The organism is Sphingomonas sp. (genome assembly GCF_019635515.1).
Lineage (GTDB): Bacteria > Pseudomonadota > Alphaproteobacteria > Sphingomonadales > Sphingomonadaceae > Sphingomonas.
Map to the genome: position 1 here is coordinate 2,372,787 of NZ_JAHBZI010000001.1, position 57,671 is coordinate 2,430,457.

Below are 57,671 nucleotides of genomic sequence, written 5' to 3' on the forward strand. Positions count from 1 at the left end.
GTCGCGGTAAGCGCCAGCCAGAGATAGGCATAAGCATCCTGCAGGCCCAGATAGAGCAGCAGGTTCACGATCGGCATGTGGTAGATATAGACGCCGTAAGAAACGTCGTTGCCGTGCAGAATATTGTTCGACAGTTCCCGCTTGTAGAACGCAACGCGGAAAATAAAGGCGACCAGCAGCGCATAGCAGACCACGTTGACGTCGTTATTCGTTCCCAGCTCAAGCCACGCCGACGGCGCATAGGTGACCAGATATGCCACAAGATACAGCAGCGGATGCCCCTTTAGAATGCGTTCGTACAGCGCCGCGTCGGCCGACAGATAAGCGCCGCCGATGAACATGTAGAACCAGGGGATGAAAGATACCGCGTACAACTTCCAGGCGGGGCTTTCCTTGTCGTTATAGATCGTGTTGACCATGTTCGCGGCAACGAACAGGACAAAAGCGATCCCGACCAATTTGCGATACCGGTTGAGCGCGAAATAAAGGATCGGCGCCAGCATGTAGAATTGCAGCTCCACCGCAATCGTCCACAAACTGCCGTTGATCGCGCCGACATCATAGCCGCGCAGGAAATCCGGGTTGTAAAACTGGAAAAAGGTCAGCGAAGTGACGCCCCATATGGCGAATTGTCGGGGCGAGAATGCCGTGTTGAAATAGCCGCTGAGATAGACCGACAGGACTGTTGCCGCGAAACAGAAATACAAGGCCGGATAGAGGCGGAGCAGGCGATTGGTGAAAAAAGGTTTGCAGCCGCGCCGGTCCCTTGATGTTGGCGTAGGATGCATAGATCAGATAGCCGCTGATAAAGAAGAAGATCGGCGCGCCAGGAAAAAATCTGAGTGCGTCGAACACCCAGGAATGCAGATTCAGATGCTCGGCAGAGTGGGTGATCGCTACCTGCGATGCCGCCAGCAGGCGGATGAGATCGAAATTGTTGCGCGTCGATCGGCTCTCGATCACCCCCCTGCCCTTTGCTCAAGAATCGCCAGCATTTTTGCCGCCAGATTGCCGCGATCGAAATGCGCCGCAGCCACTGGGCCATTGTCGGCAAGCTGACGATAGAGATCATGATCGTCGCGTAGCCTCAGGATCGCAGTTGCCATTTCCTGCGCGTTTTGCGGCTCGATCAATAGCCCGACGCCGTGCGTCTCGACGATTGCCGCAGCTTCGCCGCGCACGCCGAAACAGACCGGCAGCGCCATCGCCATGCATTCGAACAATTTGGACGGAATCACCGTCTCGAACAGTTCGGATCGCTTGAGATGGATGATCGATGTGTCCAGCAGTGACCAATAGCGGGCGACCTGCTCCTTGGGCACACTGTCGACGAAGACGAGATTGTCGATATTTTCCGCCGCCGCCCGCGCCTTTAGTGCGGCCTTTTCAGCGCCGTCGCCAACAATCAGAAAGCGGAGGTTCCCGGCTGCGGAATCGCGCTTCAGCAGCAACGCGGCGTCGAGCACCGTGTCCAGCGCATGCGCCATCCCCATCGTCCCGACATAGCCGGCGACAAAGCCGCTGCCGAGGCCGAGCTGACTGGCCAGCTCCGCGTCCTTTGCAGACGAGCTATAGCGCGACAGATCGACGCCGTTGGTCACAACATGGATCTTGTCGGGCGCGATACCGCGGCCGATCAGGTTGGCCCGGAATGCCTCGGTCACCGTCACCACCGCGCTGGCGCGACGGTATAGAAACAGTTCAAGCTTCTCGATCCAGTCGAGCACGCGCGATTCCCGCATCGCGCCGACTGCGCGGATCGATTCGGGCCATAGATCGCGTAACTCGAAAACCCATGGGCGGAGCTTGAGCGTACTCACCATCCATCCGGCCACGGCCGTAAAAAATTGCGGTGATGTCGCGACGACGATATCGATACGGCGGACGAATAACGCCGCGATCGTCGCCGTAATCATATAGCTGATATAATCGGCGATGCGGCGGGCGAAGCCGTCATTGGCGGTGATATAGCTCCACACCCGGATCACTTGGATGCCGGCGATTTCCTCGCGCTGCCACAATCGGTTGCGATAGCCGGGGTAGACCTTGCCCTTGGGAAAATTGGGCGCGCACGTGATCACGGTCACCTGATGCCCGGCTCGTACCCATTCGCGCGCATGCTCAAAGGTGCGCGAGGCCGGAGCATTGACCTCCGGAGGGAAATTATCGGTCAGAAACAGGATGTGCATGCGGGTCAGGACCATGTGACGCGCAGGCTGGCAACGCCGGCGGCGAGGGGGAGGACCAGACACTGGTTCGGCAGGCTGACCCCGAAGCGGGGATGCCAGGTCGAAGGTTCGGCATACAGACCGCCCATGGCCTGCAATCGCACCGCTTCGCCCCCGGCCAGACGCAGCTCTGCCTCGGCGTCGTCACAAGAAACGATGGCAACGTTGGGATGGAGATGAAACCGCGCACGCGCCGGAAGCGTGCCTGATACGCGATCCTCGATCACCAGCTCGCGGTTCGAAAGGCGGAAGCGACGGTGATGCTGCGGTTTGCCGGGAAGATGCACGTAGCCGTCATGGCTGGCCGCGACCGTATAAGTGCCATCGGCATCGCCTTGCTCGAGATTGCGCACCCGCGCACGGCGACCGACGCGAAATCCGCCCCAGATTTCCGACGAATTTTCGCCGGCGACGACGACCGTGTTGTGCGCTGCCGTGCCCCGCTGCCGCTGGCGTTCCGGGCCGTCGCCATATTCGCCGGTACCCGAATTTACGAACAATCGCTGGCCGTACAGCGAGAGTTCGAACGACAGACTGTCGGCATGAGCGTGGCCGGGAAGATAGGCGGGTCCGATCGACGCGCGATCGACCAGGAGCAGCGCCGGACCGGCGGCGATGCGGGTATATCCCGATGCGCCGAAGTGCTCGAGCGGCGCAAATGTGCGGGGCGCGGCAAAGCCGAGTTCTGCCGCATAGCGGAACAGCCCAGCGTTGTCGGGCGCAATCCCGAATGCGGCGTCGTTGAAGAAGGCGATCTCGCCATCGGGATGGCTGAGCGCGGCAAGCCAATCGATCGCGGCCTGGCTGTGCAACCGCAACCGCGCGATCATTTCTGCCGAGATCAGCCCGGAATATGCACCTGCGAGATTGACCAGATCGAGCAGGTCTTCGAGGCCCAGCGCGTGGTACATTGGCGACAGCTCGAACTGCGCGCCGTCGCCGAGGAACTGTTCGCCGAGCTCGCGCTCCAGAATATGCAACCCGGCAGTGCGCCAAGCCTGCGCTTCCGCGCCATCGAAAAAATGGCCGGCGAACAGCAGCGCCTTGGCGTTGACGAATAAATGATTGCCGAGCAGGTGCCATTCGAGCCGCGAGGCAAGCGCGCGCGCCTGTACCGCCAGCGAAGCGATTGCGACCGGCCCCAGCGTTTCCCCGGCCAATGCCCATTTGCACCAGTTCACGATGCGCAGCGACAGGGTATAGGGTTCCCAGCCTGAACCTGCCGCCGGCGGGTTGCCGGCGATCCAGTCAGCGATCAGCGCCGCATGCCAATCGCGCCGCGCCGGCCAGTCGGCCGCCTGGAGATCCTCGAAATAATGCTGGTTGTAGCGCCATAGTTTCGGACGCGCGGGATCGTCCCACCCTGCCTCATCCAGCGATGCTTCGGCGTTGAGAAAGCGAAACCGCCCCGGCGTGGTCATGCTTGGCGCCCGTGCAGCCGGTGCCGCCCACCGCCCCGATTGCTGCCGCAACGCTGGCGCTGGCGACAGATCGGGCCGCACCCGATTAAGCCGGAACCACAACCGGCCGTAAATCTGCACCAGCCGCAGCGGCGCCACGGTGCGCCACAAGCGGCCGGCTCGCGCCAGCAGACTCACGCCTTTCGAAGCTCCGCGATCAATAGGATGCGGAACCGCGCCAGTGCACCAAAGCGATTGACCAGCCGTTCATATGCGGCACCAGCCAGGTAGGTGGGCGGGGTCATCCGCAGATATTCCGGGCGCCCCTCGATGAGCGAGATGGCTGCGACTTCGAAGCCCGTCTTACGCGCCAGCGCATGCACGTCGCTCGCTTTGTTGGCGCGGTAAAAGGTTGGGAAGGTATCGACTTCGGAACGGCCGCGGATGCGATTGACGAACTGATGGAAACGATGCGGCGTAAGTCGTGCAATCATCGGCATATAATGCTGCCGGTTCGGCGTCTTGAACAGCATATAGCCGCCCTTGCGCAGCACCCGGTTGATCTCACCGAGCACCGCCTCGGGATATTCGAGATGCTCGAAGACATTGTCGGCAAATACCAGGTCGAAACTGTCGTCGGGATAGGGGATCGAATCGCCGTCCGACACGAGCCCTTCGTCGAGATAAGGATTATCGACGACGCGGGGATCGAGATCGATGCCGCATACCCGCTTCGCCAGACCCTTGAAATTCATCGCTCCGACGATACCGGCGCCGGCGCCGAGATCAAGCACGCTGGCCTCCCGGGTCAGCCGCGCAAGGATACGCTCGCGGAACAGCGCGTCGTCCCAATTGCCGGCAAAGGCAGGGTAGAGCGTGCGATCGAGCCAGGCGACGAGCTTCTTCATCGGATCGACTCCGCAATTTCAATGCTGCGACGGGAAATTTCGATGATTTCGTCCAGCGGGATCGGGCACGGCTGCCCTTCGCGGACAGTATCGAAAAAGGCTTTGGCGATGGCCTGTTGCCCCTTGTCCTGCTGCCACATCTTCATCTTGCTGAACCCGGGCCAGCCCCAGCCGCTCAGCTGGCGGAAATTATCGAGTTGCAGAACGCGCCCGGCCGCAAACACCTCGACGCGCTCCTTGGGAAAGCCCTTATGACCATTGGCGAGATAATGGATCGCGCCGACCGAGCCATCGGCAAATGTCAGGGTGATCACCGTCTTGTCCTCATGGACCGGCATCGTCGGATGCTCGCCCAGCGCCTGGGCGGTGAACCCGGTAATCGGATGCCCGGCCAGATGGCGCATCACATCGATGAAGTGGCACGCCTCGCCAATGATGCGGCCACCGCCGACAGCAGGATCCTGGGTCCAGTGATCGGCCGGGATCTCTCCGGCATTGACCGTGATGATGAAGCTTTTCGGCGATGCGATCGGCGCCAGCAGCGACTTCATCTTGACCACTTGTGGGGCGAAGCGGCGGTTGAAGCCGACCATTAGCGCCTGGCCCGGACGCGCCCGGGCTTCGCTTTCGATCTCGTCAATCTCGTCGATCGTCAGGCACAGCGGCTTTTCGCAGAACACATGCTTGCCGGCCCGCAATGCCGACAGCACCTGGCGGGCGTGGGCATCGTGACGGGTGGCGATGACGATGGTGTCGATCCCGGCATCGTCCAGCACCGCCGATTCCTCGGTAGCGGCCTGGGCAAAGCCGAACTTCTTGCCGAAGTGCACGGCGCTGACGCCACCCGAGCTGACCACTGCGCCCATTTCCGCGCCTGCCGCCTTGAAGGTCGGGATCAGCACGCGGCTGGCGTAATTGCCGGCGCCAAGGAAGCCGAGCACGCCGCGCGCCGGACGGCCCGGCTCGGTCACAGCTGCGCCGTTCAGCCGGACGCGCCGTTCGGGTGTGCCTTCGCCCGAGGGATAATCAAGCAGGATGCCCAGCGACGGCTGGCCAGAGGACAGCAGATCCATGGCCTCGCCGCCCGCTTCGATCGTATAGCGATGCGAGATCAGCGGTGCGACATCCAGCGCGCCCGATGACAGCAGATCGAGCACCGCTTCAAAATTGCGCTGTTCCGTCCAGCGCACGAACCCGATCGGATAATCCTGCCCACCCTCTTCATAAGCGGCATCGTACCGGCCCGGACCGTAGGAGCAGGAAACCTGGAAGGTAAGTTCTTTTTCGAAGAACTCGGCGCGGCTCAGCTCGAGGCCGACGACGCCGACCAGAACGATGCGGCCACGCTTGCGACACATCCGCGCCGCCTGCGATACCGGCTCATTGCTGGCGGTTGACGCGGTGATGATCACGGCATCGACACCCTGCCCGCGCGAAAATGCCAGCGCGCGCGCCAACACATCCTCTCCGGCGCCCGGATTGACCACCTCGGCGCCAAAGCTGCGGGCCATGGCGAGCCTAGCCGGATCGAAATCGATCCCGAGCACGCGACAGCCCTGTGCGCGCAGCATCTGCACCGTCATTAACCCGATCAGGCCAAGGCCGGTGACGACAACGCATTCGCCCAGCGTCGGCTGGGCCAGCCGGATACCCTGAAGCCCGATCGCGCCGAGCACGGTGAAGCTGGCGGCGTCATCGGACACATTGGCCGGGATCTTGGCGCACAGATTCCTGGGCACGGTGATGATCTCGGCATGCTTGCCGTTCGACACCACCCGGTCACCCGCTTCGAACCCGTCGGCACGCGCTTCCAGCACGGTGCCGACATTGCAATAGCCAAGCGCCAGCGGCTGATCGAGCTTCGAGCGCACGGCGTCGAGCGTGTTGAGCACGCCATCGGTCTTCATCCGCTCGAGTACCATCTTGACCTTGTCAGGCTGCGAGCGCGCCTTCTTGATCAGATTGGCCTTGCCGAAATCGACCAGCATCCGCTCGGTACCGGCGGAAACTAGGCTGACGCTGGTACGGATCAGCAACTGGCCGGCCTGGGCGCGCGGCGCAGGAACCTCGGCAACGTCGGTGCTGCCGTCCTTCAGGGATTGCAGAAGCTGCTTCATGCCGGCCGCTCCCCGCTCTTCAGCACTGCGGCCTTCTCGGCCTTGTTGGGATAGTTGATAAGCACGGCGCGATACTTCCCTTTGAAAACGAACAGGCTGCCCGCGGCAGCACCGATCAGCCCCTGCGCACGCCACAGCGCAGCGATGTGGTCGAGCGAACCCGCGCCGCCGAGGATCGTCACCGGCAGGCTAGTTTGCGTGCGAAGCGCCTCGATCAGATCGAGATCATAGCCATCCATGGTGCCGTCGCGATCGACGAAGTTGAGGACGATCTCGCCCGCTCCGCGTGCTTCGATTTCACGAATGAACTTGGCCGGATCCAGACCAGTACGCTTGGTACCGTTATGCGTGACGACTTCCGGACGCCGCAGCATGCCGGTCTTGCGCACGTCGATGACGACGATGATGCTCTGCGAGCCAACCCGCTCCGCCGCTTGCGTAATCAGCCCCGGATCGGCGACCGCCGCAGCCGAGCAGGCGACCTTCTCGACGCCCAGGCCGATGATCTGCTGCACCTGTTCGACAGTGCGAACGCCGCCGCCATAGGAGAGCGGCATCCGCGATTCGTTAGCGAGATTGGCGATCATCCGGTAATCGGGCTCGCGATCCAGCCGGGTCGCGTCGATATCTACGACTATCAGCTCATCCACCACTTTCTCGTTGAAAATGCGAACAGCGTTGATCGGATCGCCGACATATTTGGGATCGGCGAATTTTACGGTCTTAACCAGCCCCTGGTTATGTACCAGCAGGCAGGGGATCAGGCGCGGCCGGAGCATCAGGCGATCCCCGCGAAATTCTTGAGCAGCGCAACGCCCCAGTCGTGGCTCTTCTCGGGATGAAACTGCGTTGCCCAGATATTGTCACGGCGAACCGCCGAGGCGAAGTCGATGCCATATTGCGAACGGGCGATGGCATGCTCCTCTGCCGCCGGGCGGAAGAAATAGGAGTGCAGGAAATAATATTGCGGTTCTTCGATGCCTGCGAACAGCGGCTCGCCGGCGACAGGTGCGATATCGTTCCAGCCCATGTGCGGCAGATGCGTGCGCTGATTGAACCATTTGCCGTCGAACCGCTCAACCCGGCCCGGAATCCAGCCCAGACCCTTAGCGCTGCCTTCATCGCTGCCATCAGCCATGATCTGCATGCCAACACAGACGCCAAGGATCGGCACCCGATCCTCCAGCACCCGGCGATGCAGGGTATCGAGCATCCCGGCGCGAGTAAGGCAGTCCATCGCCCAGTCGAACGCGCCCACACCCGGCAGGATCAGCCGCTCCGTCGCTGCCAGTTCAGCGGCGGTCTTGACCGGCGCCGCAGCGATGCCCAGCCGACGGTAGATATTCTCAAAGGCCCGGATATTGCCGAGCCCATAATCGACGATTCCGATCACCGCTTGCTTCCCGGCTCGATCCCCAGTGCATTGCGGATGCGCGCGGCGACATCGTAAAATTCGCGTTGGTTCTTATAGTCGCGATAGGTCTTTTTCGGCATCGTCATATAGCCGTTGAGCTTATCGACGCTGATATCGAGCTTGTTGGCGACAAATTCGACTTCCTGGCCGATCGTCTCCGGATCGTAAGGCAGCTTCTCGAGCTCGGCGAGCGCTTCGTCGCGGGTCATCTGGCCGGTCACAATCAGGCTGGCGAACTGTACTTTTCGGACATCGAAGGCGAAGCGCTCGTAAAGCCAATAGCTCTCGTAAAAGCGCGTGAACCGCGATTCAAAATGCTTCTGCGGATAGGGCTGCCAGTCGAATCGATCCATCAGCAGCTGTTTCGCATCGGTCTTGATGTACGGCATCGCATTGAGCGGACGCTCAACCTTGATACCGCGCACATACGGCAACCAGAGCTTGTGCCACAGGATCGAAGTCAGCGGGAAATTCTTGATCGGCCGGGTGCCGAAGCGGCGATGGATATCGCGGATCTGGCGCGAGTCCGACTGATAATACATCCATTCGACCGGATTGCGGATGCATTCGGTCGACAGATTGGCGCCGGTCAGGATGTGGCGGACCTTATGCTTTGTTGCGAACTTGTACATCGTCGCGAAAAAGGCGTGATCCTGCGGCGTATCGATATGCGAAACGCCCGAGCGGAAGAACGCGCGCTGCAGGTCCTTCATCTCCTCCCAGTCGATCACTTCGGTAAATAGGTCGAGCTGCAGACCATCGACGAGACGCTCGATATTGTTGACTGCAATCTGTGAGTTCCAGCCGGCATCGACATGGAAGACGAGCGGCCGCAATCCCATCAGCTCCTTGGCGGCATAGACCAGGTACGAGCTGTCGATGCCCCCGCTCATGCCGATGATGCAGTCGAAATCCTTGCCCTTGCCCGCGATGCGGATCGCATCGACCATCCGCTCGATCTCGGCCTTGCCCTTCTCGCCGGTATCCCAGCTCGGCTGGATATCGCGATAGAAGGTGTTGCAATGGTCGCACACGCCGCGCTCGTCGAAGGCAATGGCGCTGTCGGTCGTGTCCATCACGCAATTGCTGCAGATCTGATAGGGCCGGGTCATCATTTGCTGCTCTTGATAAGGGTCAAAGGCCGGAGGCCGTGGGAAAGGCGGCGACAGGGCGATCCGAAACCTCCCCACCGCGACCAGTTCAACGAAATTCGCCGTTCCCCCTCGGAAGTTCAGCCGTTTGGCGGCCGAAGCGATCCTCGTCAAGGATTGCCGGCGATGCCGAAAGCGGGGCGCTCGCGCAGGTCATACCGTCTGTCCCGCCAAGGGCGCAGCCGCCTGAGATTGCGCGACCAGACCGAGCATCTTTTCCATGCTGCGCAGTTGATCGAACGTCGTCAGCGCCGCTTCGCTGGGGCGGTACGCGCTCCGCACGATCTCCTGCGCCTGTGCCAGGCCGCGTGCCAGCCAGTCCGCCTCGGCGATATCGATCGTGACGATACGCGCGCGCATGCATGCCGGCAGCGATTCAATATATCGCGAGGGCGAGCACAACGCTGCCGCACCGGCAAAGATCGCTTCATAGACCGAGCGCGGCGAGGAATCGCTTTCAGGTATCGAGACAACGCAGATCGATTGCGCCATCCACGCATATAGCGCCTGGCGATCGACGCGGCCGAGAAAGCGGTCGTCTTCACGCGATGCCGCCTGCACACTGTCAAAACAGCCCTGTTCGGTAAACGGATAGACCAGCGTGAGCGCGACATCGGGGGCAGAGGCATCGCGGGACGCGAAAATCTCGGCGATGCGATAATTTTCGGTGATCCCGCGTATCGACAGGACCAGATCGCGCCGCGGCGAAGCCGCGCGCTGCGCCGCCGCCACGTCGATCCCGTTCTGGACGATGTGAACCGGGGTATCGGTAAGCCGCTCGAGCGCCGCTTTCATCGCTTCGGAATCGACCGTCGCGAAGCGCGCATGACGAAGCGAGCGCTGGAGCAGCCAGCGATACAGGCGCGATGCCGGACGAACCAGCACCTCGCTGCCCTGGGGTGTCGAGGAATAGGCGGCGCCGGTGAAGCTGGCGACAAATGCGTAATAGGTCGAATGCGCGATCAGAAACGGCTTGCCGAGCTTGCGCAATTGGCGCCGCAGCAGCAGCGCCTGCAGCGGGGTTAGTAGCAGCTTGAGCAGATTGCGCCATTTATGGCCTAGCGAGGCCGATTTGGCGAAGATCAGCGGATCGATGATCAGCAGCTCGCGAACATCATCGCTGTCCTGCAGGATCGTCGGCAGGCCGTCGCCCTCGTAATTGTCGGTAACAAACGGCACCGGCCGTCCGAGCAGCTTGAGCGTCGAGCGATACCAGTCATCGGTATGGAAACAGCGACCACTGCCCAGGAACGCAACGTTGATGCCCTTGTCGATCGTCATTGCCCGGCACCCCCCGTAACGGGGGTCCGCCGTGCGACGAGTTCCTGGACGAGCGCCAGATAGGCATCGCACATCGTCTCAATCTTGAGGTTGTTGACCGCGTGATCGCGAGCATTGGCGCTCCATGTGCGCCATTGCTCATCACATATGTCGTACAGCGCTTCCATCGTCGTCGCGATCGCCTGCGCGGTCAGATCCGGGATCACCAGTCCCCGCTCCCGGTTTCGGCCGGCCAGCAACGCATTGTCGCACATGTCCGAAACCAGCACCGGGCGCCCCGCCATCAGCGCTTCGCACACGACATTGGGCAACCCTTCGTACAGCGACGGGTGCACCAGTGCATGGCAATCGCGGAAGAACGGCATCACATCGGAATGCTCGCCAGCCCATACCCAATTCTGCTTGAGCGGCGCATAGCCGTCGATAATATCGCAGGTTTCGCGATACAGCGTATCGGCCCCGCTTTCGACGCGGCCGACCCAGGTCAGCTGCGGTATCTTGCCGATCTTGCGATGCAGATCGACAAATGCCTGGGCCAACGCCTTGGGATTTTTCTGCGGTGAGATGCGACCGACCGCCAACAGCTTGAGCGGCCCCGCGCCGGGCGGATCGAGCGGCTGATATTCGGTGATCGGATAGCCGTTATAGATGGTCCGCGCCTTGCGCCGCAGCCACGGAAAGCGGCGCAGCCACTCGGTCTGGCTGTGGCTGTTGCTCACCACTACCGAGGCAATGGCATGCAGCACGCGGCGCAGGCGGCTGAACAGCCAGCCGGTTTCGGCAAGGTAGCTCAGTCGCTCCGAAACGATCAGCGTCTGCCCGGGCACGCCAAGCTTGGCGAGTTCGGCATAGATATTGGGCGCATCGAGGAACGAGATAACTGCGTCGTAGCGCCCCTGCTTCATCGCACGCCGCAGCGCGGCAGGCACTTCGAGCGAATATTTGCTGGTCTTGGTAATATTAAAGATCGGGATGCCAGCCGCCTCGATCGCCGGACGAAAGATATCCGCATCGGAAAAATGGTAAACAGCAAGCGTCACCGTCACGCCGCGCGCCTGCAGACCGAGCGCCAGATTGGTGATCTGCCGCTGTGCTCCACCAGAGCCCAGATAATCGATGATCAGCAGGATCTTCATGCGACGTTCTCGCGCAGCCATGATTGGAACATCAGCGCAATCCACAGCGGGTCGCGATGGTTCTCGGCGCCCGACAGATGCGCCGTCCAGCGCTTGCGTATCGCAGCGACATCGAGAAAGCCGCTCCTGCCCAGACTTTCCGGCGACAGCAGGTCTTCGGCCCAGTCGCGCAGCGGCCCGCGCATCCAGTGATCAACCGGCGGCGCGAAACCCATTTTGGGCCGTTCGAGTATCGCGCGCGGGACGCTGCGATACAGCAGGCTCCGCAGCGGCATCTTGCCGACCCCGTCGCGCACCAGCAATGCGGTTGGAAGACGCATCGCAAATTCGACGACGCGGTGGTCCAGAAACGGCGCCCGCGTTTCGAGGCTGACCGACATGGCCGTGCGATCGACCTTGGTGAGAATATCATCGGGAAGATAGCGATGCATGTCGGCGCGCATCATCAATCCGACGGGATCGATGCCGCGCGGCGTGTCTGCGACCGGAACCGTGGCTTCGGCGCCGAGCACCGGCGGCGTCCACCATTGCGACAGCGACAGATCGTACATGCCCTGAAGAAACGCTGCCGGATCGCGGCTGGCGGCGGCGGGATAGGCGGTGCCTCCGATGCGGCGCCCGGCCAAAGTACGCAACGGCGCCGGCGCCAGCTGCCCGAACTGCCACGCCCGGCGCATACGCGGGCTATGATAACGGCTATATCCGGCAAATAATTCGTCGGCGCCATCGCCGCTCAATGCCACAGTGACCTCCTGCCGCGCGAGACGCGAAACGAGCAGGGTCGGGATCGCGGACGTGTCGCCAAACGGTTCGTCGAACAGCGCGGAAAGCGACGGCACCGTCGCCCGCGCATCCTCCGCCGAGAGTTTCAGCGTAATATGTTCGGTATCAAGATGCGCTGCCACCGCTTCGGCATGACCGGATTCGTCATATTCAGGCTCTTCGAAACCGATCGTGAAGGTCTTGATCGGCCGCGGCGACAGCGCCTGCATCTGCGACACCACGGTCGAGGAATCGATGCCGCCGGACAGGAATGCACCAAGCGGGACATCGGCAACCATTTGCTGGCCGACCGCCTGTCCAAGCACCGTACCGAGCGCATCGGCAGCATCGTCGACCGAGCCGCGGAAACGGTCGGCCCGCCCGGCGGCGGCGGCAGCGTCGATGGACCAGTATGGCACCGGCTCGGCCAGGCTCCGCCCGGCATCGCGACGATAGGTGAGATAGGTGCCGGACGGCAATTTGCCGATCCCGCTCCAGATCGAACTGCGCCCCGGCGTGTTGCCGAAGCGAAAGTAATTGCCGAGCACATCGGTATTGATCCGCCGTTCGAATGCCGGATGCGCGTAGAGAGCCTTGATCTCGGAGGCGAACAGCAGCGTCTGACCCTGCCAGCCATAATATAGCGGCTTCTCGCCCATCCGGTCGCGAGCCAGCGTCAGCGCTTGCTCGCGGCGATCCCATAGCGCAAAGGCAAACATTCCGACACAGACCTGCAGCGCCCGCTCGATGCCCCATGCCTCGATTGCGGCAAGCAGCGTCTCAGTATCGGAATGCCCGCGCCATGGCACGCTGGTGCCGCCCAGCGCATCGCGAACATCGAGATGGTTGTAGATTTCGCCGTTATACACCAGCGCGTATCGGCCGCTTGCCGAATCCATCGGCTGCGCGCCGGCCGATGACAGATCGACGATCGACAGGCGACGATGCCCCAGCGCAACACCGGCGGCCGGATCAACCCAGCCACCACCGGCATCGGGGCCGCGGTGGCGAATATGATCGGCCATTGCGGTTACGATCGAGACCGCCTGTTCCTGCACTAACGGCGTCAGGGAGATAAAACCGGCAATACCGCACATCAGGCAGCACTCGCCGTCTTGGTGGTTCGCCATTGTTCATGCAAGCGCGGCGTTGCCCGTGCCGCAGCGAATGGCGCAAAGCAGGTCGCGACGACCACCCACATCAGCTTTACGTTGAGGGTTTGGCCCGACAGGACCGATCCGAGATAGGGCATCAGCAGCATGATCGGCAAAATCCGATTGGCCAGGCGCAGCTGGCGGACTGCGGCGAGCACGGCCAGAAAGTTCATCGCCAGGAAGAGGGTAACGCCCAGTGAACCACCCAGGATCAACGTTTCCACCAGCACGTTATGTGGGCTCATGAACCCACCGAACAGGTGATTAGCGAGCCGGTCGAACCCGGAAAAGCCGTGCCCGATCACAAAATCTTCGACGCCGCGCAACTCGTCCAGATACGAACTCCAGACATCACCGCGGCCGGCAAGATCGCCTTCGTAATAGGATCGCTGCAGACGCTCGACGAGCGGAATGTCGGTAGCGAAGATCAAATAGGGCACGGCGACTATCACGCCGAGGCCGATCATAACTGCGCCGAAAATGAACTTGCGGCCGAACATCAGATACCGCGCGTAAAATATCAGCAGCGCGGCAAACAGCGACAGCGCCGCGACCCGCGACCCGGTTTCGATCATGAACAGGCCGGTCAACAGGCTCATCACCCCGAATATCCCACTGAGCCACAGCTTGCTGCCAAGGAAGCGGACGGTCGAGAAGATCAAAACCATAGTGGCGACCGTCATCCGCACACCGACCAGATTGGAATTGTCGCCGAACAGGGTCAGGCGCCCGTCGATATCATATTCGACACCATAGCCGGCGATGCCGAGCGTCGAGATAACTACCGCTCCCAGTGCGAAGAAGATCAACCCGTCGAAAACCGCCTCGGGATCGAAATTCTGATGCCAGAGGAGAAGGACAAAGATCAGCGCGCACGAGAAGATCGAGACATCAAAGACCCGCGTATATTCGCCACTGACATTGTAGATGCTAATCAGGATCAAAAGCAACTGCAACATGAACAGCAGCCGGGTGAACAGCTTGGCGTCGTCGGGAATGCGCAGCTTGCCGCCAGCCATCACCGCCACGCCATAGATAACCGCGGTGATGCGGCTGATCGAGAGGCCACGATCGGCATCACCGAGCAGATTGACCATCTCGAAATTGATCGAGAACAGGAACAGATACAGCGCCGCTCGGGCCCAGATTGCCCGTTGCGTTGCCGGTGCGGCGGTGATGCCATGCTGCATATCGGCGTCCAGCTACCTAGATTGAAGTCTGCGCGGCAGGGCTGCGGCGCAATGCGAACATCGTCGTGAAGCCCGTGGCCTTGCGCAACGCGACCCACAGAAACGCGCCCCACACGATCATCGAAATGCCCGACGAAAGCGCTGCACCTGTGGCGCCATAGAGCGGGATGAATAGCGGGTTGAGCGCGACGTTGCAAAGCGCCGAGGCACATAGCCCGGCCAGCGTCAGCCGTTCGTGACCGGTCAGGCTCAGAACGGTCGCAACCGGGCCGAAACACGAAGCGACGAAACGGCCGATCGACAGGGTATAGAGCGGCACAGCTGCAGCGCTGTATTCGGACCCGAACAGGATCATCAAAACCAGATGGCCGGCGACGAGGATCGCGACCAGGCTGACCAGGCTGATCAGCACGATCACGCGCGTGCTAGTATGGATCAACCGTTGCAGTTCGTCTCGTGCACCAAGCGCATGGAGCCGGGCAATCTCGGGTGAAATCACGGTGTTGATCGCAATGATCGCGAATGAGGCAAGCGTGGCGATCGCTGCCGCAACACGATAGTGCGCGACCTCGACAGTGGTGGTGAGGAAGCCCAGCATCAGCGTATCGACATTGTCGGTGATCAACTGCACGCTCTGGATCATCCCGAAACTCAGCGCAGCCATGGTCAGCGCCCGCCGGTCAAGCGAGGTCTGACCGAGCGGCCTGTCGGCAAAGTTGCGCGCCGTATATTTGCGCAGCCAGAACATCGCCGCACCGGCGCAGACCAGGCTGATCGCCGCATAGATGCCGAGCGCCGTTTCAAGCCCCAGCGGACGCGCGGTGGTGACGATGGCAACGATCCCGGTGACCACCAGGATGCCAATCGGACGCATCAGATATTCGGGAATCTGGCTGACGACGACCATCCCCATGCCCTGCACAGCGCCGACGCCGACATGCATGACCGGCACCGTGATCAGGATGATCGCCAACAGGATCGCCAGCGTGACGTTGCCGCTGACCCCCACGATCGCTGCGCCCCAGGCAAATCCACCGGCCAGCACGACCACGCACAATAATATCGCCGCCTGATATCCCCAGCGCCAGATATGATAGGGATGGACCCCATCGGGCCGGGCAACGGCATAGGCGGTTTCGCGCAGCACGACCTGCCGCAAACCGGTGCCGATCGGAAACGATACAATCGCCAGCAATGCCAGCAGGAAATTATAGCCGCCGAAATTGTGCGGCCCCATCAGGCGCGCCAGCGACGTCGCCGTGGCCAGCCCGAAGATCGCATTCGCGATGCTAAGGCCAAACACCTTGGCGGCGGCTCCCGACCGGAGCCGCTCCAGCAGGGAACGGAGCAATGCGTTAGGCATTGCCGTGCGCCCGTCGGGCCAGACAGAAACGGATGACGGCGATGGTCACAGCACGCCGCGGGTGTTGATCACGATCTTGCCGTTTAGCGCATCGCGCCCGCCCGCCAGAAACAACGCATGATCGACCAGCAGCAGCACGATATCGGCGCTGTCCACCGCTTGCGCGTAATCACTCAGCGTCAGGCCCTGTGCCGTCAATGCCTTGGGCAGCGTATCGACGTGCGGCTCGACAACCAGCAAGGTGCCGATCTTCTGTTCGGCCAGCATATGGACGATGTCGACTGCGGGGCTTTCCCGCAAATCGTCAACATTCGCTTTATACGCGAGGCCGAGACAGGCGATCCGCGGCTGATCGAACTTTGCCGCTGCCTGGCGAACCTGATCGACCACAAAATGCGGTTTGCCGTCGTTGACGGCACGCGCGGCCTGGATGAGCCGGCTGTTCTCGCGATCCGCGGCGACGATGAACCAGGGATCGACCGCGATGCAATGGCCGCCGACCCCGGGGCCGGGATTGAGGATGTTGACGCGCGGATGAAGATTGGCGAGGCCGATGAGCTCCCAGACATTGATGCCCAGACGGTCGCAGATCACGCTCAGCTCGTTGGCGAAGGCAATGTTGACATCGCGAAAAGCGTTTTCTGTGAGCTTCGCCATTTCCGCCGTCCTGGCGTCGGTCAGCTTGACGTTGCCGCGGACGAATACGCGGTAAAGATCGCTAGCGGCCTGCCCGCATTTGGGCGTCAGACCACCGATGATCCGGTCATTCTCGACGAGCTCGCGCAGGATCTGCCCGGGCAGCACGCGCTCGGGGCAGTGCGCAACGCGAATGTCCGACAGCTCGCCCGCCTGATGCGGGAAGGTCAGATCGGGCCGACTGCTCGCCAGCCATTCGGACAGGCGATCGGTCGCGCCGACCGGCGCCGTTGATTCCAGCACGATCAGATTGCCCTTGGCCAGCACCGGCGCGATCGATTTTACCGCTGCCTCGATATAGGCGAGATCGGGTTCATGATTGTCGCGGAACGGCGTAGGGACGGCGATGATGAACGCATCGGCGGCTTCCGCCGTCAGCGTTGCCCGCAACTTACCCGATTCCACCACCTTGCGCAGGAGCACGTCGAGCTGCGGCTCGACAATGTGCGGCTCGCCGCGATTGATCGAGTCTACCGTCGCCGGATTGACGTCGATGCCGATGATATCCACGCCGTGATCGGCGAACACCACCGAGGTCGGCAGGCCGATATAGCCAAGACCCACCACGCCTACGCTGCGGACGCCGCTCATTCGACAACTTCCATTTTTCCAGACTCCGATTTGATGCGATTGCCGATACGGCCGGCCGCCTGGCCATCGCCAAAGGGGTTCCGTGCCTGCGCCATCGCGGCATAGGACTGCGGATCATCGAGCAGCTCGACGACATTGGCGATCAGCGCTTCGGCCGAGGTGCCGATCAGCCGGGCAGTGCCTGCGATCATCGCTTCGGGCCGCTCGGTCGTGTCGCGAGTCACCAGCACCGGCTTGCCAAGGCCCGGCGCCTCTTCCTGGATGCCGCCCGAATCGGTGATGATCAGGCTGGCCCGGCTCATCAGATGGATGAACGGCAGGTAATCCTGCGGCTCGATCAAGTGCACGGCCGGACTGTCCGAAAGTACTTCCCACGCGACCTTGCGGACATTGGGATTGAGGTGAACCGGATAGACGATCTGTACGTCGTCGCGCTTGCCGATTTCGGCAAGGGCACGGCAAACGCGCTCAAGCCCGCCATCGAAATTCTCGCGGCGGTGCCCGGTGACGAGCAACAGACGCTTGGTCGGGTTGAGAAACGCGAATTGCGCTTCGAACTGCGCCGCCAGCGAGCGGTCGCTTCCCAGCTTGGCCGCAACCCATTGCAACGCATCGATCACAGTATTGCCGGTAACCAGCAAATCCTCCTCGCGCACGCCTTCCGCGCGCAGGTTGTCGGCGGCGACCTCGGTCGGTGGGAAATGCACCGTCGCCAACTGGCCGACGAGCTTGCGGTTAACCTCTTCGGGCCAGGGCGAATGAATGTTGCCGGTGCGCAATCCAGCCTCGACATGGGCGACCTTGACCTTCGCGTAGAAGGCGGCGAGCGCGCCCGCCATCGCCGTAGTGGTATCGCCCTGGACGATCACCCAGTCAGGCTTGAACTCGTCGATGACCCGGCCAACCCCTTCGAGCACCGCGGTAGTGATGTGGGTGAGGCTCTGGCCCGGCTTCATGATGTCCAGATCATAGTCAGGCGTCAGGCCGAACACCTCGAGCACGGCATCGAGCATCTGGCGGTGTTGTCCGCTAACGCAGGTCGCGTGGACGATTTGCGGGTCGCCGGCCAGCGCCAGCACGACCGGCGCCAACTTGATCGCTTCGGGGCGCGTGCCAAATATGGTCAGGATACGGGTCATATCGAACAGACGATGCCTCTGTTGGAGATCATGGGTTGGAGCTGGCGATATCGGCGGTGCCGGGCTGCCCGCCGCGCGCGGCCATCTCGCCCTCCAGCGCCTGAATTTCGGCCTTGAGAACCTCATATTCGGCAAGCTTGCGGCGCAGGAAACGGTTGGTCAGCGCGGCCCGCTCGGCGATGCCCTGGGGAGTAAGGACATGCAGATAGCCGAATTTGTGACGCGAGGTTTTGAAATTCTCGATCTTGATCAGACCCTTGTCGATCATCGCCTTGAGGCAATAATTGACCCCGCCGAGACTGACGTCCAGCGCGCGCGAGATGTCTCGCTGGCTATATTCCGGATGCTCCTCGAGTAGGCGAAGCAAACGGAAATGAAGATCTTCGCGCTTTTCCGGTGCAGCCATGATCGATCAACGACAGGTTTGATATTTGCCGCCGGAGCGTGTGCAAAGCCACACGCCGCCACGACACTCCCCCGGCCACCGCAGCGACCGTTCGAATTTGAACGCTTAGAGGCGCCGGCAGCGCTTGTGAAGTCACAAACGCGCATCCCGTTGTACCGTGGATGGACGCCCGCCCCGCGCCTATCCGATCCTATCGAACAGGCGCTGCCACCATCGCAAGGGGACCCAGCACAACGCCCGCTTCGTTCTGCGTGTCGCCGCCGCGGATCACCACGCCCAGTTGCTGCGCGCGGCAGCGATCGGGGATCTTCACCACCACCGCAAACTGCTTTTCCGAGAGGGTGGAGGCATAATCCTGCTTCCAGATCGTCTCGTCCTGACCGGCCGGAAGGCAGCGCAGCACCCACGTCAGCGAAACCGGGTCCGTATCCGGCAGCGGCGCGACCGCATGGCTAAACCGGTAGCTGCCCGGTTTGAGGAACAATATCCGCGTTGCCGCTACGCCATCGGCATTGGAGCGCACGGTAACGTCGAGCTTGTCGCCACTGCTGGGTCGGACGCGCAGATCCGCTGAATCGGCTAGCTCCCACACAACCGGGCCCAGGCGCAAATTGGTTGCCGCCTCGGTAAAGCCGATCTCCCGCATCGCCTGCGCGCCAGCGGGCAGCGATGCGGCATAGCGATAGGCCGTATCGTAATTGCCGTTGGCAATGAGCTTTTTAAGCAATTGCGCATCAAGGCCGGCGTAGCTGGGCGTGGCCGGCAGCCCCCCCCCCCCACGCACCACCAGCGCATCAGCAATCTCCACCGAACCCGAGCCGCTATTGACCACATAGGTCAGGAAGCGCGGCATCCATGGCCGCAACTTGTGCAGATACGGGGCGAACGCCGCCCGCACTTCCGGCTCAGACAGCGCGCCGCTGAGCACCGGGAACAACGCTCCGTCAGCCAGTTCGCTGATCGACAATGCCAGATCATAATGATCGAGCGCGCCGGGAATGTCGTTTTCAGCGACACGATCCTCGATCATCCAGACATGGGCCAGGAAATCGCGCTGCGACACGCGGTTGCCGAGCATCACCAGTGCACGCCCCCCCGCCTGATCGCCCTTGCCCGCCTTGGCCAGGCCTAGCTGGCGCAACGCGCCGGGATTTAACGGCGCCGCGCGCAGTGCACGACTTGCTGACACCGCCATTGCCGTCAGATCGATATCCGACTTGCCCCGCATTATCTGCTGATCGACGGCGGCAACCAGCGCGTCGGCATTGTTGGCAGACAGTGCCAGGGCCGCTTCGGGCTGCGCCTTGGCGAGTGCAGCAACGCGGGCCTGGACACCGGCCAGTCCTGCCAATCCGATCGTGATCGCACCGATCAGGACGCCACGCGCTACTCGCCACGCCATGTCAGTCGGCTCCCGTTATGCCCGCTTAGGGTCGTCGTCCCGACCATAGGAGCCATAGCTGCTGCCATAGCCATAGCCATACCCGTAGCCGGCATCCCGCTGCGACAGCTTGGTCAGAACCGCGCCGAAGATATGGGTGTTGACCATACGCAAGCGCTGGAGCGCCGCACGAATGCCACGCAGCGGCACGTCACCCGCCTGGATCACGAACACACAGCCTTCAACCGTGCTGCCGAGCAACGGCGCATCGGTGAGCCCCAGTACCGGCGGCGCATCCATCACGATGTGATCGAAATGCTCGAGCATTTCCTGGATCAGCACCTTGATGCGATCACCGCTGAGCAACTCTGCCGGATTTGGCGGCTTGGGGCCGGTGGTGAGCACCGACAGGCCCCTGAACGGCACTTCCGCGGTAAGCCGCATCAGATCGTCTTCGCCGGCAAGCAGATTGCTGAAGCCCGCCTTGTTGTCCAACTCGAAGATGTAATTGAGTGTCGGCGAGCGCAGATCGGCATCGACCAGCAACACCCGCTTTCCGGTGCGGCCGATGATCCGCGCCAGCGCCATCGACGTGGTCGATTTGCCTTCGCCCGGCTTGGTGCTGGTGACCATCAGCGATCTCGGCATGCCGTGATGCGTGCTGAAATTCAGATTCGAATGAATGCTGAAATAGGCTTCGGACAGATCCGACTTGGCATCCTGTAACTCGTCCTGAAGCGCGCCATCGGTCTTCGGCGTATAGCCAAGCAACGGCACCTGCAGGGCGCGGCTGATCTGCTGCGGATCGACCACCCCTTCGTCGATCTGCTCAAGGCCGACGACCAGCGCAACGACCAGACACAGGCCCAGCGCGATGGCGAGGATCATGTTCTTGAACAAGCTCGGCGCCGAAGGAACGGTCGGCACGCGCGCCTGATCGACGATGGCGATATTGTTGACGCCGACTGTGCCTGCAACGCCGATTTCCTTGTAGCGCTGCAGCAGCGCGTCATAGAGCTGGCGATTGGTATCGGCTTCGCGCTGATAGATATTATACTGGATGCTGGCGCGCTGCTGTTCGTCGAGCTGCGCGCGCAGCTTTTCGACCTCGCTGCGCAGACTGGCTTCCTTAGCAACCGCTTCCTTATAGGTCTGCGAACGGCTCGCGCCGACCCGCGACGTTTCGAGCGCAATCGCCTGATCCAGCGACTGGATCTTTTCCTTGAGCGCGCGCGCCGCCGGATATTCCGGCTCGAACTGGACCAGCGCCCGCGCATATTCCGATGCGGCCTCGGCCCGCTGGCGGCGCAGATCGGAAATGGCGGCATTGCCCAGCGCTTCGGGACTGACATCGCCCCGCTGCCCGCGCGCACGGCTTTCCGCAGCGATACGATCGGACGTCGCTTGGCTCAGCGCTGCGTTGAGTGCTTCGAGATCGGTGGCGGCCAGGGTGCGCTGGCCCTGGGTGCGGCCCTGGGCGTCCCTGACCGTTTCCAGCGTCACGATGCCGCGATCGGCGGCATAGGTCACGGCTTCGCGCTCGGACTCTTCGAGCCGAGTCTTCAGCGCAGCAAGCCGTTCTTCGAGGAATTTGCGCGCATCGGCAGTGGATGCAAACTGGCGATCCATGCTCGCGCCGATGAATTGCTGGGTCCAGGCATTGGCGATCTGCGCGGACAGCGCCGGCGAACGGCTGGTATAGCTGATCTTGACCAGGCGCGAACGGCGCACCGGATCGATCGAGATGCGCGAAAGCAGTGTACTGATCGCAACCTTCTCGCGGCGATCGGCCTGCTTTTGCGTCAGCGGCGCGACCTTGGCGTTGCCCAGCTCCTTTTCATTGATCTCGATGCCGGCCGCTTCGAAGAAAGCGTCGTTGCGATTGAGATCGAGCCCGCGCGCAACGCGCTCCGCAAGCGAACGGGTTTCGAGCAGGGCATATTGGGTTTCGTAGAATTCCAGGTCCTGCGCACCCACCGCGCCTTCAAGTCCCTGGACATTGGTGACTCGTTTCTGGTCACGGCTAATCTCGATCTGCGAGGTCGCGGTGTAGGTCGGCGCGGTCAGCAGGGTAATCACCAGCCCGACCGCGATGGCCACGGTCATCACCGCGATCGCCACCCACTTCCAGCGATTGAGCGTGTGCAGGTATCGCTTGAGCAGCGGCGCTACGAAATCCTGGTTATCCTGCACCAACGCAGCTTCGTCCGACTGCAGCGGAACGCGCGTCACGGCAGCTTCTTCTGAATAGGCAACCATAGTCTCAGTTTCACTCTCTGGAAACGCGACAGCGCTTCATGCAGGCAGGTTTACGGGCGCGCGCCGGAAGCGGCTTATTGCAATGCCACGATCAGCGGCGTGGTCAGCAACGGAACGATGCCAAGGAAATCCTTGAAAATGCGGCGCGCCTTTGAATCCCCGACGACGACGACGTCGTTGGCGAAAATCTCCGGATCAGGATAATTGCCGCGGCGGATCGCGCGCAGATCATAAAGCGCGGCAAGGTTCTGGCCCTTCACCGTGCGAAACACGACAATCTCGTCAAGCTTGGAAAATTCGTCGGTTCCCTCGGCAATAGCGATCGCACGCAGCAGCGTCATGCGACCGATTACCGGATACTGACCAGCTTTCTTGACCTGACCTTCAATGGTCACGACCTGGCTGACGGTTTCCTTGAGGTTGACGGTAACCTGGGGATCGCGAACATAGCGCTCGCGCAGCCGGTCCTTCAACAGAACTTCGATCTCGCCCGGCGTGCGACCGGAGACTTCGAGAACGCCCGCCAGCGGGAACGACATGCGGCCGCTGGCATCGACCTGGATTTCGCGCTGGCGCAGTTCGTCGATGCCGAACACGTCGATCGTCAGCTTGTCGAACGGGCCGACATAATAAGGCCGGCTTTCGGTCGCCAGCAGATCGGCGCGATCCGGCGGCGGCAGGACATTACCCTGCACCACGGTCATATTGGGCGAACCACCAACGCTCGTCTGCCCCGCACAGGCCGAAAGCGCGAGCAAGGCAAAACTCACAACCAGACGTTGCAACATCAAAATAACCTTTGAAATCAGTTTATTTCGCCATGCGCGAAGTCTTCCCGCGCGTCAACAAATCGCCCCCACCCCGCAGCGGCGTCGCAGCCCAAAGCGCTGCGAGCACGAATAGCGAACCCAGCGCAGGCGTCCTTAGCGGATAATCCCCAAGGCTGGCGATAGCGAACTGCAGGACCAGCACAAGACCAAGGCGCGAAAATAGCACAGGTTTGTCGACCGCCTTGCCGCGCGGCAACAGGCGAAACGCCCGCACCGCCACTAGCACGCATGCGAAAAGCAGCAGTGCCATGCCGGCAAGGCCACCGGTCAGCAGCACTTCCAACCAGTCATTATGGGCATGGTTGAGATAGGTGGCGTCAAGCAATTCTCGCGGTTCGGCCGTTTCGAAGACCTCGACGAACGACCCCATGCCACTGCCGAACGGAAAATAGTCGCCGACCAGCCGGACGATAACCGTCCATGCCTTGAAGCGCGTCTCGTTCTCGCTGTCCTGTTCAAGAATGCGCTGAAACGCCTCGCCGCGGCCAAGGACGATCGTCACCACGCTGAGCGCAAGGCCGAGCACCGCGACCCCGCCGCCGATCGCCCATTGCCGCCATGATCGCGTAAGCCCCACCGGCCCGCCCGACCGCCGCGCCTTGCCATGGCCGGCATCGCGCGGCGCTACCGCTTCGGCGACACCGGGGCGATACAGTAGCAGCACCGACGCGATCCCGACGATCCCGACCAGCAAGCCGGCCCGCGAGCCGGTGATAAAGATCAGCGGGATCAGAAACATGCCGGCGCCAAGCGCCAATACGCGCCGAGCGATATAATCCCTGGGGTTGCGCGGCATCGACGCGAACACCGCCAGCAGCGGAAACGTCGCCGCAAGCAGCACCGCCTGATGGTTGCGATTGGCGAACAGGCCAACCGCCGAGCCGCTGTTGGTGACCCGATAGAAATAAAGGGGGCCGTCGGGCGGGCCGACGATCTGGAGCAGCGCCAGTACCGCGCTGACCAGCGCCAGCACGACCATCACCGGAACCAGCTTGCTGCGCTGCTCGGTCGGGATCTGCGCGCCGAGCACCAGAAATGTGAGCGGCACCAGCATCGCGAAAAAGCTGTTCCAGCCATCTGGGGGAGCGACGTTGAGCGGACGCCACACCGGGCCAAGGCCGGCGGCACGATCGATCTCGGCGATGAAGCCGTGCCCAGGCAGCATGCTCCACAGCGCCGGCGGCAACGGCACCAGCTGTAACAAGGTAACCACGACCATCGCCGCCGCGATCATGAACAGGTAGCGATAGGCCCGCACGCGCTCCCAGCGCAGCGTCCACAGGCCATAGCCCAGCAGCAAGATCGCGACCGGGCGGAGAATCACCAGCGAGATGATGTCGCTGCGCGCGCCGCCGCCCATGAAAAAGACGAGGACGAGCAGCGAAGCAAGCGCGAAGAATGTCGCCCGAGCGTCCCCGCCGATACCTAACGCACCGTGCGCGGCGGGCCGTCGAATATTCTCCATGCTACTGCGTCCCGCCCCCGGATTCGTTTGGCCCATTCACCATGACGCCCCCCCCCCGCGCAAGGTCTTCGTGGCACGGCTCGCCGCAGCGCGGCATATTGTCGGCGCTACCGGCCAGGGTCCAAGTTCGGCGCCCGCAGGAACCGATTGCCGGAAGACGCGCGCCTATAACACGCATTCCGCCATATGGCTTATTGCTGCGGCGCAATGCCTTCGGGGCCGCCCGGTGCGCCGCCCTGACCCTGCGGACCGCCATTCTGCATCATCTGCTGCATCATCATCTGCTGGATGACAGCGGCGGGGACGAGATCGCTCATGTCGACGTCGAAGATCAGCACCTTGTCGGCGAGTTCGGCGCCGGGACCCTGCGCGCCCGGCTCTGCGCCATAGCCCAGGCTCGGCGGCAGCCAGAAACGGTACTTCGAACCCTTGTTCATCAGCTTCACGCCTTCGATGAAGCCGGGAATCATCGGCTGGCCGACCTGGAAGCGCATCGGCGCCGCCGGCTGGAACTCGGTGCCGTCGCGCAGCGTGCCGTGAATGGCAAGGACCACGCCGTCCTGATCGGCGGCGGTCGGCCCATCACCGGCCTTGATCACCTGATATTGCAGACCCGATGTCGTCGTCTTGATGCCCGACTGACCCTTGTGCCAGGCCAGCCACTGATCGTTCGGCAGCTTGGTGGCAGCTGCGGCGCGGGTGCCGCACCAGGCGAGCGCCACCGCCAGAGCGATAGCGACAATGATGCCAAGCCACAGCCAGATCTTGTGGCTGCGCTTGACGGGTTGGAGCGGAACGGCGGTCACGGACGACATGGTGTCACTTTCCCTGGCCCGGCATCTTGCCGGAGGCGCAAACCGGCGTTCCGCCGCTTAGCTTCACAGTTTCCACGCAAATCGGGCAATAAAATCGCCCGATCCAGCAAGAAATTACCGGGCGCTGTCGCGCTCGACGCGCTTGCGCTCGAGTTTGCGGGCACGGCGCACGGCCGCGGCGCGCTCGCGCGCACGCTTTTCGCTGGGCTTCTCGTAGTGACGGCGAAGCTTCATCTCGCGATACACGCCCTCGCGCTGCAGCTTCTTCTTGAGCGCACGGAGCGCCTGATCGACATTATTGTCACGTACGATGATTTGCATGTTGTAAAAAAGCCTCGCGCATCAAAACGATAGAATAGGGATCGCCGGAGCATGGGCTGCGGCGCGGAATGGCGGGCACCTATCAGCCGATTCCCTATTTTTCAAGGGCCGAGTGCCGCGCGCAGATCGGGAAGTGCAAAGCGCGCGCCCTGGCGGTTCAGATGATCATCATCATAATAAAGCGGCCAGCCATCCTGGACGAGCAGACAGCGCCCACCAGCAGATGGCGGACACAGCGCATGTTCGGGATAGACCCGGACCAGGCCCGGCGGCGTGCCAAGCGCATCGAATGCCGCATAAACCCGACGATTACGCTCGACGAAGCGGGCATGGCTGGTGGTGGGCAGATCAACCCAGAAGCCGTAGCGGCGGGTCCAGACGAGATAGTTCGGCACGTTCCAGCCCGCTTCCGGCACCGGATAGACCAGCACCACCCGCTTGCCCGCGGCAAGCATCGCCCGCACCGCTTCGCGAAAGGTTTCCGCCAGCGCCCGCTGCCCCGCCGGGGTCGCCGGGCTTTCCGGGTCCATCGTCTCCCAGCCACCTTCGCCATTATCGAACGTGGTATGCTCCATATAGAGCGTCCAGCGTGCGGCGAACACGACGGTGCCGATCTCCTTGTGCGCGCGCAGATAGCTGAACACGCTCTCGTAAAAGGGCGGGCAGTTCTGCCGCTGCGCGCTCATCCCGTCGCGGCGCAGGCTGGGCGGACAGCCCGCCCAGATGAAGGTTGCAGCGCGCTGCTGCCGGCGGTCCAGTTCGGGGACAAAGGCCGGCGCGATGGCCGACGCATGCGAATCGCCGATGATCGCCACCGTCACCGGGCCCGACGCCCCGAGCTTGCATGCCTGATCCAGCGGCTTGGGATTGCCCGAGAAGAAGCATGGCAGATTTTCGTCCTTGTAGCGCTGGCCCTGCTGGGTCAGCGCCAGGGTTTCGGCCGAATAGCGCTGCGGCAGGCCATGCGTCCGCCACGCCGCCAATCCCGCGCCGGCGAGCAGCAGCGCCGCCGGGCCGCCCAGCAGCAGCGCGCGGTGTGGCGCCATCGCCCGTCTGCCGCGAAACGGGCGCTCGACAAAGCGCCACGTCAGCGCCGCCAGAACAAACGCCAGAAGCAGCAATGCCAGCGCCGCGGGCATCCCTATCGCAGTCGTCACCGCAGCGCGGCTAAAGGCGAGCAAGGGCTGGTGCCACAGATAGGCGCTGTACGAGAGCAGGCCGATCGCCACCGCCGGTCGCGAAGCCAGCAGCCGCCCGGCCAGCGTATCCGGCCGGGCAAAGGTGATCAGCAGCATGGTGCCCGATACGGTGGGAAGAGCAAAGACGCCGGGAAACGGCACCAGCCGATCGATCATGACCATCGGCGCCAGCACCGCCAGCAATCCGATGAGGCCGCCCGCCTCGCGCAGCCGTCGCGGCAGCGCCGCGCCAAGCGGTCCGCGCCCTTCGCCGACCGCAAGCAGCGCACCGGCCAGAAGCTCCCAGCCACGGGTTGGCAGCATATAGAAGTTGATGCCGGCGCGCGCGTGGCTCAGCACCTCGCTGAGTGCGAAGGAGCCGAATAGCCCAAGCGCAAGCAGCGGCAACAACAGCCGCGGCAGGCGGCGGACGAGCAGGACCAGCATCAACGGATAGAAAAGATAGAATTGCTCTTCTACCGACAGGCTCCACAGGTGCAGCAGCGGATCAAGATCGCCGGTCGGCGCGAAATAATCGTCGCTGGCGCGCCAGAAAAAGAAGTTTGCGCCAAATGCCAGCGATGCCAGCAGGCTCTGGCCGAACCGGTCCATCGCATCGGGGAACAGCACCACCCACGCCGCGGCAAAGCTGGCGAACATTACCGTGAACAGAGCCGGCAGGATGCGCCGTGCGCGGCGGACATAGAAGCCCGACAAAGTGAAGCCGCCCTGTGCGGTTTCGCGCAGGATGATGCCGGTGATCAGATAACCGCTGATCACATAGAAGATATCGACCCCGGTAAAACCGCCGCCAAAGCCGGCAATGCCGGCGTGGAACAGCATTACTGAAACCACCGCAACAGCGCGGAGGCCATCGATTTCGGGCCGGTAATGCGCCGAATGCGGATTGAGTCCTTCCAGCGTCACCGCAAATGGCACCGGGGAAAAGCGTGCAGCATGATCGACCTGTCGGAAAGCGTCGGTGGACCGAGCCGGAAAGAATCCGGAAGCCATGGCGGGCGGGGCCGGTACAGGAGCGTAGCGACGCGCAAAGGTCAAGCAGCGTGCGAAGACCATGAGCGCCGGGCGATGGGCAAACCGGCACGGCATTGTTGCCGCTAGGCCACACCGCGTCCGCATTACACCAGATTGCAGCGCTGCAACGCCCCCGATAGGTTAGCGCTGCACCCCGCCCCAATGAGCAAGCCAGCCTACGTCTTGAACCTGGAAACCCGCCTGTTGATCGTCGACGACGACCCCGGAATCCGCGAGCTGACTGCCGCGTTCCTGTCGCAGCACGGCTATGTCGTCGATACCGCCGCCGGCGGAGCGGAGATGCGCGCGGCGATGGAAAGGGCCAGTGAGTCCGGGGCCGAATATGCGCTGGTCGTGCTCGACGTGATGATGCCGGGCGAGGACGGGCTCTCGATCCTGCGCTCTATGGACCGCGCGGCTGGGCCCGCGGTGATCCTGCATTCGGTGATCGGCGAGGATATCGACCGGATCGTCGGACTGGAGATGGGCGCGGACGATTATGTCGCCAAGCCCGCCAATCCCCGCGAGCTGCTGGCGCGGATCCGCTCGGTGCTGCGCCGGGCGGGGAGTGGCACCGCGTCCGCGAAGGCGCCCGAGCGCAGCTTCCTGCGCTTTTCCGGCTGGCGGCTCGATCCGGTCGGGCGGCAGTTGTTCGACCCCGACGACGTGCTGATCAACCTCTCCGACGGCGAATTCCGGCTGCTGCTGGCGATGGTCGAACGGCCGCGCCGGGTGCTGACCCGCGATACCCTGCTCGATGCCTCGCGCGGGCCGCTGGCCGATCATTTCGACCGCGCCATCGACGTGCAGATGAGCCGGCTGCGCAAGAAGATGCAGCGTCCGGGCAGCGAGGAGCTGATCCGCACGATCCGCAACGAAGGCTATATGTTCGCCGCGGAAGTGACCCGGAAATGAGCGCCCAGCCGCGCTCGATCGCGGTGTCGATCTTCCTGCTGGTGACCGGTTCGGTGCTGGCGGCGGCGCTGGCGCTGTTCAGCGTCACCTTCAAAGGCCCCCCGCCCCGCCCGGCGCCGCTGCAACTGACCAAGCTGGCAGTGGCGCTGGAACATTCAACGCCGCCGCCCGGCAACGAGCAGGGCCTGCGGATCGTCACCCGCGCCGGCCAGCCGGAGCCGCGCGGGCCCGAGCGGCTGGAGCCGCCGGGACACCCGATGGTGATCGCACTGGCCAGGCTGCTGCGGACGCCACCCACGCAGATCATGGTCTATACCTCCGAGATGCAGCGGACCAACGACGAGATACGCGGCCCTTTCACCGTCGGCTGGCGCGTGCCAGGCGGATGGCGGATCGCCGAGACCGCGCCGCCGCGGGTCTTGACCAGCTGGCACATCGTCACCCTGTTCGCGATGCTCGGCGTGCTGATCGTGCTGGGCGCGGCGGCATGGTGGATCGCGCGGCGCATCTCGCTGCCGATCCAGCGGCTGGCCGAGGCCGCGAAGCGCGCGCGGCCGGGCGTACGCGAGGCGATCCCCACCGATGGGCCCCTTGAGGTGCGCGAACTCGCCGAGGCGATCGGCGCGATGCAGGCCCGCATCCTCCAGCAGGCCGAGGGGCGCACGGTGATGCTGGGCGCGATCGCGCATGATCTCGGCACGCCATTGTCGCGCGTCGCTTTCTGGATCGAGCAATTGCCCGACGAAGCGCGCGCGCGCGCCGCCGCCGATATCGACGAGATGCGGGCGATGCTGAGCGCGGCGCTGGCGCTGGCGCGCGACGAGAGCGCGCCGGCATCGCCGACCCGGCTCGATCTGGGCAGCCTGATCGAGAGCCTGGTCGACGATCTTGCGGCGGCGGGCGCACCCGTCAGCGCGGAAGCCGGGCCGAGGGTCGTGCTGCGCGGCGATTCGGCGGCGCTCAGGCGACTGTTCACGAACCTGGTCGAGAACGCCGTGCGCTATGGCGAGCGGGCGACGCTCGGCTGGCGCGCGGACGGCGGCTGGGCGGAAGTCACCGTCGACGATGCCGGGCCGGGCTTCGATCCGGACAGGGCCGAGAGCCTGTTCGCGCCGTTCGTGCGCGGCGAGACCTCGCGCAACCGGGCGACGGGGGGCACCGGGCTGGGCCTCGCCATCGTCCGCTCGATCGCCGAGGCGCATGGCGGCGAGGTGCGGCTGGAGACCCGCGCCGGGGGCGGCGGACGCGTGCGGGTAAGGCTGCCGCTCGGCTAATTCTTCGGCTTGGCCACGCAATTGCCGGTGCGCTCGCCCTCGGCCCGAAGCGTGAGGCCGAGATAATTGGCGGCACCTTTGGCGCCGGTGGTCTGCTGGATCGTCACGTCATAGCGGGTCTGCGACAGCGTGCCCGTGGCGACCAGCACGGTCCGGTTCGCGCCATCGCCGCAATGGATCTCGGCGTCGAGCTTGCCGCCCGCCTGGATATAATGCGGGAAGGTGCAACTGGCGCCAGTGACCTGCTCGAGATTGTCGATGTTGAGCGGCTTGAGATCGTCGGCGGTGGCGCACTTCTGCGCGTTGCGCTCCTGCTCCTTGATGGCCGCCATCTGGCGATCGCGCGCGGGCCCTTCGGGAATCGCCGAGAGATCGGCCGCAACGACATGCAGCGCGGTCCGCCACTCGCCCGGCTGCATCAGCGTCTTGGGGCGCGCCGCCTTGGTAAGGCGCGTGACATCGTTCATCGAGGCGTTGGTGATCTGGACCTCGCCGGTTTCCGCCGCGCGCCTTTCGTCGGCGGACTGGCATCCCGCCAGCGCGAGGGCGGCAACCAGGAAATACGCGCGCATCGGCTTCACCTCTTCAAATCCGGCGCCACCTCAAGCCGAAAGCCGGAGGCAATGCAACATGACGCGGCGACGGCTCCCGCGCGGACTTTCCGTCGCCCGGCTCCGCGTTATAGTCGCGGATATGGAGAGCCCGCCCCCGCGCAACCGCGTCCGTTCGATCCTGGGGGGATCGGCGGGCAATCTGGTCGAATGGTATGACTGGTACGCCTATGCGGCGCTGGCCAGCTATCTGGCGCCGCATTATTTCGCCCCCGGATCGGCGCAGGATCTGAGCGCGTGGATCGTCTTTGCGATCGGTTTCTTCATGCGCCCGATCGGCGGCTGGCTGATGGGGGTCTATGGCGATCGCAAGGGGCGCAAGGCCGGGCTGACGCTGTCGGTCACCCTGATGTGCTTGGGCTCGATGGTGATCGCGGTGACGCCGAGCTTTTCCGAGATCGGCTGGGCGGCAACGGTGTCGCTGATCGCGGCGCGGCTGCTGCAGGGCCTGTCGCTCGGCGGCGAATATGGCGCGAGCGCGACCTATCTCTCGGAAATGGCGGGCAAGAAGCATCGCGGCTTCTTTTCCAGCTTCCAATATGTGACGCTGATTTCCGGGCAGCTGGTCGCGCTGCTGGTGGTGATGCTGCTCCAGGCGGCGATGCCCGAGAGCGCGCTCAAGCAATGGGGCTGGCGGATCCCGTTCGCGGTCGGCGGGGTGCTGGCGGTGGTCGTCTATTGGCTGCGGCGGCGGCTGCCCGAGACCGAGAGCTTCGCCAAGCGCGAGGAGCGCAAAACCGGCTTTTTCGCACTTCTCACCGAGCATCCAAAGGAAGCGGCGCTGGTGATGCTGCTGACCGCGGGCGGCACGCTCGCATTCTATGCCTATACGATCTACCCGATCGCGTTCCTGAAGAAGACCGCGGGCTTCTCCGACGCCGCCGCGACCCAGATCAACGCCGCCGCCCTGTTCGTGTTCATGGCGATCCAGCCGCTTGCGGGCGCCCTGTCCGACAGGATCGGACGCAAGCCGCTGATGGCGGGGTTCGGGGTGCTCGGCGTGCTGTTCACCTATCCGATCTTCGTGACGCTGGAGCAGACCCGCGACGGGCTGACCGCATTCCTGCTAATGACCGCGGCGTTGGTGATCGTCACCGGCTACACTTCGATAAACGCGGTGGTGAAGGCCGAATTGTTCCCCGCGCATATCCGCACCCTCGGCGTCGCCCTGCCCTATGCCATCGCCAATGCCGCGTTCGGCGGCACGGCCAGCGCGGTGGCGCTGAAGTTCAAGGACAGCGGCTGGGAGCGCGGCTTCTACTGGTACGTGACGGCGATGATCGCCATCTCGCTGGTGACCTATCTATGGATGCGCGACACCGCCAAGCATTCAAAAATACTCGAAGATTAGGACGTTTACGCCAAAACCGCCTTGCATCCCGCTTTCGAATTTGGAGAAGGCTTTCATCCAGCAACCGGCCGAGCCGGCCATTTTTCTAACGTTCTAGAGGTTTATGCACGACCCCGTTGTCAGATCGACGTTACTCTACGTTATTTTCAGCGCTCTATTTGTTATAGGCGCGGCTTTCTTGGTCTGGCATCGCCGCCGCGCCTATTGGCGCAAGTTGAGGCAAGCCGGAGATCCGCGCGCAAAGCAGCTTGAGCTAATGCGCGGGCAGAAGCCGCGTTGACGCCGTAAATCGGCCGCTAAAGCATCATCCCGCCACCGCGGATCGCCAATACGCGGCCGATCGAATCGAACAGCGAATCCATCGCGACCGGCTTGAACAGCACGTCGTCGGCACCGATCGCCAGGCAGCGATCGCGCAGATCGGGCGCGGTCTCGGCAGTCACCACGATGATCGGCAGCTCGCCCTTGGCGTCACCACGGGCGCGGATCCGGCGGATCGTCTCGAAACCGTCGGTGCCGGGCATGCGCAGATCGACGAGGATCACATCGAACGTATCCTCGTCGAGCATCGCCAGGCCCTCTTCGGCCCAGGCGGCCTCGGCCATGGTCGCGCCGGCCACGTCGAGCATGTCCTTCACGACCCGGCGGTTCATCGGATCGTCTTCGATGAAGAGGATGTTCATGCGCGTCCGCCGTTGCGGATCGGGAGCATATCGAGGGCGACCGTGTCTATCATATAGGTGTGCTATCGCCCTACGCCGCACGGGTGGCAAGACGGTCCGTATCGGACGGGGGTGATTTTTCTTCCGCCCGCGGCGTGACGGCTTCGATCAACGCCGCGCCCGCGACCGGCTTTTCGACAATTTGCCCGGCACCTGCCGCGAACAACTGAGACTTGGTTTCATCCTCGGGCTTGAGCCAGAGCACGGTGATCGCGGCATCGCCCGCGGCGGCCGCCAGCATCTGGATCGTCGCCATCACCTCGTCCTCGCCGGCCTTGGCGGTGGCTTCGTCGATCAACAGGTGGGTGACACCGCCGTCGCCCAGCATGATCCGCGCCTCTTCGGGGCTGGCGGCGAAACGCAGCGTCGCGACGCGCGGCTCGAACAGGGTCTTGAGCATCGAGCGCGCGATCGGATTTCGGTCGAGGATCAGCATCGAATTGCCGGTGGCCGCGCCCGGGCCTTCGACGGCTGCGGGCGCCTCGGCGGGGACCAGCGGCAGATCGACGATGAAGCGCGATCCCTGCCCTTCATTGCTCTCGACATGGATGTCACCGCCCAGCGCCTGGGCGAGATTACGGCAGATGGTGAGGCCGAGGCCGGTGCCGCCAAACTTGCGGGTGGTGCTGGTATCGACCTGGCGGAAGCTTTCGAAAATGTCGTCGAACTTGTCGGCGGGGATGCCGATGCCGGTATCGGCGATGACCAGCTTGAGGCGGCGCGCGGCGCCCTCGCCCTCGTCGATCGCGCGGACGGTGACCGCGCCCTTCTCGGTGAACTTGATCGCGTTCGACAGCAGGTTGAAGACGATCTGGCGCAGACGCCCGGCGTCGCTCATGATCCAGCATGGCGCATGGGTCAGTTCGAGGCGGAAGGCGAGGCCCTTGGCCACCGCCTGCTCCTGCCACATCCGCGTGACGTCCTGGAGCATCGCGCGGAGGTCCATCGGCGTCGTCTCGACGGTCAGGTTGCCGGTTTCGATCTTGGCGACATCGAGAATGTCGTCGACCAGCGCGCGCATCGTCACGCCGGCGCTATGGGCGATGCCTATACGGTCGCGCGTCTGCGGATCGAGTTTGGGATCGGAGAGCATGACCTGCGTCATGCCGAGAATGCCGTTGAGCGGGGTGCGGATCTCGTGGCTGGTGGTCGCGAGGAACTCGGTCTTGGCCTTGAGCGCCTTTTCGAGCGCGGCGTTGCTTTCGCCGAGTTCGATATTGGCGGCGGCGACCTTGTTGCGGCTGCGACGCATGGTGAGCAAGCCCCAGGCGAGGGCGGCAATGACGATCAGCGTGGCAAGGCCGATGCTAAGAAACAATGTGCGCTGGAACTGGGCCGTCTTGCGCAACTGTTCGCTGTTTAGCTTTTCGATCTCGAGCTCCTTGCCCTGAAAATCGAACTTCGCGGCGCTCAGCGCGGCGCTGGTAGTGGTAGCCACCTTGGCGGCTTCGTCGTTTAGACGGCGTAGCGCCTCCATATGGGTCAGCGCAGTGCGCAAGTCGCCAATCTCGCGATATATTCGGTAAGCGTAGAGGTGCGCGGTGCGCAGTTCGACGCCCGTATCCTTCAGATCCAGCCCCGCGAAGCATTCGTCGATCAAGCGGCGCGCGCGCGCCAGATCGCCCTGATCGGCGGCAAGACGCGCGGCGGTGGCGAGTAGATGGCGTCGCATCGCCGATGCACCGACCCCCTTGGTCAGCGCGAACCCGCGACTAAGCGTTGCTTGGGCGGCGGTGAACTTGCGCGCTTCGACTTGGTTGCGGGCGAGATTGCCGAGCACCCGCGCCTCGAGCAAAGGATTGTCCATCGATCGGACTAGCGCGAGTCCCGCATTATATTCGGCCTCGGCTTCAGAATAGCGCTCCAACACCATTAGCACGTTGCCGCGATTATTGTGCAGCGAAACCGACAGCGCCGGATCGCCCGAATACGCCCCTGCGGCCCGCTTGAAATATTTTTCGGCACTGTCGTTGTCGTTGGCCGCCGAATAGAGCAGCGCGATATTTTGAAGGGCGATTGCCTGGCTGCGCGGCTCTCCGGCCTTGTTGAAAACCTCGAACGCGTCCTGAAAATTCTTGAGTGCCTGCGCGGCCTTGTCGCTTTGCATGAAATAGGCACCCTGCGACATCAGTAGATCGCCGCGGAGCTTGATAGGCTCGCGCACTGACTGGATCATCCGCAATGCCTCGGCCAGCATCGGTCCGGCCTTGTCCGGCGCGTTACTGCGCAAATGCGCTTCCGCCGCGAGCCAATGCGCGGTGGCGAGCGCCAGCGTGCGCTGGCGCGTATCGCCGATCCGCTGGGCAAGCGCCTCGGCCGCAGCGATTTCGCGCAGCGTTCCGTCCGGATCGGACATCATGCTCTGCTTGGCACGTTTGAACGCTGCTTCGACCGGCGCCGGGAAGGGCGGCTCGGCGGCATGCGCGGGAACGCTCGCGATCACGGCCAGCAGCAAAGCGAATAATAGTCGCGGGATGCGCATCAGGCGCGCTTCCAGAAGCTCTCGGGCCGGAAAAACGATGTCGGTGGTCCGCCGATCGAACCCTTGTGCGCGTCGTCGTCAAGGAACTTGCGGAAGGCATCGAAGCCGATCGGCCGCGAGATGAGATAGCCCTGGACCATGTCGCAGCCCATCACGCTGAGCAGCGCCAGCGCCGACGGGGTTTCGACGCCTTCGGCGGTGACTTCCATATCGAGCGCATGCGCCAGATCGATCGTCGAGCGAACGATCAGCGGATCGCGATTGCTTGATGTCAGCTGGAGCACGAACATCTTGTCGATCTTGAGCTCGCTGGCCGGAAGCTGTTTGAGATAGGCGAGCGAGGACAGCCCGGCGCCATAATCGTCGATCGCGAGTTGAACCCCGATATCGGCGAAGGTCTGGAGATGGCGGATCGCGCTGTCGGGATCGCGGATCACCGCGGTCTCGGTGATCTCGAAGCCAAGCTTCGCGTCGGTCGAGCGAACGATATCGCAGGCTTCGGCGACGAAATTGCCGTCGGCGAGCAGCATGCCCGAGATGTTGAGGAACAGGGTCAGATCATGCCCGGCGGCGGCGAGGCGCTTCTGATCCTCGATCACCTGGCGCAATGTCCACAGGGTCAGCGCGCAAATCTCGCCGGCCTGTTCCGCCACCGAGATGAAATCACCCGGCAGGATCAGGCCGCGGACCGGATGCTGCCAGCGGACCAGCGCTTCGGCGCTGGCGATCTGCTGGCGGCGGACATGAACCTTGGGCTGGTATTGCAGGAACATCTCGCCATTGGCGATCGCGCGGGGCAGTTCGCGCATCAGGGTCAGCTTATCGAAGGCGAGATCGACGCGCGACAGATCGAGCATCACCACCCGGCCCTCGACGCGCGCCTGATCGAGCGCCGATTCGGCGGCTTCGGCGAGACGGACATCGTCATGCTCGCTGGCAGGCGCGGCGGCGACGCCGAACTGGACCTGAATCTGGTGCGCCTCGCCATCAAGATCGACCCGGCGCTGGAACGCCCTGCGCAGCCGGTCGATATCCGACGCGGCGGCCTCAGGCGTGTCCCGTTCGAAAGCGATCTCGACCAGGGCCCGGCCGGCTGGAACGATGCGCACATCGGGGCACAAGGCGGTGATTCGCTCCGCCACGTCGAGAATCAGCGAATCGGCGCGAGCGCGGCCCAGATGACGGCGCAACGAGACGAAATTGCTGATCTCGCAAAGACTCAGGATTCGCCAGAAGCGCTTGTCGGCACCGCGATCGCCACTTGCCCGTTTCCACCCAGAACGTTTGGGAATCCGCATGCCCATCGGTGCATCGACACGGCGTTTGCAGGGCTTGTCCGCCGGTGTCATCACATCGGATTTTTTGCTGATTTCCGTAGGTTGCAGACCGTCCTTCACTGCACGCGAGGCAGTCCTGGCCTTGGGCTTCGAGGGCTCGATGGGCGCCGACATTACCGCATTCTCTAGCCTGTCACCGTTGAAGGAACGGTTAAAAGCGCGCCCCGGAAATGGGCCTATCTGCCCGCAACTCCGCAGAAATCCTGATTGATTCTTGGTTAAACTTTCTTTAACTATCCCACTGCGCATCACTGCGCACCGATGGGAGAATATCAATGTTCGCGTTCAACCTGCTTTTCCGCGACGGTGCGGGCGGCGACGACATTCGTCCGTTCTGAACCGATCGCCACTTCCGGGCCGGCGGTGAAGCGGTTTCCACCGAAACCGCGCTGACCGGCCCGGATAGTTTTCGAGAAAGCGGCCTTCGGGCCGCTTTTTTTATTGCCATGGCTCCCGGCATCGCGGCATGCGCGGCAGCTTTTCCGCGGCGGCTGGCTGCGCTAAGGGCGCGCTTTGACTTATCTCTGAGGAATTCTTCGTTGCGTATTGCGATGATCGGCACCGGCTATGTGGGCCTGGTCTCTGGCGCCTGCTTCTCCGACTTCGGCCATGAGGTGGTCTGCGTCGACAAGGACCAGCGCAAGATCGACCTGCTGCATCAGAATGTGATGCCGATCTACGAGCCCGGGCTCGACACGCTGGTGGCCTCGAACGTCAAGGCCGGCCGCCTTTCCTTCACCACCGATCTCGCCGAAGCCGTAAAGGGCGCGGATGCGATCTTCATCGCGGTCGGCACGCCGAGCCGCCGCGGCGACGGCCATGCCGATCTTTCCTACGTCTATGCCGCCGCCGAGGAGATCGCCGGCGCGCTGACCGGCCCGGCGGTGATCGTCACCAAATCGACCGTGCCGGTGGGCACCGGCGACGAAGTCGAGCGCATCGTCCGCCGCGTCGCGCCGGATAGCGGGGCGATGGTCGTCTCCAATCCCGAATTCCTGCGCGAAGGCGCGGCGATCGACGACTTCAAGCGTCCGGACCGGGTGGTGGTCGGCGCCGAGGACGAAGCCGCGCGCGAGGTGATGCGCGCAATCTATCGCCCGCTGTCGCTCAACCAGAACGCTCCGTTGCTGTTCGTCGGCCGCCGCACCAGCGAGCTGATCAAATACGCCGCCAATGCCTTCCTCGCGGTCAAGATCACCTTCATCAACGAGATCGCCGATCTCTGCGAGCAGGTCGGCGCCGACGTCCAGGAGGTGTCGAAAGGCATCGGCATGGACAACCGCATCGGCGCCAAGTTCCTGCACGCCGGTCCCGGCTATGGCGGCTCGTGCTTCCCCAAGGATACGCTGGCGCTGATGAAGACCGCGGCGGACAACGAAACCCCTCTCCGGATCGTCGAAGCGACCGTGCAGGTCAACGATGCCCGCAAGCGCGCGATGGGCCGTAAGGTCATCAAGGCGATGGGCGGCGACGTCCGGGGCAAGACCGTCGGCATCCTCGGCCTGACCTTCAAGCCCAATACCGACGATATGCGCGACGCCCCGAGCATCTCGGTGATCGCGGCACTGCAGGATGCCGGCGCGACGGTGAAGGCCTATGACCCCGAAGGCGTCGAGCAGGCCAAGCCGCTGCTGCACGACGTCGAATTCGCGGACAGTCCCTATGCCGCGGCGGACGGCGCCGATGCGCTGGTGATCGTCACCGAATGGGACGAATTCCGCGCGCTCGATCTCAAGCGGGTCAAAGGCCTGCTCAAGTCGCCGCTGCTGGTCGATCTGCGCAACATCTATCCGCCGGCCGAGGCCGAAAAGGCCGGGCTAACCCTGGTTGGCGTTGGCAAGCCGCGCGGCTGATACGCCGAGGCGCTCGCCGGCATAGCGGCTGGCGCGGATCGGCTCCCACCAGGCGCGATTGGTGAGATACCAGTCAACGGTGTGGATCAGCCCGGTGGTGAAATCATGAGCGGGCCGCCAGCCGAGCTCGCGCTCGATCTTCGACGGATCGATCGCGTAGCGGCGGTCGTGGCCCGGCCGATCGGCGACGAAGCGGATCAGGTCGCGGCGCGGCCTTCCGCCCAGCAAGCCCAGCCGGATGTCGATCAGATCGCAGATCGCTTCGACGACGAGCAGGTTCGAGCGTTCCGCGCGCCCGCCGATAAGGTAGGTCTCGCCAGGCGTGCCACCATCGATCACCCGCGCCAGCGCCTCGGCATGGTCCTCGACATGGAGCCAGTCGCGGACATTGGCGCCGCTGCCATAGACCGGCAGCGGTTCGCCATGGATGGCGCCCAGGATGGTCAGCGGGATCAGCTTCTCGGGGAAGTGATAGGGCCCGTAATTGTTCGAGCAGTTCGAGAGCACCACCGGCAGGCCATAGGTCTCGTGCCAGGCGCGGACGAAGTGATCCGATGCCGCCTTCGACGCCGAATAGGGTGAGGATGGCGCGTAAGCGGTGTCTTCGGTGAAGACACCGCTGTCCAGAGGCAGATCGCCGAACACTTCGTCGGTCGAAACGTGATGGAAGCGGAAGCCGGCGCGGGCCGGGTCGGGCAGCGCGCGCCAATGATCGAGCGCGGCGTCGAGCAGGCGGACGGTGCCGACGACATTGGTCTCCACGAACGCCGCGGGGCTGTCGATCGAACGATCGACATGGGTTTCGGCGGCGAGGTGCATGATGCCGTCCACGCTCTCTTCGCGGAGCAGCGCCGCGACGGTGGCGATGTCGCCGATATCGGCATGGACGAAGCGGAAGTTGGGGGCATGCAGGACGCTGTCGAGCGTCGAGAGATTGCCGGCATAAGTGAGGCTGTCTAGGCAGATGACGCGGCGGCCCTGCCCCACCAGCAGCCGGCACACCGCGGAGCCGATAAAGCCCGCGCCCCCGGTCACCAGCACGGTGCGCATCACGCCGCGGCCTCGACGCAGCGGCGCAGGTAGCGCGCATAATCGGTCTTGCCGAACAGCTCGGCGCGCGCGAGCAGGCTGGCCGCGTCGAGATAGCCGAGATCGAAGGCGATCTCCTCGGGGCAGGCGACCTTGAAGCCCTGGCGGTGCTCGATGGTGCGAACGAACGAGCTGGCGTCGAACAGGCTGTCATGCGTGCCGGTGTCGAGCCAGGCATAGCCACGGCCCATCCGCTCGACGGTGAGGCTGCCGCGGTTCAGATAGGCGGCGATGACGTCGGTGATCTCAAGCTCGCCCCGCGCCGAGGGCACGAGGCCGCGGGCGATATTGCATACGTCGGCATCGAAGAAATACAGGCCGGTAACCGCCCAGTTTGATAGCGGCTGCGCGGGCTTTTCGACGATGCTGGTCGCCTGACCGGTGACGGCGTCGAAGCTGACCACGCCATAGCGCTCGGGATCGTCGACCTGATAGGCGAACACGGTCGATTGCCCGCCGGCGGCGGCACGCGCGGCGGCGCGTCCCTTCTCGCCCAGCCCTTCGCCGTGGAAGATATTGTCGCCAAGGATCAAAGCGGCGGGACCGCCGTCCAGGAATTGCTCGCCGATCAGGAATGCCTGCGCCAGCCCCTCGGGCTCAGGCTGCACGGCATAGTCGAGGTTGATCCCGAATGCCGCCCCGGTGCCGAGCAGCGCCTGGAACGCGGGCATGTCGCGCTCGGTGGAAATGATCAGGATGTCGCGGATGCCGGCGAGCATCAGCACCGACAGCGGATAATAGATCATCGGCTTGTCGAACACCGGTAGCAATTGCTTCGAGATCGACAGCGTCGCGGGATAGAGGCGCGTGCCCGATCCGCCGGCGAGGATGATCCCCTTCACGCCTGAGGGCGAAACCACTGGCACTTTCTTCCCTCCCGGCAGGCGCAAGAGCGCGCGTGCCGGCATCTTTGCCCGGCAATGGTTCAGAAAGGCTTTACCGTCACCGCCAAGCCATACCCTTGGCCTATAGGCCGCACTGTGCTCGGGCATGGCGCAGCCGGTGCCGCTCGCGCTAGAGAGAACGGCGATGGCATATTTCCTTGGGATCGACGCGGGCGGCAGCCATTGCCGCGGCAGGCTGGCCGACGAAAGCGGCCGCATTCTCGGCGAAGCTGAGGGCGGGCCGGCAAACACAAGGGTCGGCGTCGACCTCGTCCATGCCCGGATCAGCGAAGTCGCCGGCGCGGCGGCTGCCGAAGCGGGTCTCGACGAAGCGGCGACGGCGACGATCCGGGCCGGCATGGGCATCGCCGGCATCGGCCGCACCGGCGTGCGCGAGGCGCTGGCCGAACTGCCCTTCCCCTTTGCCACCACCGAATATGCGACCGACGCGGCGATCGCCAATCTCGGCGCGCATCTCGGGCATGACGGCGCGACCCTGATCATCGGCACCGGCAGCGTGGCGATGGTCAGCGCCGGCGGGCGCAGCTTCACGATCGGCGGCTATGGCTTCCCGATCTCCGACGAAGGCAGCGGCGCGGCGTTGGGGCTCAGCGCGGTGCGCCATGCCCTGCGCGCGCTCGACGGGCGAACCGAGCCGACCGCGCTCAGCCGCGCGATCACCGCCGATTTCGCGCACGATACGGCGCAGGTCGTCGCGTGGATGGATGCGGCCTCGCCTGCCGAATACGCCGCCTTCGCGCCCTTGGTGATGGACTATGCCGAGAATGGCGACACCATCGCCCGCTCGATCGTCGAGGACGCGGCGTCGCATATCGAGCGCTTCATCGAGACGATCTTCGCGCGCGGTGCCGAGCGCTGCGCGCTCGCCGGCGGACTTTCGCGCCGGATCCGGCCCTGGCTGCGCGCACGGACCAGCGAACAATTGATCGCGCCGCAAGCTGATCCGCTCGACGGCGCCCTGCTGCTCGCCGGGCTGCCGGCATCCGCAGTGCCGACGAGGCGCTGATGACGACCGAGACCATCGACCCGCGCTATGTCGATATCGACATGTGGCCGACCGAAGCGGCGGTCGAGGCGATCCTCGCGTCGCAGATCGAAGCGGTCGAGGCGCTGAAAAGCCAGGCGGGAGCGCTGGCGGCGGCGACTGACGCCGCGGCCGAGCGGCTGCGCGGCGGCGGGCGGATCGCCTATGCGGGTGCGGGGACGTCGGGGCGGATCGGCGTGCAGGACGGCGTCGAGCTGACGCCGACCTTCGGCTGGCCCGAGGCGCGATTGGTGTTCCTGATGGCGGGCGGCGCGGCGGCGCTGATGAAAACGCAGGAAGGCGCCGAGGATGATCGCGACGCCGCCCGCGCCGATGTCGAAGCGGCGGAGATCGGCGCCGGCGATGTCCTGATCGGGATCGCCGCCAGCGGGCGGACTCCCTATGTGCTGGCGGCGATCGAGGCGGCGCGGGATGCGGGCGCGCTGACGATCGGCGTCTCCAACAATGCCGGGGCACCCCTGCTTGCGTTGGCCGATCACGGCATCCTCGCCGACACCGGCAGCGAGGTCATCGCCGGATCGACGCGGATGAAGGCCGGCACCGCGCAGAAGGTCGCGCTCAACACGCTCTCGACCGCGATCATGCTCCGGCTCGGGCTCGTCCATCGCGGGCTGATGGTCAACATGCAGGTCTCGAACGCCAAGTTGCTGAGCCGTGGTCAGGCGATGGTGCGCGATCTCGCCGGGGTCGATCCGGCGGCGGCGGCGGCGGCACTGGCGGCGGCGGAAAACGACATCAAGCTGGCCGTCCTGCTCGCCAAAGGGCTGGACGCGCCGGCAGCCAGGGCATTGCTGGCGCGCAGCGGGAATAATCTGCGCCGGGCGCTCGATGACGCCTGAGAGCACCCTGATGTTTGCCGAGGCCGCCGAAGCCGGCGCGGCGGTGGCGCGGCAAGGGCCGGTCGCCGATCTGGCCGCGCAATTGCGCGCCGATCCGCCGCGGATCGTGGTGACGCTGGGGCGCGGCAGCTCCGACAATGCCGCGACCGTCGCGCGCTATCTGATCGAGACGCACCTCCGTCTGCTGACCAGCTCGGTCTCGCCCTCGGCAGCCTCGGTCTACGATGCCGCGCCCGATTATTCCGGCGCGCTGATGCTGGCGATTTCGCAATCGGGGAAGAGCCCCGATCTGCTCGCGGCGGCGGAAGCGGCACAGGCGGGCGGCGCGCGGCTGGCGGCGCTGGTCAATGTCGAAGATTCGCCATTGGCGGCGATGGCGGATCATGTGCTGCCGCTCTGTGCCGGACCGGAGCGCAGCGTCGCCGCGACAAAATCGTTCGTGACCAGCGTCGCGATGTGCCTGCGGCTGATCGCGGCATGGAGCGACGATGCGGAGCTGCAAACGGCGTTGGCCGCATTGCCCGAGATGCTCGACCGCGCTTGGGCGCTGGACTGGTCCGCCGCGTTGCCCGCGCTCACCGAGGCCCGGAACCTCTACGTCATCGCGCGGGGGCCTGCGCTGGGCATCGCCCAGGAGATCGCGCTCAAGATCAAGGAGACCTGCGGCTTCCATGCCGAGGCGTTCAGCGCCGCCGAGGTGCGCCACGGGCCGATGGCGCTGGTCGGCGAGGGCTTTCCGGTGCTGCTGCTCGGCCAGGACGACGAGGCGCGGGCCAGCGTCGCCGAACTGGCGGCGGAGTTCGCCGGCCGCGGCGCGACCGTGCTGCACGCCGGGATCGGCGCGGCGCCGGGCATCCGCCTGCCGTCGCTCGGCGCGCATCCGGTGGTCCAGCCGCTATTGCTGGTCGAGAGCTTCTACCGCCTCGCCAACGCGCTGGCGGTGGCGCGCGGGCGCGATCCCGACCATCCGCCGCACCTGCGCAAGGTCACCGAGACGCTATGAGCCCCGTCGCGCTCACCAATGGCCGGGTGCTGACGCCCACCGGCTTCAGCGAGGATTGCGTGGTGATCGAGGGCGACCGGATCGCCGCGACCCTGCCCGCCCCGCCTGCCGATGCGAAGGTGGTCGATCTTGGCGGCAAGATGCTGCTTCCGGGCTTCATCGACACCCAGGTCAATGGCGGCGGCGGGCGGCTGTTCAACGACGATCCAAGCGTGGAAACGCTGCGGGTGATCGCCGAAACGCACCGCCGCTATGGCACCACCGGCATGCTCCCCACGCTGATCAGCGACGATCTCGATGTCGTCGCGGCGGCAATCGCTGCGGTGGACGCGGCGATCGAAGCACAAGTGCCGGGCATCCTCGGCATCCACATCGAGGGACCGTTCCTCAGCCCCAAGCGCAAGGGCATCCATCCGGAGGGCAAGCTCCAGCCGCTGCGCGACGACTATCTCGCGCTGCTGACCTCGCTCAAGCGCGGCAAGACGCTGGTGACGCTCGCCCCCGAACGAGCGACGCCCGACCAGATCAGGCAACTGGTGGCCGCGGGCGTGATCGTCTCGGCCGGGCATTCGGACGCGCCCTACGAGACCGTCCGCGCCGCGATCGATGCCGGCCTCACCGGCTTCACCCATATCTACAACGCCATGTCGCAATTGACCGGGCGCGCGCCAGGGATGGTCGGCGCCGCATTGGAGAGCGGCGACACCTTCGCCGGGATCATCGCCGACGGCCATCACCTCCACCCCGCATCCTTGCGCATCGCGCTCGCCGCCAAGGGGCCGGAGCGGCTGATGCTGGTCACCGATGCGATGCCGAGCGTCGGCAGCGATGCGCCCGGCTTCGAGCTGCAGGGCCGCACGATCCACCGCGAGGGTGATAGGCTGGTTGGCGAGGACGGCACGCTCGCCGGATCGACGCTGACCATGGCCGGCGCGGTGCGCGGGATGATCGATCAGGGCCGCGTATCGCTGGAGACGGCGGTGGCGATGGCATCGGCCACGCCCGCGGCGTTCCTCAGCCTCGCGACCCATGGCGGGATCGCGGTGGGCCAGTCCGCCAATCTCCTCCTCGCCGACGGCAATTTGAATATCGAGGCAAGCTGGATCGCCGGTATCCGCGCCTAAACATTTACTAGATCGCCGCCCCGTGCGACGCTTCCTAGATAGCCGCCATGCTGCAAGGCCAAACCCCCTCCCTCTTGCGCCTGACGCATCTCCAGCGGTTGGAAGCCGAGAGCATCCATATCCTGCGCGAAGTCGTCGCCGAGGCTGAGCGCCCGGTGATGCTCTATTCGATCGGCAAGGATTCGGCGGTGATGCTGCATCTGGCGCGCAAGGCGTTCTACCCCGCCCCGCCGCCCTTCCCGCTGCTCCATGTCGATACGACCTGGAAATTCCGGGCGATGTACGATCTGCGCGACAAGGCCGCCGCCGCCGCCGGCATGGAACTGCTCGTCCACAAGAATCCAGAGGCCGAGGCTCAGGGCATCAATCCGTTCGATCATGGCGGGCTGCACACCGATATGTGGAAGACCGAGGGCCTCAAACAGGCGCTCGATCTCCACGGTTTCGATGCGGCGTTCGGTGGCGCGCGGCGCGACGAGGAGAAGTCGCGGGCCAAGGAGCGCGTGTTCAGCTTCCGCACCGCCTCGCATCGCTGGGATCCCAAGAACCAGCGGCCCGAGCTGTGGCGGCTCTACAATGCGCGGAAAGCCAAGGGCGAGAGCATGCGGGTGTTCCCGATCTCGAACTGGACCGAGCTCGACATCTGGCAATACATCCTCGCCGAGGGGATCGAGATCGTCCCGCTCTATTTCGCGGCGCCGCGCCCGACGGTGCAGCGTGACGGGCTGCTGCTTATGGTCGATGATGATCGCTTCCGGCTGCGCACGAACGAAGTGCCGGTCGAGCGATCGGTGCGCTTTCGCACGCTCGGCTGCTATCCGCTGACCGGGGCGGTGGAGAGCGAGGCGGACACGCTCGAAGCAGTGATCCGTGAGATGCTGTTGACCACGACATCGGAACGGCAGGGCCGCGCCATCGATCACGATCAGGCGGCGTCGATGGAAAAGAAGAAGCAGGAGGGGTATTTTTGACCCGCCACGTCATGCGCAGCGTGACGCAGGGTCAACCCCGGCGCAGGCCGGGGCTTCGTGCCACAAGCGCGCTCACACAATCGCACGAGATCCCGGCTTCCGCCGGGATGACGGATATCATCATGGCTTTCTGCTACCGCCTTCAAAACAACCGCTTCAAATGTAGGATTTCATCTGGTCTACCCTCACCGATGGGGCAGCGATTCAGATCCTCGAAGGGCGCAAATGTGTCGCGTCATCGTCGCGCCCCTGTCGCGTACCTGTCGCGCGCCCGTCGCGCGGGTATCGCGCGGGTGTCGCGCGGGTGTCGCATAGCTGCCGCGTCATTGTCGTGTCCGTGCCGCGCCCCCAGCGGGCCGGCACGAGGCACCTCGAAAACACTAAACTTCCTCAACATTCGCGATCACCACGTCTTCGCGAAACCGGGCGCACGCGCATGACCAGCTACCGCCCCGACGCGCTGATCGCGTCCGACATTTCCGCCTATCTCGCGCTCCATCAGAGCAAGTCGCTGCTGCGCTTCATCACCTGCGGCTCGGTCGATGACGGCAAGTCGACGCTGATCGGGCGGCTGCTCTACGATTCGAAGCAAATCTTCGAGGATCAGCTTTCGGCGCTGGAGAGCGACAGCAAGCGCGTCGGCACGCAGGGGCAGGAGATCGATTTCGCCCTCCTGGTCGATGGCCTCGCCGCCGAGCGCGAGCAGGGCATCACCATCGACGTCGCCTATCGCTTCTTCGCCACCGAGAAGCGCAAGTTCATCGTCGCCGATACGCCGGGGCACGAACAATATACCCGCAACATGGTCACCGGCGCCTCGACCGCCGATCTCGCGGTGATCCTGATCGACGCGCGCAAAGGCGTGCTGACCCAGACCAAGCGGCATTCGTACCTCGCGCATCTGCTCGGCATCCGCCACATCGTGCTGGCGGTGAACAAGATGGACCTGGTCGGATACGATTCCGCGGTGTTCGAGCAGATCGTCGCCGACTATCGCGCCTTTGCCGACAGCATCGGCATTGCCGATTTCACCCCGATCCCGCTTTCGGGGTTCAAGGGCGACAACATTACCGCGCTTAGCGAAAACACGCCGTGGTTCACCGGGCCGGCGCTGATCGATCATCTCGAGAGCGTCGAGCTCGATGTGGACAAGGATCGAGCCAAGCCGTTCCGGTTGCCGGTGCAATGGGTCAACCGGCCCAATCTCGACTTTCGCGGCTTCGCCGGGCTGATCGCCAGCGGCAGTGTTCGTCCCGGCGATCGGGTGCGGATCCTGCCATCGGGCCGCACCACCAGTGTAGCGCGCATCGTCGGGATGGGTGGCGACCGGCAGGAAGCGGTCGCCGGCGAGAGCGTGACGATCACGCTGGCCGACGAAGTGGATTGCTCGCGCGGCGACGTCATCGCCGCCGCCGACGCCCCGCCGCAAGCCGCCGACCAGTTCCAGGCGACCATCGTCTGGATGGACCAGACCGAGCTACTCCCCGGGCGCGGCTACTGGCTCAAGCTCGGCACCCAGACCGTCACCGCCACCATCCAGCCGCCCAAGCATCTGGTGTGCATCAACACCATGGCGGAATTGTCCGCCAAGACACTGCAACTCAATGATATTGGCGTGGCCGAGGTCTATACCGACCGGGCGATCGTGTTCGAGCCCTATATGGATTCGCACGACCTTGGCGGCTTCATCCTGATCGACAAGGCGACCAACGCCACCGTGGCGGCGGGCATGCTCAATTTCGCGCTGCGCCGCGCCCAGAACGTCCATTGGCAGGCCGTCGAGATCAACCGCGAGGCGCATGCCTCGCAAAAAGGCCAGCAACCGCGGCTGCTGTGGTTCACCGGCCTCTCCGGCTCGGGCAAGTCGACCATCGCCAATCTCGTCGAGAAGCGCCTCCATGCGCTGGGCAAGCACAGCTTCCTGCTCGACGGCGACAATATCCGCCACGGACTCAACAAGGATCTCGGCTTCACCGATCAGGACCGCGTCGAGAATATTCGCCGGGTCGCGGAGGTCGCCAAGCTGATGACCGATGCCGGGCTGATCGTGCTCACCGCCTTCATCTCGCCGTTCCGCGCCGAGCGCGAGTTGGCGCGCGCGATGATGCCCGAGGGTGAGTTTTTCGAGATCTTCATCGATACGCCGCTGGAAACCGCAGAGGCGCGCGACGTGAAGGGACTCTACAAAAAGGCACGCGCCGGCGAGATCGCTCATTTCACCGGCATCACCTCGCCCTTTGAAGCGCCGCTTGCTCCCGAAATCCGCGTCGACACCACCCGGGAGACGCCAGAGGAAGCAGCCGAGCGGATCGTCGAGACGATCATGGGCACGTGGAGTCCGGTGATTTGAGCGCCGACTTCCTCTCGGATGCCGAACTCGCCCGAGCGATCGCCGACGAGGCCGGCGCGCTGCTGCTGCGCATCCAGGAGGAAGGCGCTGACGGCGCGCGCGGCGATCGCGAGGCCAATGCGCTGATTCTCGCCTGGCTGGAAACCGCCCGGCCCGACGACGCGATCCTGTCCGAAGAATCCGCCGACGATCCGATCCGGCTCGAACGCCGCCGGGTCTGGATCGTCGATCCGCTCGACGGCACCCGCGAATTCTCCGAGAACCGGCCCGATTGGGCGGTGCATGTCGCGCTGGCGGTGGACGGCGTCGCGACGACGGGCGCGGTGGCCGTGCCGCGGCTTGGTTGCACCCTGGTCAGCGATCCCGCGCCGGTCCTTCCCGGTGGCCGGGTGCCGCCACGGATGCTGGTCAGCCGCACCCGGCCGAGTGCGCTGTGCGCCGATGTCGGCGCGCGGATCGGCGCCGAGCATATCGCGATGGGCTCGGCCGGCGCAAAGGCGATGGCGGTGGTGCGCGGCGAGGCCGAGATCTACCTTCATACCGGCGGCCAGCATCAATGGGACAATTGCGCGCCGGTCGCGGTCGCGCTCGCCGCCGGGCTGCATTGCTCGCGGATCGACGGCTCGCCGCTTATCTACAACCAGCCCGCCACCAGCATTCCCGACCTGCTGATCTGCCGCCCCGAATGGTCACAAATCGTCTTAGAGTCGGTCGCTAACTGTGGCTGAATGATTCCCCACGACTCGCGGATTCACCGCGAGTCGCGCGTAGACGCGTGAATCCGAACATGGTAAATGACCTGTTTGGGAGGGCCTTATTTCGGGCATCGACATCTGGTTTTTGCTGGCGGTCGGATTCAGCTTCACGGGCTATGCGGTCTATCTGCTTGGCCTGCGCCAGCAGCTCGTCCAGCCCAATCGCGCATCATGGCTGATCTGGAGCGCCGCGACCGGGCTCGAAGCCTTGACCTATGCCGCGGTCAATCCCGGCGCGCCGCAGGGCTGGGTGTTCGCGATCTCCGCCGTCGCCTGTATCGTCGTCACGCTCGGCATCTGGAGCCGCTCGTCCTGGGCGCCGCCCTCGCCCACCGAAACCTTCTGTATCGCCGCCAGCATGACCGCGCTCGTGCTGTGGCTGGTGTTCCGCGAAGCATTCTGGGCGCACATGCTGGTCGTCCTCGCCGTGCCGGTCAGCTTCTGGCCGACATGGCAGAGCGTCTGGACGGACCGCGCCCGGGAGCGTTCGCCGGCCTGGGGCCTGTGGACCTTCGGCGATCTCGCGACCTTGTTCGTGGCGGTGCGCGGCGTCGAGCTCGGCGTGGCCGAACTCGGCTATGTCGTCGTCGAGCTCCTCTGCCACGCCAGCGTCTGGTTCCTGATCGGGCTGGCGACGATCAACCCGCTGCGCTCGTTCGGCGCGCGGCGCGGGGCGCTGCGGTTCTTCGATCGCTATCGCCCTTCGAATAATCTCTTCACTGTCGGCGAGAACCATCTGGGCAAGGCCGTGTTTGCCGCCGTCCCGTTCGCCGAGGGCGATATGCTGATCGAGTTCACCGGCCGGCGCTTTCATGCCGACAAGGTGCCCAGCCTGATGCGCGGCGGCGGCGATCGCTTCGTCCAGGTGACGCCCGATCACTATATGGGCCCAAGCGGCCGGATCGATGATTTGGTCAATCACAGCTGCGCGCCCAATGCCGGGCTGCGCTTCACCGATGAGGGCATCTTTCTTGTCGCGGTGCGCGCGATCCAGCCGGGCGAAGAGATCAGCTGGGACTATTCGACGACGCTCAAGGAATCGAACTGGCACATGATCTGCCAGTGCCGCGCGCCGGAATGCCGCCGCGTGATTGCCAATTTCGACGCGCTCGATCCCGACCGCCAGGAATATTTCCGCTCGCGTAATCTGGTCGCGCCCTATCTGCGGCGGAAGGACGATGTCGTGATCAGAAGGCGGGCGAGCTAGCCGCCGAAAGCATCAGGCAGCTTCGGCCCTGCTGCTGTCGAGCTTCGCCTGCCCCAGCGTCAGGATCGCCCGCGCGCCCGTTCCCTTGCCGTCGCTGCGCAGTTCCAGAGATCCTTCCATCGCCAGCATCGAATTGGCGCACCAGTGCAGGCCGAGCCCGCCCGATTTGTGCGCGCGGGTCGAGAAGCCGCGCTGGAACAGGGTCGGCGCATTGGCGGGATCGAAGCCTTCGCCATCGTCACGGATCGAGATTTCGACGCGATCATCCTTCTCGGCGATCGATACCGAGATGCTTCCACTGGTGCGGCCCGTCGCGGCGATCGCTTCGGCGGCGTTGGAGAAGAGATTGCCGACCACCTGGCTGAGGATCACCCGGCTCGCCATCACCCAGTGCGGCTTGCCCGGAAAGCTGAACGCGATCGAGATATCGCCCGAATAGCGGGCGATGGTGGCGTTCTGCGCGACGATATCGGTGATGTCGCAGGCGTCGAGCGGCGGACGCTCATGCGCCGCCTGCTGCTGGCTACCGATGATTTCGAGAACGTGGTGAAGCGCCTCTCGACCGATCTGGAACTGCTGCTTGCGGTCGGCGCGTTCCTCTTCGAACGCCTGATTGGCGGCGGCGACGAAAGCGACGAGCTTCTGGCGCCGCGCCGCCGGTACCTCTTCCTTGGCAAGCTCGGACAGAGCGCGATCGACGATATTGCGGTCGATCGCCGCTTCGCGGGCGACGCCCTGGCTCAGCACGGTGCTGATCGGGTTGAGCGCGTTGCGGACATTGTGCATCACTGCGACCGCGCTTTCGCTGCGGCCGAGCGCAAAGCTCTGCGTCTCGAGCTGCTCGCGCAAATCCTTGAGCTGGGCGAGCATCGAATTGAAGCTGGTGACGAGGCTGCCGATCTCGTCATTGCTGCGCTCGTCGGTGAGCAGGCTGAGATTGCCCGACTGGCGGACGAGACCCATGTGACGCTCGACGCGGTTGAGCGGCTTGAGGACGAGACGCGCGATGAGCCGGCGCAGCACCCACAAGGCGACGGCCAGGACCACCGACGACCCGATCACGGCGATGATCAGCATCTGCAGACCCAGAGCGGACATTTCGCGCGGCACCGAATAAGCGGCGGTGGCAATGGCTTTGCCGTCCGCGCCCGGGATCGGCACGGTGATTTCGACACGCGTCCGCGTGGCGGTCTTGGTGACCTGGTTCGTTGGATTGGCGAGGGCGAGGCTCGCTTTCAGCTGGAGCAGATTGCTGAGCTGCGCCGAATTGATCGCGCGCGCCATGAGCACATAACCGCGTGGCTCTCCGCTCCCGTCGCTGCGGCGGACCTGCGCGACGCCAACCGCGGCGAGGGTTTCGCCGAGTTCGAGATAGAAGCCGGCGGAGCTGTTGCCGTTCAGCGCCTGTTTCACGTCCAGACGCCCGATCGCCCGCACCAGCTTTTCGCGCATCGCCGGAACGTCGGTTTCCTTGTCGATGTAGCGGGCGATGACGATTTTGCCGTCATTGCCGACATAGGCCATGCCGTTCACATCGAGATTGACCATCGCCAGTGTCGAGAAGCTCTCCTCCTCGAACGCCTTGGTGGGCGCGGCCATATAGTCGTAACTCGAATTCCAGTCGCCATAGTCGCGGACGGCGTTCTCAACCTTGGCGGTGAGATCGTGAATCACGGCCTCGGTGCGCGCGACATGCGCATCGACCGCGTTATTCTCGAGCTTGCTGAAGCCCGGCGTGATGACGGTGGCGAGAAACAATGCGAGCGCGACGGCGCCGAGCAAGCCGACGCCGGTCAATATCCATACAAGCTTGGCGCCGAGCGAGGCCGGCGCGCGCAGGCGCACACCCCGTTCGTTCAGGCTGCGGAGCATCAGCCGTTGGTCCCGTTGCCCGGTTCCTGCTCGTCGAGGTCCTGCGTGGAGGTATCGACCATCGATCCGCGCTGGGCGAGTGCCAGCGCATCCTCGGCGGGCATTGGCCGGGCGAGATAATAGCCTTGCAAATGGCTGCAGCCGGCGACGCGGAGCGCCTGAAGCTGCGCCTCGGTCTCGACGCCTTCGGCAACGACCTCCATGCCCAGCGCGCGGCCGAGATGGATGATCGAATGGACGATCGCGGCGCTCTCGCGCTCCTTGCCCATGCCATCGACGAAGCTGCGGTCGATCTTGAGGCAATCGAGCGCGAAACGGCGGATATTGTAGAGGCTCGAATAGCCGGTGCCGAAATCGTCCAGCGCGATGCGGAAGCCCATCTGGCGCAGCTTGAACAGGGTCTCGGCGGCGCGCTCGACATTGTCGAAGATCGCGGTTTCTGTGATCTCGATCTGGAAACGCTGCGGATCGACGCCGGCATTGGTGACGCGCTCGACGACATGGCCGACGAAATTGTGGCGGCGGAACTGGCGTGGCGAGAAGTTCACCGAGACATATTGCCCCGGCCAGGTCTTGAGCGTGCGGACCGCCTCGTCGATCACCCAGTCGCCCAGTTCGTGGATGAGGTTCGATTCCTCGGCGATGGGGATGAACAGGCCGGGCGAGACCATGCCGTATTCGGGGCTACACCAGCGGATCAGCGCTTCGAAACCGGTGATCGCCAAGCCCTCGCGCGCGACGATCGGCTGGAAGACCAGCTTCAATTCGCCCTTCTGGATCGCGCCCGACAGGCCGTTCTCGATCTGGCGGCGGAACTGGATCGATTCGTCCATGCTGTCGTCGAACAGGCGGACGATACCGCGACCCTGGCGCTTGGCTTCATTGAGCGCGAGATCGGCGCGGCGCATCACATCGATGGGGTCGCCAGTCGAGCCAGGCTCGACCACGACCAGACCGATCGAAGCACCGCCCTGCACCGAATGGCCCATGACCTTGAAGCTGGCCGAACAGGATTTGAGCGCGCGTTCGGACTGCATCACGGCATCGTCTTCGCCGCTGATCGGGAACAGGATCGCGAACTCGTCGCCGCCCAGCCGCGCGACCATGCCCTCCTCGCCGAACTGATCCTGAAGGATCTCGCAGACAATGCGGATCAGCTCGTCGCCGACGAGATGACCGAGCGTATCGTTGACCAGCTTGAAGCGGTCGAGATCGATCATCGCCATCGCGAACAACTGGTCGCTCTTCACCGCCATGCCCAAGGCACGCAGGAAAGCGAGACGATTGGGCGCGTCGGTCAGCGAATCGTGATTGGCGATATGAACGGCGCGCGATTCATTGGCGGCCAGCTCAAGCTTCTGCTCCTCGAGCAAGGTGATCGCGCCCTTGAGCTGGGCATCTGCTTCCCAGCGGTGCGACAGCGCAGTCGCGGTCTGGATCACCTCTTCGGCCTGGAACGGCTTGGCGATGTAGAAGATCTTGTCGGCGGGGCCGGCGGCGCGGCTGATGTCGAGCGGCGAGAAATCGGAATAGCCGGTGACGATCACGAGATTGATGTCGGGATCGAGCGCGCGGATGCGCTTGGCGGTTTCCTTGCCGTCGATGCCCGGAGGCATGCGAACGTCGATGAAGGCCACCGAGAAGCGCTCGCCGGTCTCGATCGAATCCTGCACCGCGGCGACCGCGTCGAGGCCCTGCATATGATAGTCGCAGTCGAAATCGGCGGGCGCGTCGGGCATGGCCGATGCGGTTGCATTGTCATCGTCGCCGAACAGTTCGGCGGCCATGGCGCCCAGCGCGGCATCGCCGGCGCCGGCGCGGTTCCCGCCGAAGACCTGGCGGTACGACTGATGCATCGCCGGTTCGTCGTCCACGATCAGAATGCGCACGGTGCCGAAATCCCCCTTTAGACTATCCGAAACGGGGTAAGCGGATAGCGTTAAGGAGGCGTAAAACGCCGCGGCTTTGCGAGCGGAGCACGGCCGCCAACCGGTTAAGCCGCGGGTCCGCATTTTCCCGGAATATCGCCGCCGCAATTGTCCGGGTAGAGACATGCTTGCGCAAGCCCACTTTCCCGAAGGCTTCGCCTGTAAGACAGTTCCATGCGCCCCTCTTCTCGCCCGAAGAGCGCGCATTCGGGAGCAAGCCGAAGCCGCTCGACGATCCCTCTGGCGGCTTCGGCTTGCACTCCCCTCCCCGCCGCACGCGATCCCCGTTGATTCCCCGGACGTTACCGGTAGTGATGACGAGGATGCCCTTTCCAGCGCACCCCGTTCCATGACCGAACAGGAAGCCGGACACGCGCCGCTTCCGGTGGGGGAAGACGAGTTCCGCCTGATCGCGGACAGCGCGCCCGTCGCGGTGTGGGTGACCCGGCTCGATCGCCAGCGTAGTTTCGTCAACCGCGCCTATGTCGAGTTTTTCGGCGGATCCTATGAAGACGCGCTGACCTTCGATTGGCGCGCGATCATTCACCCCGACGATATCGCGCGCCTGCTGCAGGCATCTGTGGATGGCGAGGCCAGCCTCAAGACCTTCTCGCTCGAGGGACGCTTTCGTCGTGCCGACGGCGCTTGGCGCTGGCTGCAATCGACCTCGCAGCCGCGCTGGAACGCGGCGGGGGAGCATATCGGCTTCATCGGCGTCGCCCATGACGTGACCGAGGCCAAGGAAGCCGAGCTGGCGTTGCGCGAGCGCGAGGCGCAGCTATCGGCATTCATCAGCCAGACCACGGCCGGCTTCGCGCAGGTCGATCTCGACGGCACCTTTACCCTCGTCAACGACCGCTTCTGCGAGATCGCCGGGTGGAGCCGTGAGCAGCTTTTGCGGCGGACCATGCAGTCGATCACGCATCCCGACGATCTTGGCCGCAACGTGCCGATGTTCGAACGCGCGGTGCGCGAGGGCGTGCCCTATACGCATGAGAAACGCTATATCCGCGAGGATGGCGGGATCGTCTGGGTCAACAATTCGGTCGCGGTGATCCGCCGCCCGGAAGGCAAGCCGTTCGGCGTGCTTGCGGTGACGCTCGACGTGACTCAGCGCCGCGAATCGGAAAATGCCTTGCGCAGGAGCGAGGAAAGCCTGCGGCTCGCCACCGAGAGCGCGGGCATGGCGAGTTGGGAGCTCGACCTCGAAACGATGGAAGGAAAATGGTCCGCCAACCGTTTCGACCTGCTCGGATTGGTGCGGCGCGACGACCTGCGCGGGACTGTCGAGGACTGGCTCGACCGTATCGTCGTCGAGGACCGCGAGATGGCGCGCGAGGCGGCGTATCGCTGTTTCGAGCAAGGCGAACCCTATACGATCGAATACCGCATCCGCCGCGCCGATACCGGCGAGGAGCGCGCGCTGCAAAGCCATGGCAGCCGTATCGATTATGACGATGGCCGGCCGAGCCGATTCGTCGGCGTTTCGTTCGACATTACCGAGCGGCAGCGCGCCGAGGAGGAATTGCGCGATAGCGAAGCCCGGTTCCGAACCATTTTCGAACAGGCCAACGACTATTTGATCACGCTCACGCTCGATCAGCGCATCGCCTCGGTGAATCCGGCGGTGGTGAGCGCGCTCGGCTACACCGAGGCCGAAGTGCTGGGCCGCCCGGTCAGCGACTTCATGGATCCCGATCAGTTCGCGATCAGCCTGGGCGCGCTCCAGCAGAAGCTGATCAGGGGCGGATCGACGCGGCTGACGATCAAGGTGCGCGCCAAGGATCGGCGCGAGCTGGTATGGGAAATCAATTCGCGGCTGACCACCGATGCCGAGGGCAATCCCACCGGCATCCACGCCATCGCCCGCGACATGACCGAGGCCAAGCGCGCCGAGACGCACTTGCGCCTGCTGATTGACGAGCTCAACCACCGTGTGAAGAACACGCTGGCGATCGTTCAGGGCATCGCCCAGCAGAGCCTGAAGGGCGACCGTGACGCAGCGACCTCGCGGCGCGCGTTTGAGGGGCGGCTGGCGGCGCTTTCCGAGGCGCATAATTTGCTGACCCGCGAGCATTGGGGCCTGGTGTCGATGACCCAGATCATCAGCGACGCGGTGCGCCCGCACGGCGGATCGGCACGTTTCACGCTGGACGGGCCTGATCTGGTGATCATGCCCAAGACCGCGATCAGCCTGGCGCTCGCGATCCACGAACTGGCGACCAACGCGGTCAAGCACGGCGCATTGTCCGAGCCGCAAGGCAAGGTCACCATCCGCTGGGCCCGAATGCGTGGTGAAGGCGCGCCGCGGCTGTCGCTGGTGTGGGAGGAAAGCGGCGGCCCCGCGGTGCAGCCGCCCGAGCGGCGTGGTTTCGGCACGCGGATGATCGAGCGCGGGCTGGCCGCCGAACTGGCCGGCAGCGTGACGATCGACTTCCGCCCGCAAGGAGTGGTCTGCACCGTCGATGCGCCGCTGCCCGAGGGTGCCGAATGACCGTCCTGACCGGCCTGCGCGTGCTGGTCGTCGAGGACGAGCCAGTGGTGGCGATGTACCTTGAGGACATTCTGGACGAGCTCGGCTGCATCACCATCGGCCCCGCCAACCGGCTCTCCGAGGGGCTGGCGCTCGCCGAGGGGCCGCTCGATGCCGCCATCCTCGATATCAATCTGGCAGGCGAGCGCAGCAACGCGATCGCCGAATTGCTGCGCGCGCGGGGCGTGCCGTTCGCCTTCGCCAGCGGCTATGGCAATGCGCCGGAGGGCTTCGGCGCGCCAATGATCGAAAAGCCGTACCGGACCGCCGATATCGGCCGGGCGCTCAACACCTTATTGGGGGAATGACATGATCCTTTCGCTCGCATTGCTGGCCGCCGTACCGGACGCCTTCCCTGCTCCCAAGACGCCAACCGGCGTGCTTCGCATCTCGTGCCGCCAGGGCGAGTGCGGCTGGCAGCAGATCAAGAGCATCGAACGCGTGCGCGGCGGCAATGGCGAAGTGCTGCGCAAGCTGACGAGCCGCTCGGGTAATTCGGTGCACGGCGCGTTCGGCGATCCGCCCCGGCGCTACACGCCGCGCCTGCGTGTCAAATGGGACACGGCGCCGCGGGTCGAATATGTGCTGTGCTCGAAGCGCCGGCCGACGGTGATCTTCCCGAGCGACGGCGAGTTCGTCGTCCACCGGCTCGGCCTCACTAATCTTGGCGGATATGAATACGCGTCGGCCACGCTCTACATGCAGGTCTGCCACAATGTCGCGCCCGACCGCTGGAGCGAGAAACAGGCGGCCAGGATGGGCTATAGCAGGCAAGCCGGGCGGCAGGACGAATACAAGACACTCGCCGCGGCCCTCGCAACGCTGCGCTAGATCAAATCCTGCAGGTTTGAGCCGCTCCCCGGCCATCGCCGGGGAGCGGCTTCAATCTTGCCATAGACTGAGCCGCCCGCGCCTCAGAATTCCTTCGAGATCTGGATTCTGAGCGTGCCGGCCTTCTCGCCGCTGCCGCCGCGCACCCCGGCTTCGATGTCGAAGCTCCAAAGGTTCGGGAAGGCGAAGCGGGCGCCCGCACCCAGTTGCAGCTGATCGCGGGACCAGCCCTGGGTGGTGAAGCTGAACAACGACGCACCCGGAATGTCGGCATAGTCGAGGAACTGCGCATCGGCATCGGCGAACTCATGGTTCCACTCGGCGCGAAGCCGCGGCGTGATCGTCGCGAAACCCGTCTTGCCGGTGAATTCGATCCGTGCCCCCAATGTGCCGGTGAGCGAGCCGATGTCGCGCTGGTCGAAACGCAGATTGTAGCGGCCCGCGCCCGTCTCCG

Annotated in this window: 47 protein-coding genes (2 of these 47 cut by a window edge); 15 read left to right on the forward strand and 32 right to left on the reverse strand. The window is 64.2% G+C overall.

Annotated elements, in window-relative coordinates:
* The 23 genes from KF730_RS11945 to KF730_RS12055 form a co-directional block, all read right to left on the reverse strand.
* Positions 1 to 788, reverse strand: the 5' portion of a protein-coding gene (locus KF730_RS11945; RefSeq protein WP_294095456.1) for an acyltransferase. The gene continues 85 nt to the left of window position 1, outside the view; only the first 788 of its 873 coding nucleotides appear in the window; its start codon is at positions 786 to 788; its stop codon lies off the left edge, out of view.
* A gap of 171 nt (positions 789 to 959) precedes the next feature.
* Entirely contained in the window at positions 960 to 2,189 is a 1,230-nt protein-coding gene (locus tag KF730_RS11950; RefSeq protein ID WP_294095459.1) for a glycosyltransferase family 4 protein, read from the reverse strand.
* 5 nt (positions 2,190 to 2,194) lie between these two features.
* Positions 2,195 to 3,826 carry an alginate lyase family protein gene (locus tag KF730_RS11955; RefSeq protein WP_294095463.1) on the reverse strand — a complete coding sequence of 544 codons (1,632 nt, stop codon included), beginning with the start codon at positions 3,824 to 3,826 and terminating at the stop codon, positions 2,195 to 2,197.
* Positions 3,823 to 4,536 (reverse strand): class I SAM-dependent methyltransferase, encoded by a 714-nt coding sequence (locus KF730_RS11960; protein WP_294095465.1) that lies wholly within the window; start codon positions 4,534 to 4,536, stop codon positions 3,823 to 3,825. The genes KF730_RS11955 and KF730_RS11960 overlap by 4 nt, the downstream gene beginning before the upstream one ends.
* A complete protein-coding gene (locus KF730_RS11965; protein ID WP_294095468.1) occupies positions 4,533 to 6,653 on the reverse strand; it encodes a bi-domain-containing oxidoreductase in 2,121 nt (706 codons plus the stop codon). The genes KF730_RS11960 and KF730_RS11965 overlap by 4 nt, the downstream gene beginning before the upstream one ends.
* A complete protein-coding gene (locus tag KF730_RS11970) occupies positions 6,650 to 7,432 on the reverse strand; it encodes an AglZ/HisF2 family acetamidino modification protein (protein ID WP_294095470.1) in 783 nt (260 codons plus the stop codon). The genes KF730_RS11965 and KF730_RS11970 overlap by 4 nt, the downstream gene beginning before the upstream one ends.
* Entirely contained in the window at positions 7,432 to 8,046 is a 615-nt protein-coding gene (gene hisH, locus KF730_RS11975; protein WP_294095475.1) for an imidazole glycerol phosphate synthase subunit HisH, read from the reverse strand. Before hisH ends, KF730_RS11970 begins: the two co-directional genes overlap by 1 nt.
* Complete coding sequence (locus KF730_RS11980; protein WP_294095479.1) at positions 8,043 to 9,182, reverse strand: N-acetyl sugar amidotransferase; 1,140 nt, start codon at positions 9,180 to 9,182, stop codon at positions 8,043 to 8,045. Before KF730_RS11980 ends, hisH begins: the two co-directional genes overlap by 4 nt.
* Before the next feature lie 189 nt (positions 9,183 to 9,371).
* Positions 9,372 to 10,499, reverse strand: coding sequence for a glycosyltransferase (locus KF730_RS11985; RefSeq protein ID WP_294095482.1), 1,128 nt, complete (start codon positions 10,497 to 10,499; stop codon positions 9,372 to 9,374).
* Positions 10,496 to 11,635 carry a glycosyltransferase gene (locus KF730_RS11990; protein ID WP_294095485.1) on the reverse strand — a complete coding sequence of 380 codons (1,140 nt, stop codon included), beginning with the start codon at positions 11,633 to 11,635 and terminating at the stop codon, positions 10,496 to 10,498. The genes KF730_RS11985 and KF730_RS11990 overlap by 4 nt, the downstream gene beginning before the upstream one ends.
* Positions 11,632 to 13,527 (reverse strand): asparagine synthase (glutamine-hydrolyzing), encoded by a 1,896-nt coding sequence (gene asnB, locus KF730_RS11995; protein WP_294095487.1) that lies wholly within the window; start codon positions 13,525 to 13,527, stop codon positions 11,632 to 11,634. Before asnB ends, KF730_RS11990 begins: the two co-directional genes overlap by 4 nt.
* A complete protein-coding gene (locus KF730_RS12000) occupies positions 13,494 to 14,648 on the reverse strand; it encodes an O-antigen ligase family protein (protein WP_294095489.1) in 1,155 nt (384 codons plus the stop codon). The genes asnB and KF730_RS12000 overlap by 34 nt, the downstream gene beginning before the upstream one ends.
* A 109-nt stretch (positions 14,649 to 14,757) precedes the next feature.
* Positions 14,758 to 16,092, reverse strand: coding sequence for a polysaccharide biosynthesis C-terminal domain-containing protein (locus tag KF730_RS12005; protein WP_294095490.1), 1,335 nt, complete (start codon positions 16,090 to 16,092; stop codon positions 14,758 to 14,760).
* 57 nt (positions 16,093 to 16,149) lie between these two features.
* Positions 16,150 to 17,391, reverse strand: coding sequence for a UDP-N-acetyl-D-mannosamine dehydrogenase (gene wecC / locus KF730_RS12010; RefSeq protein WP_294095493.1), 1,242 nt, complete (start codon positions 17,389 to 17,391; stop codon positions 16,150 to 16,152).
* Positions 17,388 to 18,530, reverse strand: coding sequence for a UDP-N-acetylglucosamine 2-epimerase (non-hydrolyzing) (gene wecB, locus KF730_RS12015; protein WP_294095496.1), 1,143 nt, complete (start codon positions 18,528 to 18,530; stop codon positions 17,388 to 17,390). Before wecB ends, wecC begins: the two co-directional genes overlap by 4 nt.
* 28 nt (positions 18,531 to 18,558) lie before the next feature.
* Positions 18,559 to 18,936 carry a MarR family EPS-associated transcriptional regulator gene (locus KF730_RS12020; protein WP_294095498.1) on the reverse strand — a complete coding sequence of 126 codons (378 nt, stop codon included), beginning with the start codon at positions 18,934 to 18,936 and terminating at the stop codon, positions 18,559 to 18,561.
* Positions 18,937 to 19,126: 190 nt separating this feature from the next.
* Positions 19,127 to 20,287: a hypothetical protein gene (locus KF730_RS12025; RefSeq protein WP_294095499.1), complete on the reverse strand. Its 1,161-nt coding sequence runs from the start codon at positions 20,285 to 20,287 to the stop codon at positions 19,127 to 19,129.
* Positions 20,288 to 20,353: 66 nt separating this feature from the next.
* Positions 20,354 to 22,549, reverse strand: coding sequence for a polysaccharide biosynthesis tyrosine autokinase (locus KF730_RS12030; RefSeq protein ID WP_294095501.1), 2,196 nt, complete (start codon positions 22,547 to 22,549; stop codon positions 20,354 to 20,356).
* Between the two features lie 101 nt (positions 22,550 to 22,650).
* Positions 22,651 to 23,346 (reverse strand): polysaccharide biosynthesis/export family protein, encoded by a 696-nt coding sequence (locus KF730_RS12035; protein WP_294095503.1) that lies wholly within the window; start codon positions 23,344 to 23,346, stop codon positions 22,651 to 22,653.
* 40 nt (positions 23,347 to 23,386) lie between these two features.
* Positions 23,387 to 24,871 (reverse strand): O-antigen ligase family protein, encoded by a 1,485-nt coding sequence (locus KF730_RS12040; protein ID WP_294095506.1) that lies wholly within the window; start codon positions 24,869 to 24,871, stop codon positions 23,387 to 23,389.
* Positions 24,872 to 25,062: 191 nt separating this feature from the next.
* On the reverse strand, positions 25,063 to 25,686 hold the full coding sequence (locus KF730_RS12045) for an FKBP-type peptidyl-prolyl cis-trans isomerase (protein WP_294095509.1): 624 nt from the start codon (positions 25,684 to 25,686) through the stop codon (positions 25,063 to 25,065).
* 114 nt (positions 25,687 to 25,800) lie between these two features.
* Positions 25,801 to 26,007 carry a 30S ribosomal protein S21 gene (rpsU, locus tag KF730_RS12050; protein ID WP_019368605.1) on the reverse strand — a complete coding sequence of 69 codons (207 nt, stop codon included), beginning with the start codon at positions 26,005 to 26,007 and terminating at the stop codon, positions 25,801 to 25,803.
* 101 nt (positions 26,008 to 26,108) lie between these two features.
* On the reverse strand, positions 26,109 to 28,124 hold the full coding sequence (locus tag KF730_RS12055; RefSeq protein WP_294095543.1) for an acyltransferase family protein: 2,016 nt from the start codon (positions 28,122 to 28,124) through the stop codon (positions 26,109 to 26,111).
* Positions 28,125 to 28,382: 258 nt separating this feature from the next.
* Here KF730_RS12055 and KF730_RS12060 point away from each other — a divergent pair, with 258 nt between their 5' ends.
* Positions 28,383 to 29,135, forward strand: a complete 753-nt coding sequence (locus KF730_RS12060) for a response regulator transcription factor (RefSeq protein ID WP_294095545.1) — start codon at positions 28,383 to 28,385, stop codon at positions 29,133 to 29,135.
* Complete coding sequence (locus KF730_RS12065; protein ID WP_294095548.1) at positions 29,132 to 30,409, forward strand: HAMP domain-containing sensor histidine kinase; 1,278 nt, start codon at positions 29,132 to 29,134, stop codon at positions 30,407 to 30,409. The genes KF730_RS12060 and KF730_RS12065 overlap by 4 nt, the downstream gene beginning before the upstream one ends.
* Here KF730_RS12065 and KF730_RS12070 read toward each other — a convergent pair.
* Complete coding sequence (locus KF730_RS12070) at positions 30,406 to 30,981, reverse strand: DUF3617 family protein (protein WP_294095551.1); 576 nt, start codon at positions 30,979 to 30,981, stop codon at positions 30,406 to 30,408. The genes KF730_RS12065 and KF730_RS12070 overlap by 4 nt on opposite strands.
* Positions 30,982 to 31,102: 121 nt before the next feature.
* Between KF730_RS12070 and KF730_RS12075 the strand changes: the two genes are divergently transcribed.
* Entirely contained in the window at positions 31,103 to 32,371 is a 1,269-nt protein-coding gene (locus KF730_RS12075; protein ID WP_294095554.1) for an MFS transporter, read from the forward strand.
* Between the two features lie 296 nt (positions 32,372 to 32,667).
* Here KF730_RS12075 and KF730_RS12080 read toward each other — a convergent pair whose 3' ends face one another.
* The 3 genes from KF730_RS12080 to KF730_RS12090 form a co-directional block, all read right to left on the reverse strand.
* Entirely contained in the window at positions 32,668 to 33,054 is a 387-nt protein-coding gene (locus KF730_RS12080; protein WP_294095557.1) for a response regulator, read from the reverse strand.
* Positions 33,055 to 33,124: 70 nt separating this feature from the next.
* Positions 33,125 to 35,575 (reverse strand): ATP-binding protein, encoded by a 2,451-nt coding sequence (locus KF730_RS12085; RefSeq protein WP_294095560.1) that lies wholly within the window; start codon positions 35,573 to 35,575, stop codon positions 33,125 to 33,127.
* Positions 35,575 to 37,026 carry a bifunctional diguanylate cyclase/phosphodiesterase gene (locus KF730_RS12090; RefSeq protein ID WP_294095563.1) on the reverse strand — a complete coding sequence of 484 codons (1,452 nt, stop codon included), beginning with the start codon at positions 37,024 to 37,026 and terminating at the stop codon, positions 35,575 to 35,577. The genes KF730_RS12085 and KF730_RS12090 overlap by 1 nt, the downstream gene beginning before the upstream one ends.
* A gap of 425 nt (positions 37,027 to 37,451) precedes the next feature.
* On the opposite strand from KF730_RS12090, the gene KF730_RS12095 reads away from it, so the two are divergent.
* Positions 37,452 to 38,765, forward strand: coding sequence for a UDP-glucose/GDP-mannose dehydrogenase family protein (locus KF730_RS12095; protein ID WP_294095567.1), 1,314 nt, complete (start codon positions 37,452 to 37,454; stop codon positions 38,763 to 38,765).
* On the opposite strand, the gene rfbB is transcribed toward KF730_RS12095, so the two are convergent.
* Both rfbB and rfbA read right to left on the reverse strand, forming a co-directional pair.
* Positions 38,730 to 39,815: a dTDP-glucose 4,6-dehydratase gene (rfbB, locus tag KF730_RS12100; protein ID WP_294095570.1), complete on the reverse strand. Its 1,086-nt coding sequence runs from the start codon at positions 39,813 to 39,815 to the stop codon at positions 38,730 to 38,732. The two genes, KF730_RS12095 and rfbB, sit on opposite strands and share 36 nt — an antisense overlap.
* Positions 39,815 to 40,696, reverse strand: a complete 882-nt coding sequence (rfbA, locus tag KF730_RS12105; protein ID WP_294095940.1) for a glucose-1-phosphate thymidylyltransferase RfbA — start codon at positions 40,694 to 40,696, stop codon at positions 39,815 to 39,817. Before rfbA ends, rfbB begins: the two co-directional genes overlap by 1 nt.
* Before the next feature lie 187 nt (positions 40,697 to 40,883).
* Between rfbA and KF730_RS12110 the strand changes: the two genes are divergently transcribed.
* From KF730_RS12110 to KF730_RS12145, 8 genes are all read left to right on the forward strand, one after another.
* On the forward strand, positions 40,884 to 41,765 hold the full coding sequence (locus KF730_RS12110; protein ID WP_294095572.1) for a BadF/BadG/BcrA/BcrD ATPase family protein: 882 nt from the start codon (positions 40,884 to 40,886) through the stop codon (positions 41,763 to 41,765).
* Entirely contained in the window at positions 41,765 to 42,643 is an 879-nt protein-coding gene (locus KF730_RS12115) for an N-acetylmuramic acid 6-phosphate etherase (RefSeq protein WP_294095574.1), read from the forward strand. Before KF730_RS12110 ends, KF730_RS12115 begins: the two co-directional genes overlap by 1 nt.
* Complete coding sequence (locus KF730_RS12120; RefSeq protein WP_294095576.1) at positions 42,633 to 43,646, forward strand: SIS domain-containing protein; 1,014 nt, start codon at positions 42,633 to 42,635, stop codon at positions 43,644 to 43,646. Before KF730_RS12115 ends, KF730_RS12120 begins: the two co-directional genes overlap by 11 nt.
* Complete coding sequence (nagA, locus tag KF730_RS12125) at positions 43,643 to 44,770, forward strand: N-acetylglucosamine-6-phosphate deacetylase (RefSeq protein WP_294095579.1); 1,128 nt, start codon at positions 43,643 to 43,645, stop codon at positions 44,768 to 44,770. Before KF730_RS12120 ends, nagA begins: the two co-directional genes overlap by 4 nt.
* Before the next feature lie 47 nt (positions 44,771 to 44,817).
* A complete protein-coding gene (cysD, locus tag KF730_RS12130; protein ID WP_294095582.1) occupies positions 44,818 to 45,741 on the forward strand; it encodes a sulfate adenylyltransferase subunit CysD in 924 nt (307 codons plus the stop codon).
* 436 nt (positions 45,742 to 46,177) lie between these two features.
* Positions 46,178 to 48,091: a sulfate adenylyltransferase subunit CysN gene (gene cysN, locus KF730_RS12135; RefSeq protein WP_294095588.1), complete on the forward strand. Its 1,914-nt coding sequence runs from the start codon at positions 46,178 to 46,180 to the stop codon at positions 48,089 to 48,091.
* Positions 48,088 to 48,819: a 3'(2'),5'-bisphosphate nucleotidase CysQ gene (locus tag KF730_RS12140; RefSeq protein ID WP_294095591.1), complete on the forward strand. Its 732-nt coding sequence runs from the start codon at positions 48,088 to 48,090 to the stop codon at positions 48,817 to 48,819. Before cysN ends, KF730_RS12140 begins: the two co-directional genes overlap by 4 nt.
* Positions 48,820 to 48,931: 112 nt before the next feature.
* Positions 48,932 to 50,053 (forward strand): SET domain-containing protein-lysine N-methyltransferase, encoded by a 1,122-nt coding sequence (locus KF730_RS12145; RefSeq protein ID WP_294095595.1) that lies wholly within the window; start codon positions 48,932 to 48,934, stop codon positions 50,051 to 50,053.
* Between the two features lie 12 nt (positions 50,054 to 50,065).
* On the opposite strand, the gene KF730_RS12150 is transcribed toward KF730_RS12145, so the two are convergent.
* Both KF730_RS12150 and KF730_RS12155 read right to left on the reverse strand, forming a co-directional pair.
* On the reverse strand, positions 50,066 to 51,925 hold the full coding sequence (locus KF730_RS12150; protein WP_294095598.1) for a CHASE4 domain-containing protein: 1,860 nt from the start codon (positions 51,923 to 51,925) through the stop codon (positions 50,066 to 50,068).
* Positions 51,925 to 53,814, reverse strand: a complete 1,890-nt coding sequence (locus tag KF730_RS12155; RefSeq protein ID WP_294095600.1) for an EAL domain-containing protein — start codon at positions 53,812 to 53,814, stop codon at positions 51,925 to 51,927. The genes KF730_RS12150 and KF730_RS12155 overlap by 1 nt, the downstream gene beginning before the upstream one ends.
* A 388-nt stretch (positions 53,815 to 54,202) precedes the next feature.
* Between KF730_RS12155 and KF730_RS12160 the strand changes: the two genes are divergently transcribed.
* The 3 genes from KF730_RS12160 to KF730_RS12170 are packed head-to-tail and all read left to right on the forward strand — an operon-like array spanning position 54,203 to position 57,217.
* On the forward strand, positions 54,203 to 56,347 hold the full coding sequence (locus KF730_RS12160) for a PAS domain S-box protein (protein ID WP_294095602.1): 2,145 nt from the start codon (positions 54,203 to 54,205) through the stop codon (positions 56,345 to 56,347).
* Positions 56,344 to 56,694, forward strand: coding sequence for a response regulator (locus KF730_RS12165; RefSeq protein ID WP_294095604.1), 351 nt, complete (start codon positions 56,344 to 56,346; stop codon positions 56,692 to 56,694). The genes KF730_RS12160 and KF730_RS12165 overlap by 4 nt, the downstream gene beginning before the upstream one ends.
* Before the next feature lies 1 nt (position 56,695).
* Positions 56,696 to 57,217 carry a hypothetical protein gene (locus KF730_RS12170; RefSeq protein WP_294095606.1) on the forward strand — a complete coding sequence of 174 codons (522 nt, stop codon included), beginning with the start codon at positions 56,696 to 56,698 and terminating at the stop codon, positions 57,215 to 57,217.
* 83 nt (positions 57,218 to 57,300) lie between these two features.
* On the opposite strand, the gene KF730_RS12175 is transcribed toward KF730_RS12170, so the two are convergent.
* Positions 57,301 to 57,671 carry part of the coding region annotated (locus tag KF730_RS12175) for an Ig-like domain-containing protein (protein WP_294095609.1) on the reverse strand (this coding region is incomplete at its 5' end). The annotated region continues 2,276 nt past the right edge of the window, so 371 of the 2,647 annotated nt are shown.

Excerpts from the sequence above, each read along its gene's own strand:
- KF730_RS11950 (WP_294095459.1), bottom strand. The coding sequence starts at position 2,189 with ATGCACATCCTGTTTCTGACCGATAATTTCCCTCCGGAGGTCAATGCT.
- KF730_RS12150 (WP_294095598.1), bottom strand. The coding sequence starts at position 51,925 with ATGCTCCGCAGCCTGAACGAACGGGGTGTGCGCCTGCGCGCGCCGGCC.
- KF730_RS12020 (WP_294095498.1), bottom strand. The coding sequence starts at position 18,936 with ATGGCTGCACCGGAAAAGCGCGAAGATCTTCATTTCCGTTTGCTTCGC.
- rfbB (WP_294095570.1), bottom strand. The coding sequence starts at position 39,815 with ATGCGCACCGTGCTGGTGACCGGGGGCGCGGGCTTTATCGGCTCCGCG.
- wecC (WP_294095493.1), bottom strand. The coding sequence starts at position 17,391 with ATGAGCGGCGTCCGCAGCGTAGGCGTGGTGGGTCTTGGCTATATCGGC.
- KF730_RS12090 (WP_294095563.1), bottom strand. The coding sequence starts at position 37,026 with ATGTCGGCGCCCATCGAGCCCTCGAAGCCCAAGGCCAGGACTGCCTCG.
- KF730_RS12070 (WP_294095551.1), bottom strand. The coding sequence starts at position 30,981 with ATGCGCGCGTATTTCCTGGTTGCCGCCCTCGCGCTGGCGGGATGCCAG.
- KF730_RS11960 (WP_294095465.1), bottom strand. The coding sequence starts at position 4,536 with ATGAAGAAGCTCGTCGCCTGGCTCGATCGCACGCTCTACCCTGCCTTT.
- KF730_RS12165 (WP_294095604.1), top strand. The coding sequence starts at position 56,344 with ATGACCGTCCTGACCGGCCTGCGCGTGCTGGTCGTCGAGGACGAGCCA.
- KF730_RS12065 (WP_294095548.1), top strand. The coding sequence starts at position 29,132 with ATGAGCGCCCAGCCGCGCTCGATCGCGGTGTCGATCTTCCTGCTGGTG.
- KF730_RS12080 (WP_294095557.1), bottom strand. The coding sequence starts at position 33,054 with ATGAACATCCTCTTCATCGAAGACGATCCGATGAACCGCCGGGTCGTG.
- KF730_RS12120 (WP_294095576.1), top strand. The coding sequence starts at position 42,633 with ATGACGCCTGAGAGCACCCTGATGTTTGCCGAGGCCGCCGAAGCCGGC.
- KF730_RS12160 (WP_294095602.1), top strand. The coding sequence starts at position 54,203 with ATGACCGAACAGGAAGCCGGACACGCGCCGCTTCCGGTGGGGGAAGAC.
- asnB (WP_294095487.1), bottom strand. The coding sequence starts at position 13,527 with ATGGCGAACCACCAAGACGGCGAGTGCTGCCTGATGTGCGGTATTGCC.
- KF730_RS12085 (WP_294095560.1), bottom strand. The coding sequence starts at position 35,575 with ATGCGCATCCCGCGACTATTATTCGCTTTGCTGCTGGCCGTGATCGCG.
- cysD (WP_294095582.1), top strand. The coding sequence starts at position 44,818 with ATGCTGCAAGGCCAAACCCCCTCCCTCTTGCGCCTGACGCATCTCCAG.
- rpsU (WP_019368605.1), bottom strand. The coding sequence starts at position 26,007 with ATGCAAATCATCGTACGTGACAATAATGTCGATCAGGCGCTCCGTGCG.
- KF730_RS11990 (WP_294095485.1), bottom strand. The coding sequence starts at position 11,635 with ATGAAGATCCTGCTGATCATCGATTATCTGGGCTCTGGTGGAGCACAG.
- nagA (WP_294095579.1), top strand. The coding sequence starts at position 43,643 with ATGAGCCCCGTCGCGCTCACCAATGGCCGGGTGCTGACGCCCACCGGC.
- KF730_RS12075 (WP_294095554.1), top strand. The coding sequence starts at position 31,103 with ATGGAGAGCCCGCCCCCGCGCAACCGCGTCCGTTCGATCCTGGGGGGA.
- KF730_RS12110 (WP_294095572.1), top strand. The coding sequence starts at position 40,884 with ATGGCATATTTCCTTGGGATCGACGCGGGCGGCAGCCATTGCCGCGGC.
- KF730_RS12060 (WP_294095545.1), top strand. The coding sequence starts at position 28,383 with ATGAGCAAGCCAGCCTACGTCTTGAACCTGGAAACCCGCCTGTTGATC.
- KF730_RS12040 (WP_294095506.1), bottom strand. The coding sequence starts at position 24,871 with ATGGAGAATATTCGACGGCCCGCCGCGCACGGTGCGTTAGGTATCGGC.
- cysN (WP_294095588.1), top strand. The coding sequence starts at position 46,178 with ATGACCAGCTACCGCCCCGACGCGCTGATCGCGTCCGACATTTCCGCC.
- KF730_RS12045 (WP_294095509.1), bottom strand. The coding sequence starts at position 25,686 with ATGTCGTCCGTGACCGCCGTTCCGCTCCAACCCGTCAAGCGCAGCCAC.
- KF730_RS12115 (WP_294095574.1), top strand. The coding sequence starts at position 41,765 with ATGACGACCGAGACCATCGACCCGCGCTATGTCGATATCGACATGTGG.
- KF730_RS12000 (WP_294095489.1), bottom strand. The coding sequence starts at position 14,648 with ATGGTCAATCTGCTCGGTGATGCCGATCGTGGCCTCTCGATCAGCCGC.
- KF730_RS11985 (WP_294095482.1), bottom strand. The coding sequence starts at position 10,499 with ATGACGATCGACAAGGGCATCAACGTTGCGTTCCTGGGCAGTGGTCGC.
- KF730_RS12170 (WP_294095606.1), top strand. The coding sequence starts at position 56,696 with ATGATCCTTTCGCTCGCATTGCTGGCCGCCGTACCGGACGCCTTCCCT.
- KF730_RS11970 (WP_294095470.1), bottom strand. The coding sequence starts at position 7,432 with ATGCTCCGGCCGCGCCTGATCCCCTGCCTGCTGGTACATAACCAGGGG.
- KF730_RS11980 (WP_294095479.1), bottom strand. The coding sequence starts at position 9,182 with ATGATGACCCGGCCCTATCAGATCTGCAGCAATTGCGTGATGGACACG.
- wecB (WP_294095496.1), bottom strand. The coding sequence starts at position 18,530 with ATGACCCGTATCCTGACCATATTTGGCACGCGCCCCGAAGCGATCAAG.
- KF730_RS11965 (WP_294095468.1), bottom strand. The coding sequence starts at position 6,653 with ATGAAGCAGCTTCTGCAATCCCTGAAGGACGGCAGCACCGACGTTGCC.